This window comes from Rhabdobacter roseus (assembly GCF_014202275.1).
GTDB lineage: Bacteria > Bacteroidota > Bacteroidia > Cytophagales > Spirosomataceae > Rhabdobacter > Rhabdobacter roseus.
In genome coordinates this window covers 1-57,671 of record NZ_JACHGF010000006.1, presented here as the reverse complement: position 1 = coordinate 57,671, position 57,671 = coordinate 1, and the positions used below count along the sequence as shown (strand labels likewise).

At 52.4% G+C, this 57,671-nt stretch carries 42 protein-coding genes, 1 pseudogene and 1 riboswitch (1 of these 44 running past the window's edge); of the genes and pseudogenes, 27 read left to right on the top strand and 16 right to left on the bottom strand.

The genetic code is table 11. The features are described from left to right. The 13 genes from HNQ92_RS18310 to HNQ92_RS18250 form a co-directional block, all read left to right on the top strand. Positions 1-1,164: the 3' portion of a hypothetical protein gene (locus HNQ92_RS18310; RefSeq protein ID WP_246440405.1), read on the top strand. The gene continues 345 nt to the left of window position 1, outside the view; only the last 1,164 of its 1,509 coding nucleotides appear in the window; its start codon lies beyond the left edge, outside the window; the stop codon is at positions 1,162-1,164. Positions 1,165-1,178: 14 nt separating this feature from the next. Continuing rightward, the gene (locus HNQ92_RS18305) at positions 1,179-2,129 is read left to right on the top strand and encodes a type VI secretion system baseplate subunit TssG (RefSeq protein WP_184175901.1); all 951 of its coding nucleotides are present in this window, start codon (positions 1,179-1,181) and stop codon (positions 2,127-2,129) included. An 18-nt stretch (positions 2,130-2,147) separates the two neighbouring features. Next, positions 2,148-3,305, top strand: coding sequence for a hypothetical protein (locus HNQ92_RS18300; RefSeq protein ID WP_184175899.1), 1,158 nt, complete (start codon positions 2,148-2,150; stop codon positions 3,303-3,305). 201 nt (positions 3,306-3,506) lie between these two features. After that, positions 3,507-4,331 (top strand): hypothetical protein, encoded by an 825-nt coding sequence (locus HNQ92_RS18295; RefSeq protein ID WP_246440403.1) that lies wholly within the window; start codon positions 3,507-3,509, stop codon positions 4,329-4,331. Between the two features lie 18 nt (positions 4,332-4,349). Next, a complete protein-coding gene (locus HNQ92_RS18290; protein WP_184175895.1) occupies positions 4,350-6,908 on the top strand; it encodes an ATP-dependent Clp protease ATP-binding subunit in 2,559 nt (852 codons plus the stop codon). Positions 6,909-6,911: 3 nt separating this feature from the next. Continuing rightward, complete coding sequence (locus HNQ92_RS18285; RefSeq protein ID WP_184175893.1) at positions 6,912-7,214, top strand: PAAR domain-containing protein; 303 nt, start codon at positions 6,912-6,914, stop codon at positions 7,212-7,214. 48 nt (positions 7,215-7,262) lie between these two features. Then, the gene (locus HNQ92_RS18280) at positions 7,263-7,709 is read left to right on the top strand and encodes a hypothetical protein (protein WP_184175891.1); all 447 of its coding nucleotides are present in this window, start codon (positions 7,263-7,265) and stop codon (positions 7,707-7,709) included. A gap of 27 nt (positions 7,710-7,736) precedes the next feature. Continuing rightward, positions 7,737-9,098, top strand: a complete 1,362-nt coding sequence (locus HNQ92_RS18275; protein ID WP_184176213.1) for a DUF5458 family protein — start codon at positions 7,737-7,739, stop codon at positions 9,096-9,098. Between the two features lie 50 nt (positions 9,099-9,148). Continuing rightward, positions 9,149-9,529: a type VI secretion system tube protein TssD gene (gene tssD / locus HNQ92_RS18270; RefSeq protein WP_184175887.1), complete on the top strand. Its 381-nt coding sequence runs from the start codon at positions 9,149-9,151 to the stop codon at positions 9,527-9,529. A 30-nt stretch (positions 9,530-9,559) separates the two neighbouring features. Next, the gene (gene tssD / locus HNQ92_RS18265) at positions 9,560-10,099 is read left to right on the top strand and encodes a type VI secretion system tube protein TssD (RefSeq protein ID WP_184175884.1); all 540 of its coding nucleotides are present in this window, start codon (positions 9,560-9,562) and stop codon (positions 10,097-10,099) included. 70 nt (positions 10,100-10,169) lie between these two features. Further along, a complete protein-coding gene (tssD, locus tag HNQ92_RS18260) occupies positions 10,170-10,541 on the top strand; it encodes a type VI secretion system tube protein TssD (protein WP_184175881.1) in 372 nt (123 codons plus the stop codon). A gap of 14 nt (positions 10,542-10,555) precedes the next feature. Beyond that, positions 10,556-11,062 carry a type VI secretion system tube protein TssD gene (tssD, locus tag HNQ92_RS18255; protein WP_184175879.1) on the top strand — a complete coding sequence of 169 codons (507 nt, stop codon included), beginning with the start codon at positions 10,556-10,558 and terminating at the stop codon, positions 11,060-11,062. A 3-nt stretch (positions 11,063-11,065) separates the two neighbouring features. After that, complete coding sequence (locus HNQ92_RS18250; protein ID WP_184175877.1) at positions 11,066-12,862, top strand: type VI secretion system Vgr family protein; 1,797 nt, start codon at positions 11,066-11,068, stop codon at positions 12,860-12,862. Here HNQ92_RS18250 and HNQ92_RS18245 read toward each other — a convergent pair. Together HNQ92_RS18245 and HNQ92_RS18240 are read right to left on the bottom strand one after the other, a co-directional pair. Beyond that, positions 12,859-13,632 (bottom strand): TssN family type VI secretion system protein, encoded by a 774-nt coding sequence (locus tag HNQ92_RS18245; protein WP_184175875.1) that lies wholly within the window; start codon positions 13,630-13,632, stop codon positions 12,859-12,861. The genes HNQ92_RS18250 and HNQ92_RS18245 overlap by 4 nt on opposite strands. Positions 13,633-13,880: 248 nt before the next feature. After that, positions 13,881-14,966, bottom strand: coding sequence for a glycoside hydrolase family 5 protein (locus tag HNQ92_RS18240; RefSeq protein ID WP_184175873.1), 1,086 nt, complete (start codon positions 14,964-14,966; stop codon positions 13,881-13,883). A 285-nt stretch (positions 14,967-15,251) separates the two neighbouring features. Here HNQ92_RS18240 and HNQ92_RS18235 point away from each other — a divergent pair, with 285 nt between their 5' ends. Next, entirely contained in the window at positions 15,252-18,272 is a 3,021-nt protein-coding gene (locus HNQ92_RS18235) for a sensor histidine kinase (protein ID WP_184175871.1), read from the top strand. 95 nt (positions 18,273-18,367) lie between these two features. After that, positions 18,368-19,003, top strand: coding sequence for a response regulator (locus tag HNQ92_RS18230; RefSeq protein WP_184175869.1), 636 nt, complete (start codon positions 18,368-18,370; stop codon positions 19,001-19,003). Positions 19,004-19,153: 150 nt separating this feature from the next. Here HNQ92_RS18230 and HNQ92_RS18225 read toward each other — a convergent pair whose 3' ends face one another. The 3 genes from HNQ92_RS18225 to HNQ92_RS18215 all read right to left on the bottom strand — a co-directional run bounded on the left by HNQ92_RS18225 (position 19,154) and on the right by HNQ92_RS18215 (position 26,749). Then, positions 19,154-21,547: an ABC transporter permease gene (locus tag HNQ92_RS18225; RefSeq protein ID WP_184175867.1), complete on the bottom strand. Its 2,394-nt coding sequence runs from the start codon at positions 21,545-21,547 to the stop codon at positions 19,154-19,156. 215 nt (positions 21,548-21,762) lie between these two features. After that, the gene (locus HNQ92_RS18220; protein WP_184175865.1) at positions 21,763-24,189 is read right to left on the bottom strand and encodes an ABC transporter permease; all 2,427 of its coding nucleotides are present in this window, start codon (positions 24,187-24,189) and stop codon (positions 21,763-21,765) included. Positions 24,190-24,319: 130 nt separating this feature from the next. Continuing rightward, positions 24,320-26,749, bottom strand: coding sequence for an ABC transporter permease (locus HNQ92_RS18215; RefSeq protein ID WP_184175863.1), 2,430 nt, complete (start codon positions 26,747-26,749; stop codon positions 24,320-24,322). 354 nt (positions 26,750-27,103) lie between these two features. Here HNQ92_RS18215 and HNQ92_RS18210 point away from each other — a divergent pair, with 354 nt between their 5' ends. The 5 genes from HNQ92_RS18210 to HNQ92_RS18190 all read left to right on the top strand — a co-directional run bounded on the left by HNQ92_RS18210 (position 27,104) and on the right by HNQ92_RS18190 (position 31,526). Then, the gene (locus HNQ92_RS18210) at positions 27,104-27,859 is read left to right on the top strand and encodes a hypothetical protein (RefSeq protein WP_184175861.1); all 756 of its coding nucleotides are present in this window, start codon (positions 27,104-27,106) and stop codon (positions 27,857-27,859) included. 116 nt (positions 27,860-27,975) lie between these two features. Next, on the top strand, positions 27,976-28,704 hold the full coding sequence (locus tag HNQ92_RS18205) for a hypothetical protein (protein WP_184175859.1): 729 nt from the start codon (positions 27,976-27,978) through the stop codon (positions 28,702-28,704). 21 nt (positions 28,705-28,725) lie between these two features. Then, positions 28,726-29,664, top strand: a complete 939-nt coding sequence (locus HNQ92_RS18200; protein ID WP_184175857.1) for a hypothetical protein — start codon at positions 28,726-28,728, stop codon at positions 29,662-29,664. Between the two features lie 67 nt (positions 29,665-29,731). Further along, positions 29,732-30,316 carry an RNA polymerase sigma factor gene (locus HNQ92_RS18195; protein WP_184175855.1) on the top strand — a complete coding sequence of 195 codons (585 nt, stop codon included), beginning with the start codon at positions 29,732-29,734 and terminating at the stop codon, positions 30,314-30,316. A 454-nt stretch (positions 30,317-30,770) separates the two neighbouring features. Further along, positions 30,771-31,526 (top strand): hypothetical protein, encoded by a 756-nt coding sequence (locus tag HNQ92_RS18190; RefSeq protein ID WP_184175853.1) that lies wholly within the window; start codon positions 30,771-30,773, stop codon positions 31,524-31,526. Positions 31,527-31,672: 146 nt separating this feature from the next. On the opposite strand, the gene HNQ92_RS18185 is transcribed toward HNQ92_RS18190, so the two are convergent. From HNQ92_RS18185 to HNQ92_RS18155, 7 genes are all read right to left on the bottom strand, one after another. Beyond that, positions 31,673-34,105, bottom strand: a complete 2,433-nt coding sequence (locus tag HNQ92_RS18185) for an ABC transporter permease (RefSeq protein WP_184175851.1) — start codon at positions 34,103-34,105, stop codon at positions 31,673-31,675. A gap of 170 nt (positions 34,106-34,275) precedes the next feature. Beyond that, complete coding sequence (locus tag HNQ92_RS18180) at positions 34,276-36,687, bottom strand: ABC transporter permease (RefSeq protein ID WP_184175849.1); 2,412 nt, start codon at positions 36,685-36,687, stop codon at positions 34,276-34,278. Between the two features lie 101 nt (positions 36,688-36,788). Next, positions 36,789-39,239 (bottom strand): ABC transporter permease, encoded by a 2,451-nt coding sequence (locus tag HNQ92_RS18175; RefSeq protein ID WP_184175848.1) that lies wholly within the window; start codon positions 39,237-39,239, stop codon positions 36,789-36,791. Between the two features lie 80 nt (positions 39,240-39,319). After that, positions 39,320-41,710, bottom strand: coding sequence for an ABC transporter permease (locus HNQ92_RS18170; RefSeq protein WP_184175847.1), 2,391 nt, complete (start codon positions 41,708-41,710; stop codon positions 39,320-39,322). Positions 41,711-41,742: 32 nt separating this feature from the next. After that, positions 41,743-44,121: an ABC transporter permease gene (locus HNQ92_RS18165; RefSeq protein ID WP_184175846.1), complete on the bottom strand. Its 2,379-nt coding sequence runs from the start codon at positions 44,119-44,121 to the stop codon at positions 41,743-41,745. A gap of 159 nt (positions 44,122-44,280) precedes the next feature. Next, positions 44,281-44,958 (bottom strand): ABC transporter ATP-binding protein, encoded by a 678-nt coding sequence (locus HNQ92_RS18160; RefSeq protein WP_184175845.1) that lies wholly within the window; start codon positions 44,956-44,958, stop codon positions 44,281-44,283. Positions 44,959-45,142: 184 nt separating this feature from the next. After that, positions 45,143-46,390, bottom strand: a complete 1,248-nt coding sequence (locus HNQ92_RS18155) for an efflux RND transporter periplasmic adaptor subunit (RefSeq protein WP_184176211.1) — start codon at positions 46,388-46,390, stop codon at positions 45,143-45,145. A 413-nt stretch (positions 46,391-46,803) separates the two neighbouring features. Between HNQ92_RS18155 and HNQ92_RS18150 the strand changes: the two genes are divergently transcribed. After that, positions 46,804-48,150 (top strand): sigma-54-dependent transcriptional regulator, encoded by a 1,347-nt coding sequence (locus HNQ92_RS18150; RefSeq protein ID WP_184175844.1) that lies wholly within the window; start codon positions 46,804-46,806, stop codon positions 48,148-48,150. Positions 48,151-48,251: 101 nt separating this feature from the next. On the opposite strand, the gene tenA is transcribed toward HNQ92_RS18150, so the two are convergent. From tenA to thiM, 4 genes are read right to left on the bottom strand one after another with little or no spacing between them, the layout of a single operon-like run. Further along, positions 48,252-48,902, bottom strand: a complete 651-nt coding sequence (gene tenA, locus HNQ92_RS18145; protein WP_184175843.1) for a thiaminase II — start codon at positions 48,900-48,902, stop codon at positions 48,252-48,254. Further along, positions 48,899-49,741, bottom strand: coding sequence for a bifunctional hydroxymethylpyrimidine kinase/phosphomethylpyrimidine kinase (gene thiD / locus HNQ92_RS18140; protein ID WP_184175841.1), 843 nt, complete (start codon positions 49,739-49,741; stop codon positions 48,899-48,901). Before thiD ends, tenA begins: the two co-directional genes overlap by 4 nt. Continuing rightward, on the bottom strand, positions 49,738-50,379 hold the full coding sequence (thiE, locus tag HNQ92_RS18135) for a thiamine phosphate synthase (protein WP_184175839.1): 642 nt from the start codon (positions 50,377-50,379) through the stop codon (positions 49,738-49,740). Before thiE ends, thiD begins: the two co-directional genes overlap by 4 nt. After that, entirely contained in the window at positions 50,379-51,218 is an 840-nt protein-coding gene (gene thiM / locus HNQ92_RS18130; RefSeq protein WP_184175837.1) for a hydroxyethylthiazole kinase, read from the bottom strand. Before thiM ends, thiE begins: the two co-directional genes overlap by 1 nt. Positions 51,219-51,327: 109 nt before the next feature. Next, positions 51,328-51,423, bottom strand: a riboswitch (TPP riboswitch). A 44-nt stretch (positions 51,424-51,467) separates the two neighbouring features. Between thiM and hxpB the strand changes: the two genes are divergently transcribed. The 6 genes and pseudogenes from hxpB to HNQ92_RS28700 form a co-directional block, all read left to right on the top strand. After that, the gene (gene hxpB, locus HNQ92_RS18125) at positions 51,468-52,139 is read left to right on the top strand and encodes a hexitol phosphatase HxpB (protein ID WP_184175835.1); all 672 of its coding nucleotides are present in this window, start codon (positions 51,468-51,470) and stop codon (positions 52,137-52,139) included. Next, positions 52,139-53,470 carry a sensor histidine kinase gene (locus HNQ92_RS18120; protein ID WP_184175833.1) on the top strand — a complete coding sequence of 444 codons (1,332 nt, stop codon included), beginning with the start codon at positions 52,139-52,141 and terminating at the stop codon, positions 53,468-53,470. The genes hxpB and HNQ92_RS18120 overlap by 1 nt, the downstream gene beginning before the upstream one ends. Positions 53,471-53,562: 92 nt before the next feature. Then, on the top strand, positions 53,563-54,717 hold the full coding sequence (locus HNQ92_RS18115) for a sialidase family protein (RefSeq protein ID WP_184175831.1): 1,155 nt from the start codon (positions 53,563-53,565) through the stop codon (positions 54,715-54,717). A gap of 292 nt (positions 54,718-55,009) precedes the next feature. Then, complete coding sequence (locus HNQ92_RS18110; protein ID WP_184175829.1) at positions 55,010-56,164, top strand: zinc-dependent alcohol dehydrogenase; 1,155 nt, start codon at positions 55,010-55,012, stop codon at positions 56,162-56,164. Between the two features lie 12 nt (positions 56,165-56,176). Then, positions 56,177-56,656 carry a hypothetical protein gene (locus HNQ92_RS18105; RefSeq protein WP_184175827.1) on the top strand — a complete coding sequence of 160 codons (480 nt, stop codon included), beginning with the start codon at positions 56,177-56,179 and terminating at the stop codon, positions 56,654-56,656. A 294-nt stretch (positions 56,657-56,950) separates the two neighbouring features. After that, positions 56,951-57,579, top strand: a pseudogene (locus HNQ92_RS28700) (transposase); the annotation flags it as partial. Positions 57,580-57,671: the final 92 nt, after the last annotated feature.

The window sequence follows — 57,671 nt, the reverse complement described above, 5'->3', positions numbered from 1 at the left end:
ACGGGGTCGGGTTCGCCTTTGGAAAAAGAATTTAATTTGATTTACAAGGTCGAAAAACAGATCTTATCGGCATCCGAACGACATTTTGTTACAATACAAGCCGCGCCCGCGTTTCAAACGGTGGGTTTGCAACGCCAGACGTATCCACCCTCCGTTGAACAATGGTTTGGTGAACGAAACCTGCGAACACTCCGTGAGCCCCTTTGGTGGGTCGAGGTACAACTACCGCATACCATTAATCCGCAGGCACTGGCGGGCGTATTTAGCGGGATAAATTGCTTTCCGGTCGTGAATCGGCGGCTCCATCGGCTTACTTACCGTCTTCAGCAAAATCTTAATATAATCCCGCTCGAAACAGATCGGTGCTTTTTAGCCGTGCGGGAGGTCAGAACCAGCCAGAACCGGGAACTAACCTCCCTGCCGCTCGCCAGTCTGCCTGATCTGGATGCCGACACGTATACCATACAATATGGCGTTAGCCGCTTCGACGACCGCGATGCCCGTCAAGCCCTAACCAATCTTTTGGATTTGCTCTACGATGAGAGCGCCTCCTTTGCCGCGCTAGGCGAAGATTTCCTCGCTTCGGTGATTCGGGAACTTAATCAGGCACTGGCCCGGCTCGAAGCAAAGGTGGCTCAGAAAACCCAAAAGCGGGACGCCATTCCTTACCTGGTTATCAAGCCAAAGCAGCCCGGTGAAACCGTGTTTATCGAGTACTGGACCTGCGATGGTGAAGACGCGAATCGATTACCGGTTGGTGGGCGGCTAAGTCCCTATGCCGATACGACGCTTCGGAAAGATTCCGGTTTTTTAATGACTGCTACCAGCGGAGGGCGTGAACGGCCCAAAGTGCCGGAGAAAATTACGCGCTACAAACAGGCCTTATTGAGCCGCAGCCGGATCGTCACCCTTGAAGATGTACGCGCCGCTTGTCAGGCCGAATTAGGAGCGCACCTCCACACCGTGACGGTGGAACGAGCCTTCCGTATAGATCCGACACCAACAAATGGCTTTCAGCGGTGCATACGGGTGACGCTACTCCCATCCGCAACGAGCCCTTATAGCCCGAATGACTGGGAGCAACAGATCCGGCTCTTGCAACTGAATTTGGAGGCTCAGTCGGTGTCGTCTTTGCCTTTTGAGGTTGTTCTCCTGTCTCACTAACGCTGCTTGTCCTCATGGAACCCATAACCTACTACGCTGAACGCCTGAATCACCTGCCGGTTGACCTGAGAGCCGAGGTTGTGCTAGCCGATATGCTCGAAGAGGGAATCTTGCTCGATGACTTGATTCTGAATCCGGTCGGAGCATTTGGACGGGCCTCCGGACGGGACATCCACCGGGCGGAGTGGACAGAGTTGCCGCATAGCGTCAAGAAATGGTTAAAAATTGATTTGAATCGCAACGGTCTCTATGATTTATTGCCCGAGGGATTATTTCATCAGCCTACCAACGGTGGTACAGCGACCTCAAAGGAAGCTATACTGCTCGAAATGAAGATTCAGCACCAGCGAGAGCAAGCAGCCCGGCGTTTTTTCTTACCTATTGAGCAGGAGTTTTTCAGACAACGCATTCGGATCGAACAAGAAGAACGAACCTTGCCCTTCACTAGAGAGTCGGTATCGTCAGACGATTTTCTTGGCCAATTCTGGAACTTACCGGATTTCCTGACGCCTAGTCAGACCAAGCGGCTGTTGTATCTACTGCCGATCATGCATCGAATAGCGGGTAATCTTACCGCTATGGCTGACTGTTTTGAGCAATTGATCGAAGAACGTGTGAGTCTGCAAATGGCCCCTCCAGGACATAATCCAAGGCAGGTCGCCCCCCCCAAACCTCATCTGGCTCTACTCGGTCAATGGCAACTGGGCAATAATTCGGTGTTTGACGGCTGGCTCCGCGACGAAGAGCCTCTGTTGCAAATTACAGTGCATATCGACCGACAGGAACGGGTTGGAACTTACCTGCCGGGCAATAACGGTCAACGGCTGGTCGAGTGGCTGTCTGACTACCTGGTTCCGCTGGATGCGGGCGTCAACATTGAACTGGATACATCATCGCTCGAAAACACGTTCCTGCTCGCTAGCGACGACCATTGTGGCCGTCTTGATTTTACAACTTGTCTATAACTTATTTTCTAGTACGCTATGCTGGTTCCTGAACTTACCTACCCGCCCGTTAATTGGATTGATGGCATGAAGATCGCCCGTCGGCATTTTACCGAATGGGAAAACTTTATGCATGACCAGTTGCGCGACAGCAACGCCTTGGGGCTATCCAGGTTCAGGTATGGTATTTTGCCCGCGGAGGATGCGCTGGACGTGCAGATTCAATGCGACTTTAACCAGCAGATACAGGTACAGCTTAGAAGTTGCCGGGCCATTAGCCCACACGGAGGCCGGATTGACTACCACAATCCTACGGACTCGCTTAGCTGTACTACCTCCTTTGCCAAGCTGGCTGAAACGTACAGTTTACAGATCGATAAACCTCAGAATTTTGACGTATTATTAACCGTAGACCCTTTCACTCGTGTCCCAATCGGCGAGCCACTTCTTACCGAAACCCCTCCACGTCACCCTCATACCCGGCCCAATTACCAGCTGAATGTAGTACCATCGGCACAAGTACGCCCCGCCGAGCACAGTTATCAATTGATTATTGGCCGAGTGCGCTATGGCAATGGAACGGTACAACAGGATACAAATTACCTGCCTGCCTGTACGACTGTTCATAGCCTGCCCCGGCTTCGGCAGTGGTACCAGCAGTTTGGCAAACACCTCGAATCGCTGGAAACCAATGCGTACAAAATTTTGCAAAAGGGCAAGAATCGAGATCCCAAAAATACCCTCCAGAACAGTACCTTTCTGATGGCCGAGCGGCTGGTCTTTCTACTGGCTGATATTAGTACACGCTTTAGCTGGGTAATTCCGTATGAACCCCCTATTCAACTGGCTGAGCTACTTATGCGGCCAGTACAAAGCATACGGGTGATCCTGAACATATTAAGTGGCCCCGAGCGCGAAGAGTTTGTTAGCTACATCAGTGAATGGGCTGACCTGACGCCCGGCGCGCTGGAAGTACAAATCAATGCCACCCTACAGCTACCTTACGAACACACTGAATTAACCGCGCTGTTGACGGAGATAGACACCTTTTACCAAACGCTAACAAATCTGCTTTATAAACTTGCCCAACTCGATTTCATTGGTAAGCGAAAGGGCCAAAACGTCTTTATTATTGAGCATGAAGTGAAAGAAAATCCTCCTGAAAAACCACGTTCGCGTTGGAGCCCACTAGGGTGAGAAATAAAGTGATGAACCAGGCCATAAAAAGATAAAAACTGCCCATAACCCCCTGTACTAGCTGATTTTAAAATTACGCGATCATTTATAATTCGTCCTTTTTTTAGACCCATGGAACCTCTTAATAAATCCCAACGACAGCAGGCTTTGAGCCGATTCCTAGGTATTTATTGCCTTTCACTCAGTGTACCGCTACTGGCTATGTACTTATTGTTCAGCGCGCCCAATTACGTGCTGAGGCAGGAAAATACCCGGCTCAACGAAACCTTGACGGAACAAAGCCAAAAATTGGTAAAGCGCATGAATGGGTTAACGGCTGATCTTAAAACCCTCCAGACGACCGACCAGGCCTACCTGAAAGCTACTGACATTGAAAAGGGAAGCTTAAAAAATCAACTCTCAGGTCTGGAAAACGGTCTTCAGCAACAGGTCAATGGTCTTAAGGCCGACACCTCGCAGCTACAGCCTCTCAACAAACAACTCTCGCATGACATCATTGGGGCTTATGATGCCGTGCTTACCTACCGAAACAGCATCAGCTACCTGCGCGACTTACTAGAAAAGAAAGGAATTGATGCGAATCAGGCAGATAAACTAAATGCGGCCCTTATTCAGGCTCGCCAAGAAAACGAAATGCTGAAAATACTGGCAACCAAAACAGCACCGTCGGCTCCTGCTCCATCAGGCGGTGGTGGAGGGACTACCTATTTGGCACAATATCAGGACTGCTCCGATAAACTGACAGCCGCTCAATCCCGAATTAGTCAGCTTCAGGAGCAACTTAAAGTTGCGGGCAATACGAGTTCACCAGCCCCCGTTCCGGCCTCCGGCCTATCGCGTGCCGATATAGAAATGGAGTTGGTTGACCGATGCGAGAAAAAAGCCGATGCCACTAATCGCCCGCCCCTTTGGCGGCGACCGCTCTATGAATTTGCGCTGGAAACGCTTGAGAAAAATGCTCGTCCTGATGCCAAGCAACGGATGACTACGATTACTAACAAGTTACGCCGATTAGGCTCCGACTGATTCTTAAACCCTGTGATCATGGCTTACACAGAAGGCGTTAAACGAGCTATACAAATTGCTCAGACTCTCTCCAAGGAATACCAGAACGAACTATTTGCTCCGGCCCACTTGCTCACGGGTTTGTTGCACAACGAGGTCGGCCTGGCTTCCTGGCTGGCCGTAATCGGCCAGGACGTTCCGTACCTGCGTGAATGGGCCGAGGTACGCCTGGAAGCCAGCCCAAAATCAAGCCGCCTGTCGACCAACCCACCCGGTGATGAACAGGTCAAAACGGTCATGGAACTGGCTGATCTGGTAGCCATGCAACTAGGAAAACCCCAAACGGATCCTGTCTGTGTGTTATCAGCCTTGCTTAAGCCTGGCGTGGGTTTTACAGCCGAACAACTGCGAAGCCTCCCCCTGACGCAAACCGAACTGATGCAGGCGGCCTTGGCTGATGTGGATGTCGAATCGGCCGTTGCTCCTGTCTCTGCGGAAAAACGGCCTACCAGCTCAACGGGCACCCCCGGACAAGCTCTGCTGCGCTATTGTATTGACAAAACAACGCTGGCTATCGAAGGCCGCCTGGACCCCATTTTAGGGCGCGACCGCGAAGTACGGATGATGACCGAAACCCTGGGCCGACGCACCAAACCCAACGTCATTTTAGTGGGAGAGCCAGGTGTTGGCAAAACGGCGCTGGCCGACGGTTTTGCGCTGAATATTGTAGCCGGTTATGTACCCAGTCATCTGCAAAACGCCCGACTCCTCGAGCTCGACCTAGGCGCACTGGTCGCTGGAGCGTCGTATAAAGGCGAGGTTGAAGACCGCCTGAAAAGTATCCTGAAAGAATTAAAACAGGACACCAAAATCATTTTGTTTATTGACGAAATCCACCAACTTCTGGATAGTAGAGGGCCGTTGGGTACTGGTATTGCCAATCTGCTCAAACCTGAACTAGCCAAAGGAAATCTTACCGTTATTGGGGCCACTACCCTCGACGAATACCGTAAATACATCGAAACGGACGAAGCGTTCAGTCGCCGGTTTGATATATTGCGGGTAGAAGAGCCGGATGTTGACACGGCCATCAGGATGGTGCAACGCTTAGTGCCGTTCTACGAAAAACACCACCAGCTCAGCGTTGGAAGTGATGCCGTTGCGGAAGCCGTAGTGCTTGCCAAACGTTACAGCCGCAATCGGCGGCTGCCCGACTCCGCCATTGACCTACTTGACCGAACCCTATCAGCCGTACGGATGATTAGCGAACGAACCCCCGCCGAGGTGGCTCAACTCACTGAGCAACTCGACCAGCTAATGATCCTGTTTGATGATACCCCTAACGAAGCGGATTCTCTGCGTGATTTGCGCTACCTGCATCAAGAATTAGAAAATAAAATCAGCCCCATTCTGCTGGCAAATCTCGCCGCTGATACAGCACCTGGTGATGCGTCAGCGAACAATCCATTTGAATCGATACTGGCTTTAAACGACCACATTCGTCAGACGCTGAACCGATTGTCGGACCTCACGGCTACCGCCAAAACAAACGTAGACCGTCACGACGTAGCCGCCGTGATTTCCCACAAAACCGGAATTCCTCTCGGTAAAATACAAAGTCAGGAGCGTGACAAACTATTGACTATGGACGAGACGCTAAAACAGCGCGTAATTGGTCAGGATCATGCCGTTAAGGCGATAGTCGATGCTATTTTGGAAGCTCGTTCTGGCCTGACGAAAGCGGGACAACCCATTGGTTCATTCTTCTTACTGGGTCCAACCGGCACCGGCAAAACCGAATTGGCCAAGTCACTGGCTGATTTTCTGTTCAACGACGAGTCGTTTCTGATTCGATTCGATATGTCGGAGTTTAAGGAAGAACATTCGGCGGCGCTGCTATACGGGGCTCCTCCCGGTTATGTGGGCTACGAAGAAGGTGGCTTGCTGGTGAACAAAATCCGGGAAAAACCGTACGCCGTCGTGTTGTTTGATGAGATTGAAAAAGCGCATCCGTCGGTATTCGATATCTTCCTACAGATACTTGATGAGGGCCGCCTGCATGACCGTTTGGGCAAAGAGGGCGATTTTTCGGATGCGGTTGTCCTTTTTACCTCAAACATTGGCAGTCAGTTAGTCATTCAACGGTTCAGTGAGGGACAAATTCCCACCACGGCGGAACTGATGGAGTCGATGAGTCGTCATTTCCGGCCGGAGTTTTTGGCCCGCCTGACCGAGATTGTGCCCTTTGCTCCTATTTCGGAGGAGAACGCCGTTCGGATTTTCGACCTGCATCTGCGTGGACTAACTAGTCAATTGACGAAACAGGGCATTACGCTTGTTCTAGCCCCTGAAACCCGACGACACCTGGCGCTGTCGGGCTTTACCCCCCAGTACGGAGCCCGGCAATTGAAGGGTGTTATCCGAAATCAATTGCGTCGCCCCATTTCACGGATGATTGTGGCTGGCGACCTAACGAAGGGCGCTACCGTTCATGTAGCATGGGAGGCCGGTGAGTTAAGATGGACCCTTACGTCCGAAGATACGATTGTACCACAGTCCGTTGAGCAACCAATCAGCGCTCCAACCCTAACTACCTAAGCCATGTCTCAGCCAGCCGCCCGATTGATGGATATGCACGTTTGCCCAATGGTTACCCCCGCCGTTGTACCCATCCCGCACGTTGGCGGGCCCATTATGGGGCCGGGTATACCAACCGTACTCATTGGTGGGCAACCAGCCGCTACTATGGGCGATATGTGTACGTGCGTTGGTCCGCCCGATGTCATCACTAAAGGATCGGCTACGGTATTGATCGGTGGCAAACCAGCCGCTCGGATGGGCGACCTGACCGCCCACGGGGGCAGTATCGTAGTAGGCTACCCTACTGTTCTGATTGGCGGCTAAACAAGCCTAAAGCACTGATTTATAAATCACTTAACCAATTAAACGACTATGTTTGACTACGGAATTGGTGGACAGGAGCGAAAGCTCAACGTCAGCGAGAGCATCGTTGATATACCCCAGAACAAAACACTGCTGATCGAGAAACTAACGGCTGATCCCCCCATCCGTCCTCAGGTAGTGGAAGGACTCAAAACGGTGGGTGAGGTATTCGCCTATTTCCAGCCCGAGCAAGAGGTCGAGTTCGACACTGAGGAGGGCAGTTCGATTAGCGAAACACTGCGGTTTAGCTCGCTTGCTGACTTCAGTAAGAAGGGCATCATTGCCCAGAGTCAGTATCTCCAGGAGTTGAACATGACGTTTGAAGATTTCCAGCGGTATGTGCGGCAGCTCAAATCAAACAAAATCCTGAAAACGATGCTCGAAAACCCCGACGGGAAAGCAGCCTATGTGGCAGCGATTCAAGCTATGATTCGTGAACTGGAAGAGGCTCAATAACCTACTCCCTAACCCTTGAACAACTTTATGGAAGCACAGGACAAATCATTAAAAGTAAGCGAAAAAACGGCAGAAGCAGCGCCTTCGCTGGATGATAGCTGCACCAGATTGGCTAAATACGGTGGCTTTGGTATTCTGGAAACCACCTTAGAAGGGGTTCAGAACCTAAACCCGGAAAAAAAGGCCCGAAAAAAAATATTTCTGACTGAACAGGCCAAAGCGAATGAGCGTACGGAACTGAGCAAAAGGCTGCATCTGGTGCTCGATTTACTAAACAGTTCGGAGTCCGTAACCGATTTAGTCCAAACGGCACAATCCAAAGCCGAAACCGCTCAGACACTGCTAAGCGAAAACCTGCGCCGGGCGTTCGAAGCAAACCGGGGCTTGGAGCAATCATACCGCTCAGTGGCCAGTTTCTACGCCAACACCGATCAGGATAAGGTCAAGAATGTCAACATCATGAACGCCGAGCCGGAACAGCTTACTGATCTCGATAATACTACGTTTATCGATGCTGTAGCCGAAGAATTCGCCAGCAACTACGACCGACTCGACCTGCGCGACAGTTACTCCCTGCTGGTGCTGCCCGGCTATTTAGGCGCTAAAAAAGTGGTGGATAAATGGGCCCAAATTGCGCATAAGAACAAAGTGATGATGGTGACGGACTTTCAGCACTTAGATGCTCCCGAAGACGTGATCGACCTCTTTGAGTCAGCCGACCTGACGGGTGGTGATCCCTACCTCTCAAATGTGATGATGACCTGCAACTGGCTGACGGGCCGCGGGCGGCATCAGGACGTTGGTGAGGAAGATGACCTCTACGTGCCCGGTTCGAGCGCGCTGGCCGGTAAGGTTTATGGTACGCTGATGTCGCAGGTGACCGCCGGGCGCAAGCACGGTGCCCTCAACGAGGCAGATGGCGTCCGGTTTCCGCTGAAAAAAAGTGAAATCTCGACACTGGAAAAAATGGGACTAATTCCGATGGTCAATGAATACGGCAAGGTGATGCCTTTTTCGGCTAAAACCCTATTCAACGGCGACAACATTGGGTTACAGACCTACTCGGTAGTGCGGGTCTTTGACTACATCACTAAGGTACTTATTGACTTTCTCAACCGCCGGGCGTTCGAGAACTTCAATACCAATACCCGCATGGACATTCAAAAGCAGATTGTCAAATTTCTGGATAGCGTGACCGGACCGGGTAAACTCATCGAAAAATTCAAGCTCATGCGCTTCGAACAGGACCCCAAGAAGAAAGACCGGATTTTACTCGATATCCACATGATCCCGTATTTCCCGGCCAAGACATTTCTGATCAAACTCGACGGGCAGAAAGGCGAGGACCCCGATTCGGCAGAATGGAAAGCAGATTATGACCAGCAATAGCTTTTCTGATAGCTCATTATCTACATTTTAATTCTTAAACCTTTGTAAACATGGCTTCATTTAGAGCAGACCTGGAAGTTGACGGGGTGATACATCCCCTGAGTCGGCTGCATTTTTACAGCAGCAGAAAACGTGATCCCAAAGGCCGCCCCTCTTCGAAAAGCTCCTGGATAGTGGTCGCAGCTATCGATGTGGAAGAAGACAGTACTATAACGGGCTGGATGGTCGATAAAAACGGTGTAAAGGATGCGACAATTACCTATTATAATTCCGATGACGATAGCGTTTTGAAGACATGGACGCTCAAAAAAGCCATGTGTTACTCCATGACGGAAAAATTTATTGCTGATGCCGAATTCATGTCAACAACCTTACTGATTACGGGTGAGGAGATTTCAAACGGCAATGCAACCCTTAAATACGACGCTTAGTTAAAATTCTTTCTAAACCAACTTGATGCCATGGCAAACAAGGCAACCTTATCCATTGCCGGAGAAGAATTCTCCGTGCTTGAATTTTCGCTCAGTCTCAAGCAGAAATATAACGCGCAGGGGAAACCCGCATCTGGCGTCTATCTGGGCGATTTTTACCTAATCCTCAATGCAGGCAGTGATTTTTTCTTTGAGTGGCAAACGGAGCATACCCGCATGGAAAGTGGCAAAATTACGACCTACCGGACAGATCAGGATTCCAAGTTTATCGAGTATGCTTTCGAGCAGGGTTTTATTACCAGTATCTTGGAAAGTTTCTACGCCGATGAAGGATTGGCTAATACCTTTAATCAAATAGGCACTACTGAAGATGTCAGCAGTGTCATGTTTGAGTATGGTATGAATGTTTTGAATGACGCCAAAGACCCGGAGGTGACTGTGCTCAAGGCTCAGAGAAATATGGTACGGGATTTTCAGAAACGAACGGGGATTGCCTACTGCATGTTCATTTCCCTTTCCAGTGAGAAACTTAAAATACGGGATATCGACCATGATAATATGTGGTCATAACCCCCGGTGGGTCTGGGCAACATTTTTCCTGGAATCCGAACGTAGTATAATTACTAATTGTCATTGACTCATGGCTTTTGAAGCGACTCTAAACATAGATGGAACAGACTACAACATCAACTGGATGTTGCTGCGCGTAGTTCGTGATGAAAACCAACGGGGTGAGCCTGCCTCTCGCCCCAATTGGGGCGTTGTGGTGAGTTTGGATGCGTTGGACGACGCCGCCATTAAGAACTGGATGCTTGACCCTAACATGCAGAAAGATGGAAAAATTACCCTAAACCGTATTGACGAGGATGCTACTTTTAAGGAAATTGAATTCAAAAAGGCTCACTGTGTCTTGTATAAAGATGAGTTTTTTGCGGATGTCGATTACCTCACTACGATCATTAATATCATAGGCGCAGAAGTTACGTTCAACAAAGGCACACTCAGTGTTTAATAACTTGTTTCAGTATGTCATTCAAGGCAACCCTAACCATAGAAGGTAAAACGTTCGATGTGCTACAGTGCACGCACACGCTATCGCAAAAATACGAGCGGGGTCGGCCCGTGTCTGGTATACGTGGCGGCGTCATTATTCTGATTTTGGGGAGTACGGATGACGACTTATTAGGCGACTGGGCAACGGGACCCACGGCCAAAAAAAACGGCGAAATTGTCTTTGATCGTATTGATCAGCGCTCTGTCCTACAGAAGCTCGAATTCCAGGATGCCTATGCGACCTTTTACTTCGAGTTTATGTCGTCTTATAACCTCACGAACACAGACGCCGTTTTTGAGGCTCTCGCCGAAACATTAAGTACCGACATTGTAAAGGAAAATCTCTTTTTAGAGAGAGTAATGAACAACACAAAAACCATCATACGCTTTGCGGAGCGCACCCGCGTCAGTAATTGCATTCTCATACGACTATCGGCGGCAAAAATTAAACTCGACGGTATTGACCATCAAAACACCTGATCCATGGCCAAGCAGGTCATAACCCACGTAGAACTGGAAGGCGGCAAGGAACTGAAAAACGTTTTGCTCCTGTCCATTGAACAAGACTTGTTCGGTCATCATCAGTTTGAACTCTCGGTACCGTTCGAGGAGCTGGAAGACACCAACGAACTGTTTTTTCACGAGTCACACCGCCATGTGGTTGGCAAAACCATCCAGTTTTCGTTTGAGCCCCTGCTTGAAAAAGGCTCTTTCGATTTCCATTTCAAGGGTATCGTTACCGAACTAGCCCTGAAAAATACCAGTGACACTTCCAATGTCTTTTTCCTAAAGGGGTATGGCCTTACCATTCTATTGGAAGACAGTCGACTACGTCGGACGTTTCTGCAAAGTAGTCTGGCCGATATAGTCGATCAGGTGCTGAGTCCTTATGCGAGTAATTTACTAAAGAGATCAGTCAAACCAAAGCATACCGGCTCACTGAAGTACGTTGTGCAGTACGACGAAACCAACTTCGAGTTTCTGGCGCGGCTGGCCGCTGAATATGGCGAATGGTGCTTCTACGACGGCCAGCAGTTGGTGTTCGGCAAACCTGACGGCCAATCCGTTGATTTCAAAGTTGACGGTATGCAAACCTTTGTCATGAGTTTGCGGCTAAAACCTGCCAAATTTCTTTACAGTCGGTATAACTACCTAGTCGACCAGACCTACGAAAGTCACTCGAAAAACCAGCCGCTAAGCGGCTTAGGGCAGTGGGGGGATTTTACCTTAGAGGAGTCGGAAAAAATGTTCAGTGAGGAATCTCAGTTACCTCTATCCAAACCCGTGTACAACCAAAGCGAAATGGATGAGATTACCAAAACCCACAAAGCCACCGAAGCTAGTCGACTCGTTGACTTTCAAGGCTTTGGCGAAAACCCCGATATTTCGGTCGGTACCGTTATTTCCGTAAAAGGTACTCGCATTACCGAAGGTGGTACTTCCGAAGAAAACTTCGGAAGCTACCGGGTTACGCACATCACACATTCGTTAGACAGCAGTGGAAATTATTCCAATACCTTCCGTGCCGTACCTAATTCGGTCAGTTACCCACCCCCAAATCCGTCGTTTCGCTTACCCATTGGACAGCCAGAACTGGCCAGAGTCATTGATAACGAAGACCCCGACCAATTAGGTCGCGTAAAAGTAGAATTCATGTGGCCCGGTACCAGTAAAGACTCCGACTGGCTACGAGTAGCCCATCCTTATAGCGCCGAAGGCCAGGGGATGCTGTTTGTGCCGGAGATAAATGCTCAGGTTATGGTTGCCTATGAGTCAAATCTGGCCGAATACCCGTTTGTACTGACGAGTTTATATCCTAAAAAAGACGGTGTAAGCTATACCCAGCGCAACAACCTGCAAAAGTATATTCAAACCAAAGGCGGCAACCAGATTAGTCTGTACGATAAAGACGGTGAGCAAAAAATAGAACTGACCAACACCAACAAAACGGATACCCACGTGCTGCTGTCGTTTGCTGACGACGGTAAAATAACCATCGAAACACAGGGCGATGTTGTCATTTCAGGGAAGGATATTCAGATAACGGCATCAAATGATTTAAAACTTGAGGCCCAAAATAACATAGAACTCAAAGCTTCCAATGCAGTGAAGCTGGAAGGTACTGCCAGCGTCGGGATTAAAGGGGCGAAAATCCAGGCCGCTGCCGACGGTACGGCCACAATTAAGGCCAACGCCCAGCTTTCACTCGAAGGTACTCAAACCTCCATTAAAGGCGACGCGATGGTAGAAGTGAAAGGGGGGCTGATTATGCTGAACTAGGCGTTGAGCTCTTCCACCCGCATGGCGATAATCGTATCGTTATCGTCTACTTGATTTTGGATAAAGTTTAGGGTAGGGTCGAGAAAAATCCGGCGCTGCCACCAGGCCGTTTTTTTCGAAAATACCCACCCAAATGGCTGGCCTCCATCATCGGTATATTGAATGGGACTAGCGGGCGTCCGCTCATTGTAGTCATTAATAAAAACCAGGAAAAGATCACCCAGCGTCATGGCAACGGGCGCTTTGGCCTTAAAGTTAGTAATGTTAGTATCATCGGGCTTCTTTAGAAACTCGAACTGTATCACTAAAATCTTCGACAGATCAAGAAGATCTAAATCCGGCATATCTCCAGCAAGCGGATAGTACCATTTTTGGTAAGTAGCGGAGGGAATAAGTTCGTAGTATCGATAGGCCTGTACGATTAAAAATGGAATTATAAACGGCAGCAAACTGGTTACGAAGGGCCATCGACTGGCCAGGAAACCGGTTTGCTGGTAGAGTATCAAGGTGAATCCCATGGCGAGCAGAAGGATGGCCAGCGTGGTTACCAAACCCCAACCAAACGTTACAAATAGTGCTGGCGCAAACCGACGGCTTAACCACTGGTATACGAACCCTATGCCAAGAGCCAACAGCTGCACCAGAAAATAATACCGTTGAAAATGGATACTGTCAAACGTGCCAGCGAAACCAACCGTGCCCAGCACTAGCCCAACCACAACGACATAGATAAGTCCCCGAGGCCGGTTTTTAGAAAATATTTTGGGCATTAGTAAGAGCGAGTTAGCGGTAGTTGGGGACTAATCTAAGTTTATTAAGGCAATATCTGCGGAAATTTAAGAGAACACGTTAAAAAGTCAACGAGGATTCGACAAAACTTTTCTCCTGCTGTCTTTTTAGTAAAATTAGAGCCGCGTTTATGCACGAAAAACGGTCTCTCCAACCAAGGATAGCAAGGAGCCATGGGAAGAGTGTCCGCTGATTACCATGTGCAAAAAACCGGACATAGGCTGATTACTTATTCAGGGCACGGGCCAGTCAGCGAGGGAGCCTTTACCGACGTTTTTTGAATGCTGTTTGCGTGCGTTATGGCCACCTCTTTTCCCCAACCTCCTAGGTTTTTAAACTGGCCATCGGTCGTCATATCCATGATCGTGCAAAGCGGATCGCCTCCCCCGGCGTTGCCCGGTCCCCATTCCCAAGCCAGCCAACCGATATCCAACCGTTGCGCTTCAGTAAGTATAGCCTCATAATCGACCTGTCCTTTAGGCCCGCAGATACTTTCACCACCCGCATAAGCGCCGTAAGCCGCAAATTCTCCCACGATAAATGGTAAACCGGCATTGACAGCGGCCTCGAATTGTACTTTGATAAATTGTGGCGTGGCCCCGAAAGCGACCGGCCAGTAGGTATGCACCGAAAATAGCAAATTATGATCCGGATCGGCCTGAATCAGCCCCGGACCAACCCGAACGAGCTGTTCGAGGTTTTTACCCCAATCGGCACCATCGATGACCAATGGTGTGCGAATGCCCGCCTGACGAAGCTGCTGAACGGCCTTAAGGTACCCTTGCGTAAACTGGGAATCGGTCACCTGGTCATCGCCACATTCATTGGCAATATTAACCAACAGGTATTTTTGGTGTTTCTGGATCACCTCCACGATATCGGGCCGTTTCCAGAACGCCACCATCGCATCCAGCCTACTCCAGTTGCCCGTTGCATCGTGAACTTCCACCATCGGAATCATTTGCTGCGCTACGCAGGCCGTAATTAGGTTGTCAAGCTCGGCCGCTTTGGTTGGCTGGCCGCTATCTTCCTGAGCTTTCCAGACAATACGCACACAGTTTGCTCCGGTTTGGGCTATTTCAACAAATGAAGTACCCAGCCGGTCCGTCCAGATATTCATTTTATTTACACCTCGTAATGTTACTTTATTGTGGCAGGGATCGTACAGAAATCGGTCTTTTACATAAAAGCCCGGCTTGTCGGATGTTATTGGATCTGTCATCGCTGTATCCGGCTGTTGTTTCTGACAGGAAAATACCGACCACGCTATTATCAGCGGCAAGCCTATCGAAAGTAGTTTGGGGAAAGGATTCATAGTAACAATAAAGGATAACACTGCGTAAAAGGATAACACTGCGTAATTTAGTTTGTTTTACTGACAGCCTACAACGAGTAATGTCTTTTCATGCACTGCCTAAGCCCGAACTACGCTACCTCGGGTCAAAAGCGAAAAAGTTTATGGTTGTAAAAGTCATCCAACTCCATTTGATGAACAATAACCCTTTTCACCCACTGAGGAAACAAAAAAAGGCCTATTCCATTCATAAAGTTATTAACTTGCTAGCTGACAAGGCACTGTTGATCCAACTATTCATTGGTTATGAAAAACTGGCTACCTGTCCTGCTAGTAGGTCTGGCGACGCTGTTCAGCGGACCGCGGTTGCCGCTTTATGCACAGCCACCCAACGTTACCTTTGAGCACGTGCCGTTAAAAGATGGTCTGCTGGGGAGTGCCGTATATAGTATTACCAAAGATCAAAAGGGATTTATGTGGTTTGGTACCCGCCGGTGTCCGGTCCGGTTCGACGGGACCTCCTTTCGTCCCTTTCTTTTTCCGGAAACGTATCTGATTACGGGTATGGCAGCTGACTCGATGAACCAGCTATGGGTAGCGAGTGACCGGCAGGGGATATGTCGTATTGACCCCCACGCACTTCAACTAACACCCATCCCCAATACCCCGCAAATAACCGGTTACTTTTACATTGACTCACAGGGAGAAGGCTGGTTCAGCGACACAAGCGGTATTGGACGAATCGACCTTCGGACGGGGGTAGTTCGGCAGTATCCGTTACGTAAAACTACTTTTTTGGGCTTAAAGGCATACGGCTTTCTGGAAGACAAGCAGCATACCCTTTGGGCCATTGGCAGTGATACCGGTTTGTTACGCTTTGACCGACAGGCCAACCGCTTCGTCTCGGTACTAGGCTCGGATTGTCCCGACCCCAAACGACGATTACAATTATATTTTACCCGGGGCTGTATCGACTCCGATGGCATTCTTTGGATTGGCACTTATGGACGTGGGCTGCTCAGAGTAGACCCCAAAACCGAGCATTACACTTTTTTTAATACTCCCGAGCCCCAAAACTGGGTTACCTGTGTGGAGGAAGGTAAGGACGAAAACGGTCGTAGGCTGCTTTGGATCGGCGACAATCAGGGCTTGCTGGCATTTCGTCCGGAACAGCAACAATTTTCCCGGCTGGAAGGAATTCGCCCGGGGCCATTCTATGCTAATACCCTTTACCAAGATACCAGCAATGGGATTTTGTGGGTAGGTACGTCGGATGGCGTATTGAAATACAATGCACACGACAACCTCATCCGGACATTGGCTTTACCTCCGGACCTGGTGCAACAGCCGGTCTTGATAAAAGCCATCACAGCCGATCGGCAGGATACCACCGGTCAGACGTTCTGGTTGGGGCTATCGCATACGGGCCTGCTACGCTGGCATCGGCCCAGCAATCAGTTTACACTTGTTCGATACCCCAATAGGGCTCCGGAAACGATGTGGATACAGCAGGCTGACAATGGGTGGCTCTGGATCGGACTTCGGCGGTGGGATTACCGAGGTGATGGAGTGCTGGTATACGATCCAAAAGCCAAACGCTTCGTGTCAACGAAGGCGGGGCAACGCGCCGGGCAGCTATTTTCGGTTCCATTTGTAGATCATGGCTTTATAGATCGCCACCAACGGCTTTGGGTGGGTAACAATGACGAAGGCGTTCGGGTGCTGGACAGCCGCACCGGCCAGCACTTGCGCTACTGGCCCGACTCGGTCATTGAGGCGTTACACCGGAATAATAATTTTCTGACCGGCCTCACCACCGACCACAACGGTCGCATTTGGCTGGCGACCTACCAGGGACCTTACTACGTGGAAAAAGCCACCCGACGATTCATTCGCGCCGATGATCAAAATCCAGAAGCCCAACGACCCGAAGAACCGGCTACCAATAGTCTTTTAATGGCCCGCAATGGCCACCTTTGGGCCGCTCGCTGGGGAAGTGTTACCGAAAGCCGACCCGATGGTAAACTACTCACCATTCTAACCGCCCAAGACGGTCTTTACGACCGTGAAAATCGAGGTTTGGCTGAAGATCAGGACGGTACCATCTGGATTGGTAATTTTGAAGGGCTTCACGCGTATACTCCCAAAACACGGCGGCTCTTGCGACTAACCACCGGCGACGGGCTAAGTCGAAACAACACAACCGCCGCCCTCTATATTCATCGGGGTACTGATCTGTTCATTGGTCAGGAGAACGGCCTGGATTATCTGGATGTACGGCAAATAAATCACCGTTTCCCCATGCCGTCGGTAGTGGTCAGTTCGTTTCGGGTACATGAGCAGGAACGGCCCTTCGGCCCAGGCCAAACCATTCAGTTAACCCACGCCGACAATGCCTTCAGCGTTGATTTTGTGGCCTTAACCTACAGCAGGTTACCCAATACGCAGTATGCGTATTTTCTCGAAGGATTCGATACTCAATGGAACTTCAGCGGTTCGGCGCACCAAGCCTATTATACCAACCTGAATCCCGGGAAGTACACGCTTCACCTGAAAGCAGCCGACTCCTTTGGTACCTGGAGTTCCAAGCCCGAGCAGCTATCCATCCTCATACTGCCTGCATATTACGAAACCTGGTGGTTTAGGTCGCTGGTTTTTTTGATGGTCGTTGGTGCCTTGTATGGCCTTTATCGTTACCGGGTCAATCAACTGTTGCGTGTTCAACGCATCCGCAACCGAATTTCGGCGGACTTACACGATGAGATTGGCTCGTCATTAAGCGGGATCGGCATTTTGGGTACCATCGCCAAGCAGAGCCTTCCTCCCGGACATCCATCCGGCTCGATGGTTGAACGTATCGTTGCTGACGCCCGGCAAATCAGCAGCTCGCTGGATGATATTGTGTGGAGTATTAATCCCCATAATGACGAGCTGGGTAGTTTGATTGCCCGCATGAATCGACACGCGGCTGAACTCTTTGAGGCCTCCGATATTTTGTACGAGATTATCGTTCCGGAGGCTATCCAACAGCTGAGGCTACCCATGGAAAAACGGCAGGATTTTTATCTGATTTTCAAAGAAGCCGTCAGCAACCTGGTTAAACACGCCAAAGCAACACGCGCACACCTGAAAATCAGTTTGGAACAAAACCGCCTGCACCTGGAAATAGCCGATAATGGCATCGGATTTGAAGCCACCGCCGAAACGACCCGCAATGGACTGCGTAACATGCACACCCGGACCCGAAATTTGCACGGCAAGCTCACCATCCGCACAGCTCCCGCTCAGGGTACGATCCTGCAACTTGACTTCCCGATTTCGGGATGACGCAAAAGGGTTATTGACAAACTTGCGCTAACGTAAGTTCTTTGTTATCGCATGAAGCCTTTACGCAGTTTTCAGCTTCTCTATTTACCCTGCCTATGACTACGGTTTCAATTTATGAAGACAATAACCAGCTCCGTTCCCTGCTCGAATTGCTGATCAGTAACACCGAGGATTTTTCGGTAGTGGGGGCCTATAGCAACGGGCAGGACATTACCAGGCAGATTCTCCTCGACCGGCCCGATGTGGTACTAATGGACATTGAGATGCCGGGCCGTAATGGGATTGAATGCGTACGTCAAATTAAAGAAATAAATGCTAACATCCGGGTACTCATGCACACGGTGTTTGAGGATGATGAACGATTATTTGCCTGTCTGAGCAGCGGTGCGGACGGCTACCTGCTAAAAAAAGACACCGCTACCCACTTATTGAATGCCCTGGGAGAAGTTACCCGAGACGGAGGGCCCATGTCGCCCAGTATTGCCCGGCGGGTATTAAAAACGTTTTTGCATGCACCCCAACCCAAGCCAGAAGACCACGGAATAACCGAGCGCGAAAAGCAGATTTTACAGTTACTAACCTTCGGGTACACCTACCGTATGATCGGGATTCAATGCAACATCTCGGTAGAAACGGTCCGTCGGCATTTGAAAAACATTTACCAAAAACTGCACGTTCAGTGCGGTACCGAGGCCGTCGCCAAGGCCATCCGTGAACAGATCATTGAGTAGCTATTATTGGTTTGCGGAAGCTTAGAAGCATGAGGTGATCCGCCGCGCGGCATGGCAAAAAAAAAAAAAGAGGGCTTGGCATAAGGTACCTTTAGCAAAGCACCTTACACCCTTTACCCTTTGCTTAAAGTACCCTACGCCCCAGGTTATCTATTCACTCCGCAGGCTCTTCACCGGGTTCATCAACGCGGCTTTGATAGCCTGGAAACTCACCGTGAGCAGGGCTACGCCTAGGGCCAAAGTACCTGCCAGCGCAAAGACCCACCACGCAATCTCAATTTTGTAGGCAAAATCGGCCAGCCACGCATTCATCAAGTACCAGGCCAACGGCGCGGCAATCAGGATCGCCACCAGCACCAGCTTGAGGAAATCTTTGGAAAGCAGCCCAACCAGGCTTGGCAAACTTGCTCCAAGTACCTTGCGTACGCCGATTTCTTTGGTGCGTTGCTCGGTAGTAAAGGCCGCCAGACCGAATAACCCCAGGCAGGCAATGAAGATCGCCAGTCCCGAAAATACCAGCACTACCTCCGCCGTGCGTTGTTCGCTCCGGTAGAGGGTATTCAGGTACTCGTCCAGGAAGGTATACTCGAAGGCCGACTCCGATAGGTCCTTTTGGAAAACCGCCTCCAGTTGGCGCATGGTCTGCGGGAGGTCATCAGTGCGGGTGCGCACCAGCAGGAAGGGTTGTCCTTCGGTAAAAGCATTATGAAACGCGTAGGCCCCAATGGGCGTGTGCAGCGACTCAAAATGGAAGTCGTCTACGACGCCCACAATTTCGGCATTAGCCTCGCCAAAGAGATGATAGGCCTTGCGGCCAATGGCTTGCTCGGGCGTAAAGCCCAGGTAGTTGACGGCCGTTTTGTTCAGGATCACCTGGACGGTGGTATCCTGGGGATCTTTGGTAGCCGGGAGCGAAGTACCTGCCAGCAATTTTAATCCCAGGGTACTGATCACCTCCCGTCCGGCCCGGTTGGTCGTAACGGCTACGCCCTGGCTGGGGTCGTCGAGGGACTTAGTCATGTTGCGCCCGCTTCCACTACGGCCGGGGAAGGTTTGAGCGCGGCATACCTCTACCACCGAGCTTAGATTTCGGTAGTCGTTGATGAGCCCGTCGATCTGAGCGCGATCACGAGCCCCGGCGGTCATCACGGCCACGACCTGAGTAGGTTCATAGCCTAGTTTTTGCCGCTGAATAAAGCGTAGCTGCTGATAAAAGACGATCGTCCCGACTACCAGCACCACAGTGGCCGCAAACTGCGCTACCACCAGCGCCCGCCGGAACATCCCCGCTCCCGAATTTTTCACCAGCGTTGTTTTCAGTAAGCTTTTGGGAGAAAACGACGACAAATATAGCGCCGGGTACGAGCCCGCTACCAGTACCAGTACTACCCCCAACCCCAGGAAACCGGCAAGTACCTCCGGTACCCATAAAGAACGAAACGGCAGCTGTTTTTCGGTCAGGTGGTTGAACAAGGGCAAACCCACCACGACCAGCCCAAAGGCCAGCCCCAGGGCCAATACGACCATCAGAGCCGCTTCGAAGTAGAAGCGCCCCACCAGATGCTGCCGGGAAGCGCCCACGGTCTTGCTGACGCCCACTTCCAAAAAACGCACCTGCGCCCGCGCCGTGGCCAGGCTCATGTAGTTGATGCAGGCAATCAGCAGTACCACCACGGCCAGCACGAGCAGAATCTTCACCTGGCGGCTATCCCCCACCCGGCTGGTACTGGCGCTGGAGATTTCGGCCGAGCCCAGGTGTACCTCCGGCAGGGCTTGCAGCCAAAGCGTGTACCATTGCTCGGCCTTGGCCACGTTTTTATCCAGGACGTCGGCCATCTGCTTCGTCAGCAGGTCAACGCTGCTCTCTGGGCGCAGGAGCAAGTAGGTCTCAAAGCTCGCGTTGCTCCAGGACATATTGGCCGCCCAGCGCACACTACTAAACGAGCCGATCAGATCGGCGTCCAGCGTGGAAGTACCCGGAAAGTTGGCATAGACGCCCGTTACGGTAAGCGTATCGCGGTTGTCCACGCGCAGGAGCTGCCCCATGGGGTTTTGGCTGCCAAAGTACCTTTGAGCCGTGGCCTCACTCAGAACCACGCTCCGCGGCGCGGCGAGGGCCGTTTTGGGATCTCCGGCCAGCAGCGGTATATCAAAAATAGCAAACAGGCTTTCGTCGGCCCAGTAGAGGTTTTTCTCCGTAAATTTTTTCTCCCCGGCGTTTACAAAGGCCGTCTGTCCGAAGTTGTGCCGCAGCAACCGCACCTGCTCCTCTACGCTAGGTACCTCGGTCTTGAGCGTCGGCCCGACGGCATTGGGAGCGGTGGCCCACTTCCGGCTGGTACCGTCAAAGGTAGCCGTGAGCCCTACGCGGTAGATGCGGTCGGCTTGGGTATGGTAGCGGTCAAAGCGTAGCTCGTCTTTTACGTACAGCATCAGCAGCAACGCCACGGCCAGTCCCACGGCTAACCCCAGAAGATTGAGTACGGTAAACAGGCGGTTTTTGAGCAGGCCCCGCCAGGCCATTTTAAGATAGTTTTTGATCATGGTTGTGTATGTTTTTAAAAATCAAGGTACTTCGTAGCTAGGGGCAGAGGGTTTGGGGCATGGGGCATTTTTTGGCCTCAATGGAATTGCCGCCATGGAATTGCCGCCATGGAATTGCCTCTATCCCCCCGCCCTTTCTCCGGCGGAGAAAGGGAGCTTAGTACAGGGTACTTTTTTGAAAAGCACCCCTTTGCCCAGCGCCCCGAACCCCACTGCTATTCGCTCCGCAAACTCTTCACCGGGTTCATCAGCGCGGCTTTGATGCTTTGCAAACTTACGGTCAACAGGGCCACACCTACCGCCAAGGTACCTGCCAGCGCAAAGACCCACCACTGCACGCTAATGCGGTAGGCGAAATCCTGAAGCCAGCGATCTAGAGCAAACCAGGCGAGCGGCGAGGCAATGAGGATCCCGATCAGTACCAGTTTTAGAAAATCCTTCGAGAGCAATCCCATAATACCGTAGACCGAGGCCCCAAGTACCTTCCGAATCCCGATCTCCTTGGTTCGGCGGGCTACGGCCAGCGTGGCCAGCCCAAACAGCCCCAGGCAGGCAATCAGGATGGATAGCAAAGAGGCTACCGTCACAATACGGCTGAGGCGCTGCTCGGCTTCGTACTGCCGCTGTAGGCTATCATCGAGGAAGGTAAAGCGAAAAGGCTCACCAGGGACTACGGCTTTCCAGGTTTGTTCCAGCATCGCTACTTGCTCGGATACTTGTCCCGGAGCCAATCGAATCGACAGATCCAGGGCGGACGAGGAAGTAAACATCATATTCTCGGAGTACTTCACGAGCGAGTCCAGGCGTAGCACCATCACCAGGGGCTGCACTTTGGAATGCAGCGAAGCGTAATGAAAATCGTCCGTGACGCCTATGATCCGGTGATCGTGGAAACGCCCCGGTAGTCTTTCGTTCAGGGGATCTTTTAGGTCGAAGGCCTTCACCAAAGCTTGGTTCACGATGAGCCCTCCGTAGGTATCGGCGGTGTTGGCCGGATCAAAATTGCGTCCCTGTACTACTTTGATCCCATAGGTGGGGATGAAGTGGGGGTCTACGATATTGAATTGAAACTCCCGGTATACTTTCTTGGTATCCGTAAAACCCAAGGTACCCCAACTCCCCCCGGAGCCTTCGGCAAAGGGGAAGGCCGAAGCGGCTACACTTTGTACTTCTTTTTGACTTGCCAGCGCCTGGCGGTACCGCTCCACCCGCTGCCGCCCGGCTTCACCTCCTGCCCCTACCGGAATAATCACGGTCTTGTCGGACTGGTACCCCAGGGAGGTACTTTGCAGAAAGTTAAGCTGCTGATTGAGAACTATAGTACCGGCAATCAAGAAAACCGAAAGGCTAAACTGCACCACCACCAGCGACCGCCGAAACAGGCTGGCGTCGCTTTTCAGACTGATTTTTCCCTTAAGTACCTCCACCGGCCGGAAGCCCGAAAGGACCAGCGACGGATAACTTCCCGCCACCAACCCTACCATCACGATCAGCCCCAGTAAAAACAACGCCGCCGTAGCATCAAAGCGGAAAGTAAGCGTTTGGTTGGCTAGTTGGCTAAAGGTGGGCGTTAACACAAAAGCCAAAAGTACCCCCAGCGACACGGCCAGTACCGTCATGAGCAGGGCTTCGCTCCAGAACTGCCCCATGAGCTGACCTCGTAGCGCGCCCACGGCCTTTCGTACCCCTACCTCCTGCGCCCGACTTACCGAACGCCCCAGCGAGAGGGTCATAAAATTGATACAGGCAATCAGGAGTATAAACAGCGCAATTCCCCCCAGGATGTAGGAGTAGGCCGGATTACTAGTAGGCTCAATACCACCCGTGAGTTCGGTGTTGAGGTGAATATCCGGCATAGGCTGCAGATTAATGATGTAGTTCTGGTCCTGGTACTTATCCCCCAGGACAGTCGTGAGCAGCGCCGGAAATTTGGCCCTAAGTTTTTCGCTCTCCGTTCGCTCGCGCAGCAGCACGTAGGTCTCGGGATCGATCATAAACCAGCTTTTCAGCACCTTATCCGAGCGGTAGCGCAGGATGTTTTCCAGCGGAATCACCATCCCAAACCGGATGCTGGAATGGGTAGGTACATTCTTGGCTACCGCCGTGACCGTATAGGCCTGCATGGTGCTATCGAGCTGTAGGTAGAGCTGTTTACCTACCGGATTTTCCGTTCCAAAGTACTTCTGGGCTACCTCCTCGGTAAGTACCACCGAATAAAGATCCTGAATGGGGTTTCCGCCCGTAGAACGTACCAACGGAAAATCAAACATCCGGAAGAAATCCTTGTCCACCGCATGGACACGCTCGCTAAGTACCTCCTCCCCTTTTTTTACGTTGAGGGTACTGGTCTGGACCCGGCTCATGGCTTCCACTTCCGGGTAGGTCTCTTTCAGTGTAGGCCCTAGTACGTAGGGAGTGACGGTATTCGTAAATACGTCACCCTTGTAGACTTCCCGCGTCCAGGCGCGGTACAGGCGATCCGTTTGGGTATGAAACCGATCAAAACTCCACTCGTGCCGCACGTACAGTCCCAGCAGCAGACAGCACGTAACGGCCAGCGTGAGCCCACCCAGGTTGATGAAGGAGTATACTTTGTACTTCGTAAAATTCCGAAGCGCCATTTTGAGGTAGTTACGTAGCATGGCTATTTCTGTTTTTATAAGGTACTTTTTAGGCATGGAGCGGAGGGGTAAGGGCAGAGGGTACTTTGTTATTGCAGGGGTACTTTACACTTTCAACTACCCGCTGCCCCGCGCCCACTGCCCTATACCATCATTCGCTCCTCAGGCTTTTCACCGGATTCATCAGCGCCGTGGACATGGTTTTTCCACCGATCGAAATTACCACCAAGAGCAGCACCAAGGCGGCGGGTGCGGCAAAAAGCCACCAGCTCAATTCGATGCGCGACGCGTAGTTGGCCAGCCAGTTTTCGATCAAAAAATAGGTAATGGGCAGTCCGATCACCACTGACACCAAAACGGTTTTCATAAAATCCTTCGACAGCAAAATCATCAGATTGACAGTACTGGCACCGATTACTTTGCGGATACCGATTTCCTTCGTTCGCTTCGAAACGGTAAAGGTGGCCAGGCCAAACAGCCCCAGGCAAGAAATCAGAATGGCAAAGCCGGTGAGGATGCTAAAGACGGTCTGAAAACGGTCGTCGGCTTTGTACTGCTTGTCGTACTCGCTATCCAGGAAAAAGTAGCTGAACGGCGAGTAGGGAAAATGGCTTTTATATACTTTTTCCAAAGTCGCGAGTTGCTCGCTAGAATTCCCTCCCGAGAACTTCACGCTGGCAAAGGAATCGAAAATAGGATAGTAGAAATGAATCATGGGAATGTAGGCCGCCTTAGGCGACTCGTAATGGTAGTTTTTAAGTACCCCCCGAATGGTCCATTGCCTTCCCCAGAAACTCAGCTCACGGCCTACTGCTTCCTGCGGCGTAGGAATTCCCCAAAGCCGGAGGGCCTCTTCATTCACAAGTATTTCATCCCGCTTGGTAGTGTCCGAAAAAACGGGCCAGGAGGTGGCATCGTAGTTCTTGCCCGCCAGTAGCTTGATTCCCATCAGGTCCACGAAGGAGCTGTCGATGCGCGTCAGGTAAAAATTATAGGAGTTTTTCTCCATGGCATCGGACAGGTTGATACCCGTCGTGGTACCCATGGGGGTAATACCCATGCCCGGCACCGTACCAGAAACCGACACCGCCTCGACCCGCGACTGCGCCAGCAACGCCTGCCGGAAGGTACCGTATTCTTTTTGCGCATTAGGGCCTACGGGCGCTTTCACCACGAGGGTACGGCCCACCTCCACGCCCAGGTTTTGCTCCCGCAGAAAACGAACCTGCCTATAAACGGTGAACGTTTGTACCAGCAAAACAATGGTGATGGTAAACTGAAAAACCACCAGCGCTTTCCGAAGTACCACCCCCTGATTGGAGCGGGAGAAAGTACCCTTAAGTACCTTGACCGGCTCGAAGGAAGACAGCACGAAAGCCGGGTACAATCCGGAAAGTAAAATACTCAGCAGCAGAAAACCAACCAGGCTTTGCCAGAAAAACAGATCGCCAAAAATCGGAAATCCTTCGGGTAGTCCGGCTATTTGGATAAACAGCGGGCAAACCGCTCCGATCAAGGCCACGGCCAGTAGCCCCGCCGCGAGATTAATGAGTATCGTTTCCGTAAAAATCTGGGTTCGGATCTGGTTTTGGGTCGAGCCGACCACCTTACGCATTCCGATTTCGCGGGCGCGGTCGAGGGCTTTGGACGTAGTGAGATTGACGTAGTTGACAAACGCGCTGATCAACACCAGAAAGGCCACGCCCAGCAAAAAGAACACCGACTTCGCCTCGCCGTTCGGTTCGGTTTCAAAGGTTTTATGAGAATAGAGGTGGATGTCGCTTATTTTTTGTCCAATCACCCGTTCGTTTTTTATGATCTTTTCCTTTTCCAACCGGTCGCTAAACGCCGCCAGCGACTTCGTGAATTGATCATAATTTACATTCTGGGCCAATTGCAGGTAGGTAAGCGTATTGTTGCCATTCCAATTATCTTCTTTTTCGCCAAAATCCGACAGCATGGTCGGGTACGAAAAAAGCATATCGAATTTCAGGTGCGTATTGGCCGGGCTATCGGGTACTACCCCCACTACCTCCAAAACCACCGCCCCTTCTGCCTTCGGTAGTTTTAAGGTTTTACCCATCACATCCAGCGTATTGAAGTACTTCAAGGCCGTAGTTTCCGTCAGAACGGCCTGCCGGGTTTTGGTCATAATGCCTTTTTTGTTGCCCCGAAGCAGGGGGTAGTTGAACAGGGAAAAGAAGGAAGAATCTACCGCAAAAACTTTCTCCACCAAATAGTAGTTTTCCCCAATCTGCACCGTCACGCTTGGTTCTCCGTAGGGATAAGCACGAGTGTAGTTAACCACTTCGGGCATTTCGCGCAGGGCTCTGGGCCCCAGCGGTGGGTAGCTTTCGGTATCCTGCGCATTCACCGACCCTCCGCTCATGTAATCCATCGTGAGCCGGACGATGCGGTCGGCCAGTGGGTGGGTGTTTTCGTAGCTTAGCTCGAAACGCACATACTGGATAATCAGCAGCGCCACGGCCAGGCCCGTCGCCAGGCCCACCAGATTGATAGCCGTGAAGGTCCTATCTTTTTTAAAGATTCGGAGGGCAATTTTGACGTAGTTTCTGAACATGGCTACTTGATTCGAAAGGTTGGTTAACGATTGCCGAGGGATTTTCCTTTGGCATGTTTCCTGCTTTGAATAATTCCGCAAGATCAGTGGTGAATAATTGTACCAATCATTTTGCCAAGTATTCAGCTTGCTGTATATCAACACTTTAATGCAATAGCAAAACTACAAAAGTGTCCGGAATCGGACACTTTTGTTCGGTAATGGACTCATTCTATACCGACCGGATTGACTCGTCTCCCGCCACAGACTAGGCAGACAATCTTTTGTATTTATTTTAGGTTGCTGCAACGTTTCAGCCTACGCGCTGTGTCTTACTCAATAACGACCTGCATTGCGTACCTTATCAACTGCACCATGAAGAATGTTCGTCACCTTATTGCCTGTTGTCTGGTAGGTACCGTCCTGGGAATAGTGGCCTGTAAAAAGAAGGAAGTCACGGTGCAAGAACCTGTGGATCAGGTTGAGGATCCCGGTTCGGTGGGTACCCTGGTTGATTCCACGCAGGTCATCGCCTTACTGACGGCAAAAGGTCGCTACTGGTGTCTTGAAAAAATCACGAGAACAGTGGGAGATAAGACGGAGGATGTATCGGAAGATACCACACTGTTTACGCGTATTCAAGTTTGGTACGCGCATGCCAATGCTTACCAGTTCCTTGATGGGTCAGGCGGCAGAACCTTGTTTGAGTCCCCGCAGGAAAGCGTCATCATTAAATCCAGCACGTATAACTACTCCGACGGCGTTTCCGGCAATCGACCTTACGGAACCGCAGAACTACTGATACGGGAAGGCTTCATTTACTTCGGACCTTTTCACGGAAAGTGGAATTGGGATGCGGAAAAGCAGACCGTTTCAGTTCAACTTCCTACTGAACCCGATCTGTTATGGAAAGCGGCCAAAGGGTACCTGGACCGCGATATGCTTCCCAAGTACAAGAGCTTGGCAGAAGCCCAAGACGCTGCCAAGCCCGAAAGAATACGGATCGTCATGGAAGAAAAAGAGGAAGCACAGGGAAAAGTGACCTACGCCTACACGTTGCGGGCAGCCTGGATCATTCGAAGAGAAGCAAGCCCTCGCCGGGAGTTGTCGAAATATATCGTATTTTATTAAGTCCTAGAACGGCTAATAAGTGTCTAATTTTCAGCAATCTAACGCTTCAGGCTGAGCGCGGTGTCTTGCTTTGTAACAACCTATATACACAATCTATAACCTTTTATTTCTCTGCCATGAAAAACGTCCGTCAAATCCTAGTTTTTTGTTTCGTAGGTACGGCCCTAGGGATGCTCTCCTGCCAGGATCATAATATCGAGGATCCTGATCCCGAGGCACCCGCCGTCGACTCCGCACAGGTCATAGCCTCACTGACGGCACCAGGCCGCTACTGGTGCCTCGAACAAATCACCAGAACGGTGGGCGACGTAACAGAAGACATATCGGAAGACAGCGTGTTATTCACCCGGCTTCAGGTTTGGTACGCACATGCCAACGCGTACCAGTTCCTGGATTGGGCAGGGAACAGAACCTTGTTCGAGTCTCCCCAGGAAAGCGTCATCATTAAATCCAGCACGTATGACTACTCCGACGGCGTTTCCGGCAACCGTCCGTACGGCACAGCCGAGCTTATCATACGAGAAGCCTTTATTTACGTCGGCCCCTTTCACGGAAAATGGGACTGGGACAAGACCAAACAGACCGTTTCGGTCCAGCTGCCGACCGGCCCCATCTTGTTTTGGAAAGCTGATAAAGGGTACCTGGACCGCGATATGCTTCCCAAGTACAAGAGCCTGGAAGAAGCACAGGACGCCTCCAAGCCCGAAAGAATACGCATCATTCTGGAAGAGCAAAACGAAGGGTCGAATAAAGTGACTTATGCCTATACGTTGCGGGCAGCCTGGATCATCCAAAGAGAAGAAGGTACACCCAGAGAATTATCAAAATATATCGTACTTTATTGAATCTTTTCAATAAACCTCTTCATGAAATTAGCTTCTATTTATTGTTTCTGTGTATTAATCCTTGCTGTAATAGCTTGTAATAGCCTTAACGATCTTCAACCCATGCCGGAAGATAAGATCCCCGTTGCGGTTGTTGAAGATTTGAAAAGTAAGTTTCCCAATGCTCAGGACATCATTTATAAGACCGTTGAAAGGGATAAACTCTGGGAAGCGACGTTCATGGAAAATGGAAAAAATTATTATTCGGCTCTGGGTACCCAGGGAGTGATGGTTTCCTACCTCCTGCTCACGGCCGCCCCTTCGGGTACCTTCGCGAGTATCCTGGAAAAAGTCTCCCTGCCGAAGGGGAAATTCTCGGATTTTAAAGAAAACACTTCGACTTCCAGTTCTAACAATGCACAGGAGTTGACGGCGAAATATACGCTCGATTCCACGGCCTATATTTTCTCCTGGTTTCCATTGGACGCTACCAGAAAGAAGTACGTGGTTCAGATGCGGTACTTTTCTAAGTTTGATTACACCACTCACCTCGTCGGAGATCTGCCGACGAGAGCCCAAAACATCATTAAAGACAATGCCTTGATCCACAAAAGTGCCCGGATTTTCGTCAATGAGGCCAACGAAAAAACGTATCATAGCCTGGAGCATGATGCTGCCAACAATCAACTGGATTACCTATTCGATCATCGGGGCAATAGCATTTATTCATCAAGAAATTTTCAGGGTACCTACACCAAAACGGCTGAATTTCCGCAATTCGCTCAGGATTATATGGCTACCCATGCGCAGCAGTTCGCTAATTTTCCGATTCAGTCGGGCGTCAGATTCGAGGAATCCGGTCAGACGGGATACCGTTTCATTCTGTACCGCGCCTACCCTTTTCTGGAAACTTACTATCTCTATTTCAACGATTCGGGTACCATAACCTATTTGACCTACGAGGCGCTTGTCACGCTGTAGCTGTATGGTAAATAGGCCATTTTAAATAAGGTTGACAAACATTTTTGAATAAACACACAATCCCTGAATGTCCTTACTCCGCCCTAAAAAATACGAAACACTGGAAGAACTGGTGCGGGCTTGCCAACGGCAGGAGGTTAGGGCGCAGACGGTACTTTATGAACGGTACAAAACCCGGCTGCTGGGGAGTTGCCTTCGCTACGCCAAAACCAAGGCCGAAGCAGAGGATATTTTTCAGGAAGCGTTTGTCAAAGTCTTTAGGAACCTGGCCGAATTAAAAGAAGAAAGGGCAATCGACGGATGGGTGAAGTCCATCGTGATTCGCACGGCTATCAACTACTACCACCGCACCACCAAGGTACAGGAAACGCACATTTCACTGGACGAATTTAACGCCGATCTGGAATCAGAGGAATACGCAAGAATCATCGACCAAATCAACATCAACGTATTGCTGGAGATTATTCAGCAGCTGCCCGATGGCTACCGCATGGTGGTGAACCTGCACATGATCGATGGGTACCCCCATACAGAGATCGCCAAAATGCTCGATATTTCGGAGGGTACCTCCCGGTCGCAATTCTTGCGGGGCAGAAATTTACTTTTGAAAAAACTACAGGAACACGGAATTACGCAATATGAAAACTCATGATGATGAATTGAATAGCATTGTGGGCGACGCCTTGCGGCGAAAGTTCGAACACTTTGAATCTCAGCCCGATCCAAGGCTGGAAATGAGCCTATTCGAGAAATTACGCGAATTGGCTCAATCCAACCCAATCCGCCACCTCATGGCCGTGAGCCTGCTCATAATGTTTATACTGTCGGCAACCATTACGGGCCAGTCTGTTTCCAAACCAGGTTTGGAAACATTTGCCGTGCACGTGCTGCCTAATCCCTCACCTACCCAACCGACAAATGCGCAGAAAAAAAGCCCCCCCGCTGCCTTATCCTCAGAAATAAATTCCGTCTCCATGTTCCGGCAGTCAGTGCAAACGTTTAGTCCTGAAACGCATAGCGACAGAAACAGGGGGGCAGAAACTTTGGAACCAGAAGAAATGGAACCGGAAACACCCGGTTTGCCACAGGGATTAGAGAACACCCCTATGTCCCACAAATCCGCAAATGAAATACAAGATCCTGCTTATATCCACACCATTCAACCCATTTCCTCCCGTCCTTCTCCCCAGTCGATCTTACTAAGCGGGCTCGAAACATTGCCTGATCCGGGAGAGTACGAGGCCCCACCCCGGCCAGAAATCGGAAAGGAAAATGCCTGGCGGCTGCTTGTCTCACTGACCCCCACGAACACGTTTCAAACCCTGACCATCAATCCCCATTCCGATGTGGTCTATCAGAATTTTCAATTTCCGGCTCCGGTTTCCTCGCAGAGTCTGGGCTACAAAGTGAGCGCTGGCCTGGAAAAGAAAGGTTTTCAGCTCCTACTCACCTACGGGCAATTCCGGCAATCGATCCGATACGAGATCGCGACCGACGAATTCCGGGTGGAGCAGGCCAACGGCTACCGCGTGGTGTACCGGGGGACTCCCGTAGAAGATCACAATACTTTTAGACTGGCAGGCCTGGCGATCAAAAAACACGCGGTACTACGCGCCGGTCCCTTTCGCCATTATTACGGTGATTTGGGTGTTGAAGTCAACCACGAACTGACGCACGGCCGGAGTGCCGCGTGGGTGAATCTGGGCCTCGGAAAGCAACTTGCCCTGGACCACCGTACCCTCCTGACCGTGGGTCCGTATCTGGAGTACGGCTTCTCAAAATTCACGATGCCCGTAACTAATTTCCAAATTCAGCCTTATCAGATCGGCCTTTCGATCGGGGTCAGTTATTCCCGACGCTAGTTTTATTTTTGAACGAGTTCAGAAATCGCCATTTCGTGCAGGTACCCTACAGGCCCCTGCTCTATTTCAGCATAGAGTACCTGTGTCATCAGCAACAGTAGCGAATTTTATCGATGCCTCAAGGCTAACTGCTGGGTTCCGAACACTCACTCGCTACGTAAACTCTTCACCGGGTTCATGAGCGCCGCCTTGATACTCTGATAGCCCACCGTGAGCCAGGCGATCAATAGCGCCGCTACGCCGACGCTTACAAATACCCATGCGTTTATTTCGACGCGGGAGGTATAATTGTTGAGCCACTGCTGCATCCCGAACCAGGCCAGCGGCACCGCGATGAGCAGCGCAACCAGTACGAGTTTGAGAAAATCGCGGGAGAGTAACATCACGACCGAAGCCACGGTCGCTCCCATCACTTTACGAATGCCGATTTCCTTGGTACGCTGCTCAATGACCAGCAGAGCCACGGCAAAAAGACCCAGGCACGATAGCAGAATTGTGATGCTGGAAGCCATGATAAAAATTTGGGTCAGGCGCTCTTCATTCTGAAACCATTCGTCGATGTTCTCATCCAGAAACGAAGCCATGAATTCCGCTTCGGGCGCTACTTCTCGCCATATTTTTTCCAGTTTGCCCATAGCACTCGATAGACTTTGATCCGAAACCCTGACGAATACATAGTTGATCGCTTCCGTATGAGAGAGGTGCATGGTGATAGGCATCCGCTCCTGGGTGACCGAGTACAGGTAAAAGTCAGGTACCAGACCAATGATCTGATAGCGCGAGCCGGAAGTATCGGTCTCGAAGTACTTACCCACGGGTTCCGTTTCGCCGATTTTTTTAGCCATGCTTTCGGTAATAATCACCCGGTTGGTAGAGTCTGTCCGAAAAGCCGGGTCGAACTCCCGGCCCGAAAGTAATTTGATACCCAGGGTTTTGAGATAATCGTAATCCACGAGCAGCCACTCGGTCGACACTTCTTTCTCCTTGTACGTAAAGCCCAGCGACACCCGCGAACTTACGTTGTCCTTGCCCTTACCCAGATTGATCCCACTGCCCGTCACCGACACTACTGACGGGTCATCAGCCAGGCGGTTGCGCATCCGCTGCAGGACCTGCCGGCCATCGGCCCGGTTGCCGATGGGTATACTGATGACCTGTTCTTTGTCAAATCCCAGCGGGAGTTGGCGTAAAAAGCGTAACTGCTGCACCGCAATAACTGTACAGCAAATCAGTAGGCACGAAATAGCAAACTGACTAACAATAAGAGAATTGCGCAAACCGCCGGGACGCTTTAAAGAAAGTTTACCTTTCAGAACCACGACAGGATTGTAGCCCGCCATGGTTATGGCCGGATAACCACCCGCGATGAACGTCACTAACAGGAATATGCCCAGCATGAGCAGGATGAATCCTTTCTGCATCAAAATGATATCGGCTAGGTTGACGTTGGCCCCAAAGGTTGCATTGAACAGCGATACCAGCTGGAAGGCCAGCACCACGCCTCCTACAAAGCCCAAGAAGCACAGCAGGATCGATTCTCCCCAGATTTGAACGAAGAGTTGCTTTTTGGTCGCGCCGACCGATTTGCGCACCCCAACTTCCCGCATCCGGGTAAAGGAGCGGGCCATATTCAGGTTAATGAAGTTGATGCAGGCAATCAGCAGAATGAACAGCCCGATTCCGATGATGGCGTACACCACCGCGAAGGGAGTACCTTTTCCACCTGACAATTCCTTCCCGAAATGAACATCAGACATGCTCTGAAGGCGTATCGCAAAAACATCCCCCTGGTCGTCGGGTTTACCACCCTGCGTTTGCAGTTTACTGATGTTATCCGGGTAATACTTTTTTGCAAATTGACGCAGTTGACCTTCAAAGGTCTGCTCGCTAACCGAAGGTGCCAGCTTAAGGTAGGATTTACCAGAATAAGCATCCCACTTGTCTTTGAAAGCGTGGTAGTTGTTCGTGCTTTCGATCCGGATTAATGCATCAAAATGGATTGAAGAATTATCCGGTATATCCCGGCAAATTCCCGTGACCAGATAGGTTTGCTGATCCTTGCCGCTGCCCAACTGCAATGGTTTGCCGATGGGTTCCGCATCACCAAATACCGACCGGGCCATGCTTTCGGTAATGACCATTCCATTCAAACCCCGCAGGGCCGTTTGCCGACTGCCCTTACTAAGAGGAAATGTGAACACGTTCAGAAAGCCTGAGTCCACGCCCACCACCATTCTGTCGAGACTCTTCTCCTGGTAGGTTACTAGGCTTTTGGTTCCTCTCCAAATACGGGTTTCCGCGGCTAGTTCGTTGGAGAATTCGGATCGAAGTGCCGGAACCAGGGGGAGGGGCGTTGCCGTTGAACGATCCGTTTTTTCAGCATGATTCGTGACAAAATAGAGTTGAAAAATCCGCTCAGAGTCTTCGTGAAAGTCATCGAAGGTCAGCTGCCTATAAGCCGTAAGAAACAAAAAGACACAGACGCAAAAAGCCACCGAAAGGCCAAATACATTGATGGCCGCGTACCCTTTGCTTTTCCAAAGGGTACGCAGGGCTATTTTGAAATAGTTTCTGATCATGGCTGTATCTGTTTTTTTTAAAAGCCTCAATAGAATTGCTTCTGTACATAATCCTTTCTCCTGCCGGAGAAAGGAAACTTAACAGTTCGTAGGGTACTTATTCCAAAAAGTACCCTATCGAACCAGTATCACTACCCTTTGCCGCGTGGTGGTCCGCCCTCTGCCCCTGGCTACTCGCTCCGTAGGCTTTTCACCGGATTCATCAGCGCGGCCTTCACGCTCTGGAAACTTACCGTCAGCAGGGCAATGCCCACGGCCAACCCGCCCGCCAGTGCGAAGACCCACCAATTGATGTCTACTTTATAAGCAAAATCCGCCAGCCACTCCTTCATGGCGTACCAAGCAATGGGCGAAGCGATGAGGATGGCGATCAGTACTAGTTTCAGAAAATCTTTGGAAAGTAACGCCACGATGCTGGCCACGCTGGCTCCGAGTACCTTGCGGACGCCGATTTCCTTTTGACGCTGAATAGTGCTGAATACGGACAATCCCAAAAGCCCCAGGCAAGAGATGAGGATGGCCATCCCGGCGGCCAACGAGAAAATATCGATTAACTTCTGTTCGGCCAGGTATTGCTGCTTGAAGGCCGCATCCAGAAAATTAAAATCCAGCACATAACCCGGAAAAAGTTTTTCCCAACTAGCTTTTAAGTGGTTGATGGCCGCCGTTGGATTATTGCCTTCGTAGCGGAAAGCAACCACCCTGGCTCTGGGCATGGCGTTCAGGACGAGGGGGCGAATATTGTCATGCAGGCTATGCTGATGGTAATTTCTCACCACACCCACTACTTTTCCATTGATGCCCGAGACCGAAAGCTTCTTGCCAATCGCTGCCGGTGGGTTCTCCCAGCCAAACGCATTGACGGCCGCTTCGTTGATCAAAAATGTTTCTGCTTCGTCAGCCTTACTGTCTGCCACAAAATCGCGCCCCGCCAGCAGGCGCAGGTTCAGGGTTCGGGTATAATGCTGATCGACCGGTATGTGCTCAACCAAAATGCCTTTGCCCGGAGCGTTGCCTTCGCCGTAGGCAAACTGCCCGTCCCAACCCATTTGCCCTGGTACCGCATTGGCAGCCGTGGCGGCCGTGATCTGGCTGTGGGTGAGGAGTTCACTGCGAAGCGTGGCGGCCAGCGCGCTACGGTTGCGGGACGACACGCCGCTCAAATCGACCGTAAGAATGTTTTGCTGATCGAAACCCAGCGGCTGCTGTTGCATGAACCGAACCTGCTGCCAGGCTGCAACCGTACAAATGATGAGACAAACCGAAGCCGCAAACTGCGCAACGACTAAGCCTTTACGCAGTAAAACACCTCGGGCAGAGCGCGCAAAACGTCCTTTCAGCACCGAAATGGGCTGATAGGCCGTAAGTACCCAGGCAGGATAAACCCCAGTGAGTGGAATGATGGTGGCTAAAAACGCAACGATGAGCAGCAGCCCTTCTATTCCCAGAAGATCGCCATAGCCAAACGATTTACCCGTAAATGCGCTGAATTGGGGCAAAAGTACTAGGGTCACGCCCAGCCCCAGTGCCGTAGCGGTAATGCAAACGATAGCTGCTTCGGTCAAAAACTGTTGGATGAGTTGTTTCTTTTGCACGCCCAGCACTTTCTTTATTCCTACTTCTTTGGCTCGCTCGGTGGCACGGGCGGTCGTGAGATTGATGACATTCAGGCAAGCGATCAGCAGCACAAACAGCCCGATAGCGATAAAAAGATAAATCGAGTCGATGTTTCCCAGGGGGCCGTCCTCGGTGGGCATCCCCGAACGCAGGTAGATATCGGTCAAGGGACGGAGCTGTAAAGTGCTGCTCATGCCCGTCTGCTCCACCATGGCTTTGCCGCGTTGGCCCACTAAATCTTTAATTTTAGCAGAAAAAGCATTCACGTCGGTCCCGGGTTTCAGGAGCAGGTAGTTGGCTACGTTGAGATCAAACCAGCCCGACGCATACTCATAGACCATATCTTCGGGGTAAAGAGCATGAAGCGAAGCCAGCGACTGCACCAGGTCGAACCGGAGGTGGCCGTTCGTGGGTACTTCCTTGAACACGCCCGTCACGCGGTGGGGTAGCGTGTCGTTTACCATAAGTACCTTGCCCAGTCCATTGCCCTTGCCAAAATACTTCGCCTCGGCGGCCGGGCTGAGGATTACGCTGAAAGGTTCGGCCAGCGCCGTGGCGGGGTCGCCCTGGGCCAGTTCGTAGCCCAATACGGTCAGGAAGTTCTGGTCGGCGGCCAGTCCTGCTTCTCTGATGTACGTTTCCTGATGTTTGAGCTGTGGTGACCAGCCTCGGAGGTAAGTCACCTGCTCCACTTCGGGGTAGTCGGCTTGCAGAACTTTGCCGACGGGCCAGCCGACCGCCGGAAGTTTCATTTGGGTACCATCTGGTGTAATCGTGGTACTTTCAAGACGATAAATGCGGTCGGCGTTGGGTAGAAAGCGGTCAAAACTCAGTTCATCCAGTACCCACAAGCCAATGAACAAGCTACAGGCCACACCCAGCGCCAGACCAAATACGTTGATAAAGGAGAAAAGTTTGTGCTTTAGCAAACTCCGTTTGGCGATTTTAAAGTCGTTGATCAGCATAGGTTTTTATCTGATGTAGTTGGTTTGTTGCGAGCAAAGTGTCAGAAGCCGTGGAAGTTGTATTGCTTCTTGGCCGCAAGGCTGTCATCGTTGGTTGAGAATCACTCGCTCCGCAGGCTCTTCACCGGGTTCATCAGCGCGGCCTTTACGCTCTGGAAGCTCACCGTCAGCAGCGCAATGCTCACGGCCAATCCACCCGCCAGCGCGAACATCCACCATTCGATATCGATCTTGTATTCGAATTTCTGCAGCCACTGATTCATAATGTACCAGGCCAGGGGCGAGCTTAGTACCAGAGCGATCACGACGAGACGGATGAAATCGGTAGAGAACAAGCCGAAGATGTGGGCTGCCGAAGCGCCCAGCGCTTTCCGTACCCCGACTTCTTTGGTGCGCGATTCGGCCATAAAAGCCACTACCCCATAAAGACCCAGACAGCCAATAAAGATGGCGATACCCGCCAGTAGTTGCAGCAGGGCATACATCCGCTCCTCGCTTTTGTAAAAACTCGCCAACGTCTCGTCCAGAAATTCGTAGGAAAAAACAAATTCGGGGTAGGTGGCCGTCCAGGCGGTTTCGACCTTTTGAAGTACCTGGCGGATGGTTTCGGCACCTCCCTTTTCAGTCGAAAGTTTAATGGCCATGGTCCGGTAATGGCCGCGCCGGGTAGTCAGGACGCTCGGTACGACCTCATCGCGCAACGAGAACATGTTAAAGTCCTTCACTACGCCCACAATAGGCTTTTTCACATTTTCTCCAGCCACCGTCATCATTTTTCCAATCACCTGCTCGGGCTTCTGAAAGCCCAGTCGTTTCATGAATGTCTCGTTGATCACGAGCTCACGAATGGTGTCAGCGGGTAGGTACATGCGTCCGGCTAGTAGCTTCAGGCCATAGGTACGAACGTAGGCGGTGTCGGCCGGGCGCATCAGAACGCCATAATCGGGATCTTTGTCTTCATTCTCGAACCGAAAACCCGTCGTCCAATTGCTCGTGGAGGCAGGAGTAGTCATGCCGAAACTAATGGCCGCGATACCCGGTACGTTGGTGAGCTGAGCGCGCAGATTCGCCAGTTGGCCCGGTTCATTCTGCGGTACCGTAACGGTTATGATGGCATCGCGGTTAAAGCCCAGGTCCACCAACCGGAAGTACTTCATCTGGCTGTAGGCCACGATGGTACCGATGATCAGTAGTTGGGAAATGGCAAATTGGCCCACGATCAGTCCCCGCCGGAGTGTGAAGTACCGGTTGGTACCCGATGACAGGATTTTACCTTTTAGCGCCAGAATGGGCTGGTACCCCGACAGAACCAGGGCGGGATAAAAACCAGCCAGCAGGGTAGTCAGCAGCCCCAACGCCAACAGAAAACCGAGTGCCATCGGGCTGAATAAGGTCACAGTGCCCGGTTTGATATTCAACAATTCGCCTACGTAAGGGAGTGAAAGCTGCGCGACCACTAACGCCAGAACCACCGCAATCATAGTTAGCACGCTCGTTTCGCCCAGAAACTGCCGTACCAATTGCGCCCGGGTACTTCCCAGTACCTTCCTGACACCTACCTCCCGCGACCGGCGGATGGCCTGAGCCGTAGCCAGATTGATGAAGTTGATACAGGCCGTCACCAGAATAAACAGGCCGATCAGTACCATGGACCAGATCATTTCGATGCTGATGCTCCGTTGGGCAAAATTCGAGGTATTGGTGGCGAAGTGAATATCAGTAAGCGGCTGCAGGACGTACCGTAGTTTTTGGGCATCCTCCGGCCTATGGTATTTATTGACAAAGCCAACCAGCTGCTTTTCCATCCGGGTCGCTGACGCCTCCGCCCCATGCTCCGAGCTGGGTAGCATCAGGTAAATTTGGGCTCCGCCATAGGTGGACCGCCAATCGTCTGGGGAAGAGCTGTTGCCATACGCCAGAATAGAGGCATGAGATAGGAAAACGTCAAAAGGCAGGCTAGTGGTAGGTGTGGAGGACTGAACAATTCCCGTTACCACAAAATCCATCCGATTCTCCAGCCGAATGGTTTTGCCCATCGGGTCGGTATCGCCAAAGTATTTGTGGGCGATTCGATCGGAAAGTACCACCGTGTTCGGATTGGCCAAGGCCGTTTGCGGGCTGCCTTTTTCCCAGGTGTAATCAAAAAGATTGAAATATTCCGGCTCGGCAAAAGTGATGACGCCATCGTTCTCCTGAAACCGCTTGGTGTCGGTACCGGTCTGATTGCTCACTGATACCACCGCCGACTTGACCCGGCTAGCCATCGTGAGTTGGTCTTTCAGTTCCGGGAAATCATTTCGGAGGGCAGCCAGGGCCGGAAATGTTATCCCGGTATTCGGTTTGCTCTCAGGATCTGATTTGTCGACCCCCAACATGCGGTAGATGCGGTCGGCGTTGGCATTGTGCCGGTCGAAACTCAGTTCGTAGCGGATCGCCATGAACAGCAGTAGACAACACGCCAGGCCTAGCGTCAGGCCGGATACATTGATAATGGAATAGCTCCAGTTGCGCTTCAGAGCGCGGAGGGAGGTAATAAAATAGCTTTTAAGCATAAGCTCCGGTTGTTTAGGGCCAATAGCCGATATAATAGATCTTTGAGAATGATATTGGTTCCAGCCGACCTAGGATCAATTCACTCGCTCCGCAGGCTCTTCACCGGATTCATCAGCGCGGCCTTTACGCTCTGGAAGCTCACCGTCAGCAGGGCAATGCCCACGGCCAACCCGCCCGCCAACGCAAAGTACCACCAACTGATTTCAATTTTGTAGGCAAAATCCGCCAGCCACTCCTTCATGGCGTACCAAGCAATGGGCGAAGCGATGAGGATGGCGATCAGTACCAGTTTCAGAAAATCTTTGGAAAGCAGCGCCACGATGCTGACTACGCTCGCGCCAAGTACCTTCCGCACGCCGATCTCTTTGGTGCGTTGCTCGGCGGTGAAGGTGGCGAGGCCGAAGAGGCCCAGACAGGCGATGAATATAGCAATTCCTGAAAAAATCAGGAAAAGGTTACCCCTGCGCTCGTCAGCTTTATACTGTTGGGCGAAGGTTTGATCGAGAAAATAGTAATCGAACGGTTGGCCGGGATTTAATTCTTTAAAAGTGCTTTCAATATAAGCTAAGCCGGAAGAAATGTTATGGGGCGCTAGCCGAAGCAGCATGTTGTCACTCTGCCCTTGGTCGAGACGTAGCACCAGTGGTTCGATTTTCTCTCGTAGCGAACGAATGTGGAAGTCTTTTATGACACCCGCAATAGGCACTTTTTTGGTATCCACCTCAACCAATCCGGTTGTGAGGTTCTTCCAGCCCAGCCTTTTTAGCATGGCTTCGTTGACTAGAACCGCTTCAGTCGAGTCAGCGGCTGAGTTCGCCGAAAAATGACGACCCTCTTTCATCCCGATTTGCAAGGTTCGTAAAAAGTCAGCATCTACGGAGAAGTATTCGGTACTTACGGGCTGTTCCTTGCCGTCCTTGTAAAAACTGAAAGTCATCTTATTATTCATCCCTTTCCCAATTGTGCCACTGCTCAGACTAGCTTCGGAAATGAGCGCACTTTGCTTTAGTTTATTTTTTAGCAAGGTGGCCATTTGCTGCACCGAGGGTGATTTGAGCGGAATGGTAAGTACCTGATCTTGGTTGAAGCCCAGTTTATTATTCTGCATAAACTGCAATTGCTGATATACGACGACTGTCCCGACAATCATGATGATTGAAATCGTGAACTGCACTACTACCAACGACTGCCGCATCAGCGCCCCCTTGCCGCCCGTCGTAGATGCACCTTTCAAAACGTCCGTCGGCCTGAAGCCTGATAGCACGAAGGCGGGATAGAGTCCACTGATTAAGCCGACCGCCAGTGTCAGCCCCAGCAATTGAAGGGCTGTTGGCCCGTTCCAAAGATTTAGGGATAGTGCTTTTTCAGTCAATGTGTTGAAAGCTGGTAGTAAAGCTTGCAGCAATAGCAGACTAATTCCCAGCGCCAAAAAAGCTAGTAGCGTCGATTCGGCCAGAAACTGAGCAACTAGTTGGAACCGCTGTGACCCAACGGCCTTGCGAATGCTGATTTCTTTAGCCCGGCCCGCCAAACGAGCGGTGGTCAGGTTAATGTAGTTAAAAAGGGCGACCAACAAAATAAATAATCCCACCGCCGAAAAAGTATAGACGTAGGCCATGCTACCGCCATTTTCTTCCCCCATGAGGTGGGAGGAATAGAGATGTAGGTCGATTAAAGGCTGAAAGGTGATGGCAAAATGTATATCCGAATTGCCTTCATCACCGATGGCCTCAGCGATGTATTTTTTGTAGAAGGCCGCCATTTTCCTCTCCAGTTTTGCGCCTCCGTCCTCTTGGTCTAACATCAGGAAAGTTTCCGAACTAAAGCTACCCCAATTACTGAAATTGGCTCCGCTCACCGCTTCGTTGGTGTACGGCAGAATGGCTCCAAAATGAAAATGGTGGTTGGCCGGAGGGTCCTTGATGACTGCCTTTACGGTAAAGGGCATATTTTCTTTTACCTTTACTGTTTTGCCTTCCACTCCTTCGATTTTGCCAAATAAAGCTAATGCCAGTTTTTGTGTAAGTACCACGCCGTTCGGATCACGGAGGGCACCGCTGGGGAAACCCTCAATAAATTCGTAGTCGAAGAAAGAGAATAGCGTTGAGTCCGCATAGATGACGCTTGGCGTGTAAAGAGACTTTTCCTCCGCCAGGAACAGCGTCTCGCCACCCGTTTTTACTCGGAGGGTACTCTTAATTTCCGGGTATTCGCGTTGCAGGCTCGGCCCCATTGGTGGAGCAACTACTCCCAACCGATACTCATTCCCTGACCACTTGATATGGGTGTTGATTCGAAAAATCTTATTGGCATTGGAATGATACTGGTCAAAACTGACCTCGTCAAGCACCCACAGACCAATCAACAAGCTACATGCCAAACCAAGCGCCAATCCTAGAACATTTATTCCGGAAAATACTTTATTGCGCAGCAAATTTCGCCAAGCTATTTTGAAATAATTCTGAATCATTTTCAAGCGATTAAATTATTGAAATAAGTATATCACTCGCTCCGCAGGCTCTTCACCGGATTCATCAGCGCGGCCTTTACGCTCTGGAAGCTCACCGTCAGCAGGGCAATGCCCACGGCCAACCCGCCCGCCAGAGCAAAGTACCACCAACTGATTTCAATTTTGTAGGCAAAATCCGCCAGCCACTCCTTCATGGCGTACCAGGCAATGGGCGAAGCGATGAGGATGGCGATCAGTACCAGTTTCAGAAAATCTTTGGAAAGCAGCGCCACGATGCTGACTACGCTCGCGCCAAGTACCTTCCGCACGCCGATTTCTTTGGTGCGTTGCTCAGCGGTGAAGGTGGCGAGGCCGAAGAGGCCAAGGCAGGAAATAAAGAAAGCTAACCCTGCAAACCATTTGGCCAGCGTGCCAACCTGCCGCTCGCTTCGGTACATCCAATCGAAAGCCTGATCCAGAAAAATGAAGTTAAGCGGAAACCCTGGATTTACCTTTTGGTAGGTTTGTTCCATCGCACTTAGTGTACCCGCGATGTTGCGTCCATCAATGCGGGCAAAAAGGAGTTGCGTTTCCGACGGCTGGAACCGAATGATGAGGGGCTCAATACGCGAGTGGATAGTGGTTAAGTGAAAATCTTTCACGACCCCAATCACCGTACCGGAAATACCATCTACCGTAATCGGATGACCAACCGGATTTTCAAAACCAAAACGCTTTGCGGCTTCTTCGTTGAGTAACACATTGGCCGAATCGGTTCCAAAGGAGGACGAAAAGTCCCGTCCCGCCTTAAGGTGAATGTCCATCGTAGCGAGCAGGTGCTCATCACCGTTCAAGATCCCAGTCAAGGCCCGTGAACTGGACGTTTGTCCAGGCCAGTCGGGATATATGGCCCTACCTACTCCCAGAAAGTCGGTGTTGGCTCGAGTCACACCTTGTACTCCCGGGAGTTGAGCAAAGGACTCCATCAAGGGTTCAATACTGGAAATATCGACATTGCCGGTATTAAAGTAGATCAAATTGTCTTTTTGAAAGCCCAGGTTGATATTCTGAATAAACTGAATTTGTCTATACACGACCATCGTCCCGATGAGGAGTAGGATGGCGGCCGTAAACTGGGTTACCACCAAAGACTTACGCAACCAAGCCGTCTTCTGGCCGCTCCTGTCGCGCAACCCTTTAAGTACCCATGCGGGCCGGAAAGAGGACAGTACAAAGGCCGGATATAAGCCTGCTGATAATCCCAGGAAAACTAAAATACCCCCATAGGCAACGTAGTAGCGTGGGTTCTGCCAATCAATGGAGATCAGCATCTGAGCGGGTGCACCGAAGTAGGGTTTTTCCAGCAGCTCGTTGTAGAAGGGGAGCGCCGTTGACACCAATCCCAGGGCCAACAGGCCCGCTATGAACGTCAGCAGCATGGATTCGCCCAGAAACTGGCACATCAATGTTTCCTGGCTTGCTCCGGCGGCCTTTCTCACTCCGACTTCCTTGGCCCGCTGCGTGGCCCGGGCGGTAGAGAGATTCACAAAGTTAATACCGGCGATGAGCAGAATCAGTACAGCAACCAGGCCAAATAGCCAAACGTAGACAATCCGGCCTCTGCCGCTGTATTTTCCGTCTTTAAAGTTCGAGCGCAGGTACCAGTCGTTGAGGGAGTGCAGAAAGTACGCCCGGTCTTTTAAGGTAGGTAAGTGCCGCTGAATTATTCGTTGAAGCTGCGTCTGAACCGTGGCCGGGTTAGCTTCCGGGGTTAGTAGGGCAAATAGCTGGATGTTATTTTCTCCCCAATCTGTCGATTGCAATTCCTCGGCGCGGAAGGGGCGCAGGTACCCAAAATTCAGCGATGATGTGGGAGGAATATCCGCGATCACGCCCACTACCCGGTAAGTCTCCGCTCGCTCCAATTGAATCTGTTTGCCAATCGGATTTTCATTCCCAAAATACTTGCGAGCCAGTCGTTGGGTCAACAGCAGCGTGTTGGGTTCGGTCAGGGCGGTCGCCGGGTTGCCTTGTAAAAGTTCAAAACTAAAAATCTTCAGGAAGTCGGGTTCGGCGGCTCGTCCCTCCTCCATGATCGATTGGTCGCCGAAGGAAAACAGGGACCGCTCTCCCCACGAATAACGCGTGGCGCGTTCAATGCCAGGTACCTTGGCTTTGATTTCCTCGGCCATAGGCATCGGCACGGCATCATAGGTCTGCGTTTCATTCGCTGGTGAGGATAGGTTCAGCATGATCCGGTAGATCCGATCATGCTGAACATGGAATCGGTCGTGACTGACTTCGTACTTTACCCAAAGCAAAATCAACACCGTGCTAGCCAGCCCCACGGCCAGGCCAAAGACGGTGATGCTGCTGTAGAGCTTGTTGCGCCAGAGATTTCGCCAGGCTATGGTAAGGTAGTTCCGGATCATACGCTTTGCTCAGTTTATGAAGTACGTTTGGGACTAATCCGTTAAAGTACCCTGGGCACAGGGAGGCGTTTCTCCGGTACTTTTCATGCTTAACCCTGAACGTTCACTTCCTCCTGCTCTTTTCCTTCTCCATAGCCCTTTCTGGCCAGGTACCTAGATCTAGATATGGATTTTCTCTGTGACCACTTTCCCGTCGAACAGGTTCACGATCCGGTGGGCAAATCCCGCGTCGTAGGGGGAGTGCGTCACCATGATGATGGTGGTGCCGGCCTCGTTGAGCTGGCGGAGCAGGTTCATGACCTCCTCGCCGTTTTTGGAGTCCAGGTTTCCCGTCGGCTCATCGGCCAGGATGGTTTTGGGCGTGGCTACTACCGCGCGGGCAATGGCCGTCCGCTGCTGCTGCCCCCCGGAGAGCTGCTGCGGGAAGTGGTTGCGGCGGTGCATCATGCTCATGCGCTCGAGGGCCGTTTCTACGCGTTCCTTGCGCTCGGCGGCGGGGGTTTTGAGGTAGAGCAGGGGTAGTTCTACGTTCTCGTACACCGTCAGTTCGTCAATGAGGTTGAAGCTCTGAAACACGAAACCGATGTTGCCTTTACGAATCTGGGCGCGCTGCCGTTCCGACATCCGGGCTACTTCCGTACCGTAAAATTCGTAGGAACCTTCACTGGGATTGTCCAGCAGCCCCAGGATATTCAGGAGAGTAGATTTCCCGCAGCCCGATGGCCCCATGATGGCCACAAACTCCCCATCCTTGATGTCCAGGTCGATGCCGTTCAGGGCGGTAGTTTCCACTTCTTCAGTAGAAAATATCTTTTGCAGGTTGTTGATTTTTAGCATGGCAGGTTGTTTTACAGAGGATGAATTATGTGTTTAGACTGGGTTTCTGATCCTAAAGGGGTACTTATACGGAGGAGGTACTTTGGGAGCCCGGGGGATGTTCTCCCAAAGTACCTTTCCTATTTTTTCATGGCTGTTAGGTGGCGGCTCAAAGTACCTTTCCGTTGAGCTACGCTAGTGGCTGCTAAAATTCAAGTACCTCGTTATCCCCGAAGTTTTCGTAGGAGCTCGTGATGACCTTGTCGCCGGGCTGTAGTCCTTCCAGTACTTCAAAGTACTCCGGATTTTTCCGGCCCAGGGTAATCGAGCGCTTCACGGCCCGCTTCTCATCGCCGCTTACGACGTACACCCAGTTGCCGCCCGTGTCGGAGAAGAAGCCTCCCACCGGTAGCAGCGTCGCTTTGGACGGCTGCCCCAGCTGCACCCGAATCGGTGCCGACTGCCCGCGCTTGATGCGCTCGGGAGCGGCCGTTTCAAAACTCATGTCTACCTCGAAGCGTCCGCTGCGTACCTCGGGATAAATCTTGACGATTTCCAGGGCGTACGGTTTGCCGGCAAATTCCATGGAACCTTTCAGGCCCGCGAAGATCCGGGAATTGTAGTGTTCATCAATCCCTACGCGCATTTTAAAGCCGTCCAGGTCGTCGATCTGTCCGATGTTTTGGCCCTGGCTGATGTTGGAGCCCACCTCCACATTGATGGACGAGAGCAGTCCCGATACGGGGGCTTTCACTACCAGGTTATCGAGCGTTTGCCGCCACAGGCTCACGTTTTTCTGGGTGTTGGCCAGGGTACCTTCCAGTTGAGAAATTTGCATACGGGCGTTTTCCTCCTGGTACTTCTGCGACTCGATCTCGATCTCGCGCTGTTTGGTCAAGCGGTCGTATTCGCGTTTGGTTTTGAGGTAGTCGGCCTCGGGTATCACCTTATCGCGGAAGAGCTGCACGTTGCGGTCGTGGGCGTCCTTGGCCTGGTCGATCTGGAAATCCAGCTCACTCAGGGTTTTTTGTAAGTTAAAACGCTCTACCCGCAAGCGCTGGCGGGTATTTTGCAGGTCGTTGACCAGGCGGCTGGCCTCGGTTTCGGATTGCAGGAAGTTCAGCTTCAGGCTTTGGTTTTCCAGGCGCAGCAGTACGTCGCCCTGCTTCACCATGTTTCCGCCCTCAATGAGTTTCTCAGTGACGTACCCACCCACAATGGCGTCCAGCTGGATGGTCTTGAGGGGTTGTACTACGCCCGTCACGACGATAAACTCGTCAAATTCGCCCTGCTTTACCGTCGATACCGTCAGCTTGTCTTTTTCGACGTTTAGCTTGCTGCGCTTGTCAGCCAGGAAGAACTGATAGATTAGGAAAGTACCCAGCAGCACGGACCCTACGGTGATGCCTATACGGCGACTGTTCCAGAATTTCTTGGGCTTTTGACGATCCATGGACGATTGTTCCATCGAGTTGGGTCTGTATGGGCTAGTGGGCGGTGTCTTGATTTCCATCGTTGATTGAAATGAATCTACAAAAAATGAGATTAGTTTGGCACATCGTATTTGGTTTATAGAATACTCAATCCCTATGCCAAACGTCGCCTAAAAAAACAACCTACTGAAAATCAAACGTATATCATAATTTCTATTCTTATTAACTGTTCATTTTCGGACATTCCTGTTCGGCAATGAACAAGCCAAATTTTCAGTATTTCTGGCAAAATACTTACTTTTAAATGCATGTACCAAAGTACCCCTGACAGAGCACGTTTGGTGCTACGCTTCATCGTACGTAGCTTTGGTGCGCTTTACCCAAGTTTTTTAAGCTAAATTAGCCATTCTTAACTAATTACCCACCTCACCGTATGTCTCTTTCTCAGGCCAAAGTACTTATCATGGACGACGACGTCGACGTCCTGAGCGCTGCCAAGCTGCTGCTAAAACGGCACGTCAAGCAGGTTGATATTGAAAAAAATCCGGAGAAGCTCCCCTTCCTGATCACCAACGGCCAGTACGACCTCGTGCTGCTGGACATGAACTTTACCCGCGACGTCAGTAGCGGGCGCGAGGGCTTTCAGTGGCTCGACCGCATCCTGGACATCGACCCCAAGCTCACGGTGATCATGATTACGGCCTACGGCGACGTAGAAATGGCCGTTCGGGCCATCAAAGCCGGGGCTACCGACTTTGTGCTGAAACCCTGGGAAAACGACAAACTGCTGGATACCCTGCAGGCGGGCCTCGCCAGTAAAAAGGAGGCTACCGGAGCCGAAAAGACCGAGACCAAGAAAACCACGGATACCTCTATTGTGGGCAGCAGTGGGGCCATGCAGCAGGTGATGGCTACCGTAGAGCGGGTGGCCCCTACCGACGCCAACGTGCTCATTTTGGGCGAAAACGGTACCGGAAAAACCCAACTCGCCCGGCACCTGCACCAGCTCTCGGACCGCTCCACCAAGCCCTTCGTGGTGGTGGATTTGGGAGCCCTTAGCGAGAATTTATTCGAAAGTGAATTGTTCGGGCACGTCAAAGGGGCCTTTACCGACGCCCGCGACGACCGCGCCGGACGCTTTGAAGAAGCCCAGGGGGGTACTATTTTCCTGGACGAAATCGGGAACCTGCCCTTGCCGCTGCAGTCCAAGCTCCTGACGGTACTTCAGGAGCGGCGCGTGACGCGCGTCGGCTCCAACAAGCCCATCCCCATCGACGTGCGTCTGGTGTGCGCCACCAACCACGAGATCGACAAAATGGTGGCTGACCGCGTCTTTCGGCAGGATTTGTTGTACCGGATCAACACCATCGAGCTCAACCTGCCCCCCCTGCGTGACCGCCCGGAAGACATCGAGCCGCTGGCCGAGCATTACCTGAAGCAATTCCGGAAAAAGTACAACCGCCCGGTGGCTTCCCTAAGCGCGGCGCTCATCAAGAAAATGGAGCAGTACAACTGGCCCGGCAACATCCGGGAGCTGCAGCACGCCATCGAGCGGGCCGTGATTCTCTCCCAGAGCAAAGCCCTGCAACCCGAGGATCTTTTCCTAAAAAGCAACGGCCCCGAGCCCGCTGCTGCCACGGGCTTCGACCTGGAAGAAATGGAGAAAGACCTGATCGTGAAGGCCATGAAACGCTTCGGCGGCAACATCACCGACGCCGCCCGGGAGCTGGGCCTCAGCCGCGCCGCCCTCTACCGCCGCATGGAAAAGTACGGGCTATAGGGTACGTTGAAAGTACCTTCCCCAAGTACCTTATACCCACCCCAAAGTACCCCCGGCAGGTACCTGGGCCGCACGCCAAAGGTACCTTGAAAGTACCTTCCTTACACCGGCCAGGCCTCCCGGCGGTAGGCGCTGTCCCAGAAGAGGTACTCCAGCCGCGAGGAGGTAAGGTACGCCTCACGCATCCGCTGCCGGGTACTTTCGGAGGCTTGCTCGGCCAGGCGGTCACAGATGCCAAGTACTTTCCGCACCGCTTCGCCAAACTCCTCCCCGGCGTAGGTACTGATCCAGTTTTGGTAAGGGTTGGGGGTAGTTTGGTGCGCATAGATGTAGTCACCTATTTCTTTGTAAATCCAGAAGCAGGGCAATAGCGCCGCCACCGCCACCTCGTACGACTCCAGGGTACTTACCGCCAGCAGGTAGTTGGTGTAGGCAAAGCAGCCCGGCGCTTTGCCGCTGGTATAGCTGATGCGGTATTCGTCAAAGTAGCTTTCGTGCAGCGCCCGCTCCACCAGGATGGCGTTCTGGGCAAACTGCAAAAAATCCAATAACTCCTGGCTCGTCGCAGCGCGGGTACCTGCCACGGCCAGCGCCCGGGCGAAGTCAGCCAGGTAGAGCGAATCCTGGTAAATATAAAAAGTAAAGGCATCGGTGGGCAAGGTACCCTGCCGCAGCTCCTGGTTGAACGGATGCGCCCGTATTTTTTCAAAAATGGGGGTGGCTTCCTGCCACAGGTACTGGGTAAATGTCATGAGAATAGTTGCATTTTTTGGGGAGAAAACGAATGGTTGAGCGGGCCGTGTCCGTGGCCGGTCGTGACCTCGCGGCCCGCCTCAATGGCCCCCGCTACGTACTCCTTGGCCCGCGCGATCGCCTCGGCCAGCGGGTACCCCAGCGCCAGGTAGGTAGCTACGGCCGACGACAACGTACAGCCCGTACCGTGTACGTTGGCACTTTCGATATGCACCGACTCAAATACCTGAGGTACCTCCTCTCCTTCCAGCGCCAGGACGTCGTACAGCCGGGGGCCCAGCAGGTGGCCGCCCTTCAAAAGTACCCCCCGGCAGCCGCGCTGCACCAGCTCCAGCGCGGCGGTTTTCATTTTTTCCAGGGAATCAATGGGCCAGCCTACCAGTACCTGCGCCTCGTCGAGGTTGGGCGTAATGAGCGTAGCGCGGGGAAAGAGCGTTTGCCAAAGTACCTCCACCGTTTCGTCGCGGATGAGGCGCGCCCCGCTGGTGGCTACCATCACGGGGTCAAAAACCACCTGCGTGGGCTGATAGCGGTCCAGCACCATGGCAATCACCTCCGCTACGGCTCCCGCGTCTACCATCCCGATCTTGACGGCATCGACGGTAATGTCTTCAAAAACGGCGTTCAGCTGGGTTTCGACAAAATCCGGCGGTACGGGATGAATGCCGCGCACGCCCTGCGTATTCTGGGCCGTGAGCGCCGTAAGGACCGACGCCCCGTACGCGCCCAGCGCCGCGATGGTTTTCAGATCGGCCTGGATACCGGCGCCGCCGCCGCTGTCGGAGCCCGCAATGGTGAGTACGGTGGGGTATCTTTTTACGGTGGGGTATCTTTTCATGTTCTTTGGGCTAAGGAGTGGGTAATTTGTTGGTAAAGTACCTGCGCCGCTTCTCCGGGCGAAGGTGCGCTGCAAATGGCCGAAATCACCGCCACACCGTCGGCCCCGTGGGCAATGGCCTCGGGAATGGTGGCGGCGTTCAGTCCGCCGATTACCACCAGCCGGTGGCGGCTGTGCTGACGTACCCAGCGCAACCCTTCCAGGCCCCAGGGCGTAGCGTGGTCGGTTTTGGAGGGCGTGGCGTAGAGCGGGCTCACGGCCAGGTAGGTGAGGTCCCAGGGCTCGGCCTCTAGGACCTGCTCGGGCGTCTCGACCGAGAGGCCGATGAGCTTACCGGGCGGGAGCAACTGCCGCACCCGGGCGTAGGGCATGTCCGACTGCCCGATGTGTACACCGTCGGCGTCGACGGCCAGGGCTACGTCGAGGCGGTCGTTGATCAGCAGCGGAACGCCGTAGGGGCGCAGGAGCTCCTTCAGGCGCGTAGCCCTTTCCACAAAGGCGCGGGTATCCAGCGTTTTTTCGCGCAGCTGCACCAGCGTAGCCCCGCCCCGCACGGCTTCTTCTACGACCTCCAGCAGGTCCCGGCCCAGGCAGGCGGGCTCGTCGGTGACCAGGTACAAGTCCAGGTTGGGCTCCATCAGGCAGATTTTGAGTCCAGACGAACGTTGGCTTTTTCGGCCAGTTGCTCGGGCGTGAGGCTGGCGAGGGCATCCAGGAAGGCCATCTGAAAACTACCCGGTAGTACCCGGCCTTGTCCATCCAGGGCGCTGGCCGCCAGCGTACTGGCCGCCAGCTCTCCGCAAACGCCCATCGTGGCCGCCGCGGCGATCGCCGCTTCGAATACATTTTTTTCCACGGCGCAAAAAGCCCCCGCCAGGGCCGAAGCCGCACAGCCCATGCCGGTTACGCGCGTCATGATGGGGTGGCCGTTGGCGACGTAGGCCATTTTATCAACATCCACAATCACATCCACCGCGCCGCTCACACTTACTACGCAGCCGTAGCGGTCGCTCAGGGCCCGAGCCGCTTCTACACTACTCAATGACGACATGGTACTATCAACCCCTTTGGTTTGTACGCTCAGCCCGGCCAGGGCCATGATTTCGGACGCGTTGCCCCGGATCAAATCCGGCGCGGCCGCCTCCATGAGCTCGGCAAGTACCTGGTTTCGATAAGACGTAGCCCCGGCGCCTACGGGGTCCAGCACGGTGGGCTTCACCAGGGTAGCCGCTTGCCTCATGGCCAGCTTCATGCCCGCCACCCAAGGGGCCGACAAGGTACCTATGTTCACCACCAGCGCCCCGGCAATGCTGGTCATTTCTTCCACTTCTTCTACGGCGTGGGCCATCACGGGCGAGGCCCCCACGGCCAGCAGGGCGTTGGCGGTGTAGTTCATGACCACGTAGTTGGTAATATTGTGCACCAGCGGGGACGTTTCGCGCAAGGTCTGGAGCAGTTGTTTAAGGTTGTCTTTCACGGGGTATCAGAGTTAGGATAAGAAAAGGAAAGAGGCTGGCCGGACGATACTCGAAACGGAAGGAGGAAACAGGTACCAGGTACCCCAGGAGCGATGGCAGGAAAGTACCCCTGATCCATCTGCTTTTCCCTACGACAGTCTCAACTGTATCAGGTTCAAAGGGTATTATCTCAGTCCTTGCAAGAGGACACCCCCAAAGCCATTCTTAGATCAAAAGTAGTACTTTTGGCCTAAATCAAAAAAAGTAACATGATCCGGGCAGTTATTTTCGATATGGACGGTCTCCTCATCGACTCCGAGGACCTATGGCGGCAGGCCGCCGAGCAGGTAATGCAACGCGTGGGCGTGACGCTCACCGACGACCTGTGCCGCCAAACCGTGGGGCTTTCTACGAAGCTTTTTCTGGACTTTTGCTACGCGCAGCAGCCCTGGGAAGGAGATCACCACCACGCGCTAGAAAACGACATTCTGGCGCTGGGACGGCAGCTCATTGTCGACACCGTGGTACCTATGCCCGGCGCGTTGGAGCTGGTCAGGTACCTGCACGGGGCGGGCTACCGGCTGGCCGTCGCTTCCGCCTCCGACCGCCCCCTGATCGAAGCCGTGCTGCGGAAGCTGGGGCTGGTGGGGTACTTTGAAACCTGGCACTCCGCCGAGCTGGAAGCCCACGGCAAGCCGCACCCCGCCGTGTACCTGAGCACGGCCCGGCTGCTCGGGCTAGCTCCGCACCAGTGCCTGGCGCTGGAAGACTCCCACACGGGCCTGCGCGCCGCTCAGGCCGCCGGAATGCTAACCGTAGCCGTACCCGCGCCCTACGAGTACGACGATCCTAAATTTGATTTGGCCCATTTTAAAATGAAGTCCCTCGCTGATTTTGATCCGCAATTTCTTACTTTGAGCCCCAAATTAAAACCTGACTGATGCGGCACTTTTCCATTGGCATATTTTGGCGAATCATCCTGATCATGGCCGTGGGGGTGGTCGTGGGGTACTTGTCGGTGCAGCCCCATCGTTCCTGGCTACCGATCTCGCTCGCACTGATCGCCATGCTGTTGCTGGGTCAGAGCCTGTACCTCTACGTAACGGGCTTCAACCGGAAATTTATTCGCTTTCTGGAGTCGGTGCGGTACTCCGACTTCGCCATTAAATTTAGGGCCGACAACAAAATGGGCTCGACGTTTCAGGAGCTAAATCAGCAATTCAACGAAGTACTTACGGCCTTTCGGCAGGCGCGGGCCGAAAAAGAAACCAACCTCCAGTACCTCAACGCCATCGTGCAGCACATCAGCACCGGCCTCATTACTTTCGACGCCAAAGGCCAGGTAAACCTCATCAACAACGCCGCCCTCCGTATGCTGGGTATCTACCGCCTGCGGCAGCTCAGCGAGCTGCGTGAGGCACACCCCAAGCTGTTTGAGCTCCTTTCGCAGCTCGAAACGGGCGTGCGTGAGCTCTACAATACCCCCAACGACCAGCCCCTGGCCGTACAGGGTACTTCCATGCAGCTGCGGGGTACCTGGGTAAGGATCGTGGCGCTGCAAAATATCGGTACCGAGCTCCAGCAAAAAGAAGTGGAATCGTGGCAAAACCTGACGCGCGTGCTGCGCCACGAAATCATGAACTCCATGACGCCCATCGTGTCGCTGGTAGGTACCATGCGCCTGATCGTCAACGAGGACATCGAGCCAAGTACCTCCAACCAGGAGTCGGTGGATGACCTCAAAGAAGCCCTACAAACGCTGGAAAAACGCAGCCAGGGGATGATGCAATTCGTGAATGCGTACCGTGATTTCACCACGCTCCCCAAGCCCAACCTGCGCCAGGTAGAAGTGCGCGAGCTGCTGCACGACGTGATACAATTCATGCAGGCCGACCTGACGTCGGCGGGGGTACTTTGGACCGTGGACGTTGGCAACGAGGCTTTGTCCATCAAGGCCGACGCCGATCAGCTTCAGCAGGTACTTATCAACCTCGTCAAGAACGCTCTGGAAGTATTTACGGGGCAGCCTTCGCCGCTCATTAAGCTGCGGGCTTTCACCACCTCCGACCAGGTCATCATCGAGGTAGAAGACAACGGCAGCGGCATTGAGCCCGAAGCGCTGGAGAAGATTTTTATTCCTTTTTACACCACTAAAAAAACCGGCTCGGGCATTGGCCTCAGCCTGTCGCGGCAGATCCTGCAGCAGCACGGCGGCCAGCTGAGCGCCATTTCTGTCGTGGGCCAGGGTACGGTGTTCCGGCTTGCTTTTTGACTTTCCTTTTGAGTACAAAGTACCTTTCACTGGGTAAATTGGGGCGTGGGGGTACTTTATAAACCCGTGGCATCTTGTCTGCTACTTGGTTTATGAAAACGCGCCTCCGTGCTTTTGTTATTGGCTTCATTACGCTCTACTGCCTTCCCGCAGTCGGCCAGGTACCTTTGTTTCAAGCGGGCGAAGGCGCGTACAAGAGCTACCGCATTCCCGCCCTGCTCAGTACCCCGCAAGGTACTTTGCTGGCTTTTTGTGAAGGCCGCCAGGACGGCGCCGGTGACGCCGGGAATATCGACATCCTGCTGAAACGCTCCACCGACGGCGGAAGTACCTGGAGCGAACAAAGGGTACTTTGGGACGACGGCCCAAATACCTGCGGCAATCCCTGCCCCGTACTCGACGAAGCCACCGGGACGATCTGGCTGCTGCTGACGCACAACCTGGGCCACGACCACGAGGCGGACATCATCAAGAAAACCAGCCAGGGTACCCGCACCGTATGGGCCATGAAAAGCGACGACGACGGCCTGAGCTGGTCCGCACCGCTGGACATTACTCAAACTACCAAAAAACCCGAATGGGGCTGGTACGCCACGGGGCCGGGCGTGGGCATCCAGCTCCGGCACGGCCCGCACCAGGGCCGCCTGGTGATCCCCTGCGACTTCAGCTACGACGACCCGAAAGGTACCTTGCGCAACGGCCCCTACGAGTACGGCGCACACGTAATCTACAGCGACGACCACGGCCAGAGCTGGCAGCTGGGCGGCAGCATCACGCCCAAAATGAACGAATGCCAGGTAGTGGAGCTGGCCGACGGCAACGGTACTTTGCTCATGAACATGCGCTCGTACCTGGGCCGGGCCCGGCGCGCCCAAGCCCTCAGCTACGACGGCGGCCTCAGCTGGACCGCCCCCGAAGATGCCCCGGAGCTGGTGGAGCCCGTGTGCCAGGCGGCCCTGCTGCGCTACGCCTGGCCGCGGGGCCGCAAAAAGAAAAGTACCCTGCTGTTCCTGAACCCGGCCAGTACCACCAAGCGCCGCCACCTCACGCTACGCGCCAGCTTCGACGAAGGCAAAACCTGGCCCCGGCTCCAGACGCTGCACAGCGGGCCGTCGGCCTACTCCAGCCTGGCCGTGCTGCCCAGGGGCTACATCGCGTGCCTGTACGAAGCCGGGACAAAAAGTCCTTACGAAACGATTGTTTTTCAGGCAATTTCGCCCAAGGACTTTTTCAAACCCAACAAGTAACGGGTACCTGTAAGCCGACGCTAGATCGGCAAAAGCAGCCCAAAAGTACCCCACTCTCCTTTTTACTGTGGCTCTTTTGGGCCGGGAATAATGTACACAAAAACCATTCTTTCCGCTCTATCCTATTCCTTTTCAGTGGCATACTATTTTATAACTACGCACAACACTACTTCCCTACCCCGCTTTCACCCGTAGGCTCCGGGCTTAATGCAGGGATGTACCCAACGGCGCGGCAAGATGGAGGTAGCTGTGTTTTAAAATAATCCACTAAATGTAAAGAAAGGAGAGGAGTATGCTAGCAATGAATTATCGGGGCCCGTTGCGGGTCCGCATCGATCACAAACCCATGCCCGAGATCCAGCATCCGGAAGATGCCATCGTGCGGGTAACGCGCTCCTGCATTTGCGGGTCCGACCTGCACCTGTACAACGGCCTGGTGCCCGACACGCGCGTGGGATCTACCTTTGGTCATGAGTTTGTAGGCGTCGTGGAAGAAGTAGGCTCGGAGGTACAGAAGCTTAAAGTGGGCGACAACGTACTGGTACCTTTCAACATTGCCTGCGGCAAGTGCGCTTTTTGTAAACAGGAACTCTACGGCAACTGCCACGAATCCAATCCCGAGGCTACAGCCGTGGGGGGTATTTTTGGGTATTCGCACACGGCCGGTGGCTACCACGGCGGCCAGGCCGAGTACGTACGGGTACCTTACGCCGACGTGGGCCCCACGGTGATTCCACCCGGCATGGACCCCGACGACGCCGTACTGCTCACCGACGTGGTACCTACGGGCTACCAGGCCGCTGAGATGGGCGGCATTCAGCCCGGCGATACGGTGGTTATTTTTGGGGCAGGGCCCATCGGGATCATGGCGGCCAAGTGTTCCTGGCTCTTCGGAGCGGGGCGCGTCATCGTGATCGATCACGTGGAGTACCGGCTCGAATTTGTCAAAAACTACGCCCAGTGCGAAGCCTATAACTTCCGCTCGATGGATGATCCCGTCGTTTTTATCAAAAAAACCACCGACTGGATGGGGGCCGACGTGTGTATCGATGCCGTAGGGGCCGACGCCGCCGGGAATGCCCTGCAAACCATCACCGGCCGGAAGCTCATGCTCCAGGCGGGCTCGGCTACGGCGCTGCACTGGGCCATCAACTCCGTCAAAAAGGGGGGTATCGTGTCGATTGTGGGCGTCTACGGTCCTACCGACAACCTGGTGCCCATCGGGAACGTCGTGAACAAAGGCATTACGATCCGGGCCAACCAGGCTTCGGTGAAGCGCCTGCTGCCCAAACTGATCGACCACGTCCAGAACGGCCGGATCGATCCGAAGGGGATGATCACGCACCGGGTACCTCTGGAAGAAGTGGCCGACGCCTACCGCATTTTCTCCGACAAGCTCGACAATTGCATCAAGACGGTCCTTATTCCCCCATCAGCCAGAACGTAACGACGATTTCTTATGGAACATTTAGCAAAAGATTACTCGCATATCAAAGGCTGGGGCGTAGACGCCGATCCGAAAAACGATCCGACCTACCCCATCAAGCGCCGCACCAACGAGGAGCAAAAAGGCTACAACTGGGAGCGCCCCACGCAGCAGTCCGTCACGACGGAGGTACTTCATTCCAACGAACGGCCCAACCTCACGGCCGTTTTCGGAACTACCCTGCCGCCTAACGGGCTCAGTGGCAAGATCCGGCGGTACGCTTTTCAGTTTAGCGAAAACAGCTACGGCCACTGGCTTCCTCTGCTCCTGGCCGACCGCGTCGACGAAATAGAAGGCGTCATTGCGGATTTTAAGGAAGGCCGCGTGCCCAATATCTTCGCGGAAAGGGGTTGGAAAGCCCAGATCAAGCACAATCCTAAAGCCGTAGCGACCAAGGTAGTGGCCGGTCTGCTCCTGGCCACGGCCGTGGCAGCCTACCTGCGGCGCAAATAGTACCGAAGGTACTTTTTAAAGGGGTACTTTGAAAAAGAGCCGGGCCTGCGCGTATGCTGCGTAGGGCCCGGCTCTTTTGGGTTTATGAAAAATACGATGGATCAGAAAAACGGCGGGCCGAAAAAAGTACTTGGGCTGAACTTGAATCCATCCCGTCAAATGATCGTCTTGTAATTAACCCGTGGCAAGGGAGGGAATCAGTACTATTCCAACTAACGCGATTATAGTAGTGTAAGCATCCCCAAAAATAGTACAATTTAAAAGTATAAAATCTTTAACTTTAAAATTGTAATTATGAAGACAAGTAAATTTTCACCCACCCAGATTGCCGCGATACTCAAGGAGTTCGACAACGGCAAGAAAGTCGAAGAAATCGCCCGAACCTATGGTGTAAGTCGCGCCGCTTTTTATAAGTGGCGAGAGCGTTATGGCGGTATGACGGCATCAGAGCTAAAGCGGATCAAAGAGCTTGAAGAGGAAAATGCGAAGCTAAAACGGATGTACTCCAACCTAGCTTTGGATCTAGAAGCAGCTAAGTATATTATTGAAAAAAAGCTTTAAAGCCCTGCCAGAAGAAGCAAATCATAGAAGAATTGCTTCTGGAACAATGTACGAACAAAAGCAGGGCATGTCGTGCATTAAGCTTAAGCCGTTCCTCATTTGGTTATAAATCCATCAAAGATGATACGACTTTAATGCAGCTCTTGTCTCAAAAGGCAGAACAATTTCCAAGGGAAGGCTTCTGGCTTGCCTTTAACCGGCTTCGTAATGAAGGATTAAAAGCAAACCATAAACGTGTCCATAGGATTTATACTCACATGGGGCTAAACTTAAGAAGGAAAGTCAAACGCAGGCTCCCAGCCCGTGTACAGCAATCCTTGGAAGTTCCACAACACCTGAATCATACATGGAGTATTGATTTTGGTCTAACCCCCTATTTCTTGGAGTCGGATTCTACAAATTGGTACAAGTTAATATTCTTTGAATAATCTACTATCACAGTGCTTTCTTGGTA

What these genes read in the sequence shown, in the direction of transcription:
- HNQ92_RS18305 (WP_184175901.1), top strand. Translation starts at nt 1,179, where the DNA reads ATGGAACCCATAACCTACTACGCTGAACGCCTGAATCACCTGCCGGTT.
- HNQ92_RS18300 (WP_184175899.1), top strand. Translation starts at nt 2,148, where the DNA reads ATGCTGGTTCCTGAACTTACCTACCCGCCCGTTAATTGGATTGATGGC.
- HNQ92_RS18295 (WP_246440403.1), top strand. Translation starts at nt 3,507, where the DNA reads ATGTACTTATTGTTCAGCGCGCCCAATTACGTGCTGAGGCAGGAAAAT.
- HNQ92_RS18290 (WP_184175895.1), top strand. Translation starts at nt 4,350, where the DNA reads ATGGCTTACACAGAAGGCGTTAAACGAGCTATACAAATTGCTCAGACT.
- HNQ92_RS18285 (WP_184175893.1), top strand. Translation starts at nt 6,912, where the DNA reads ATGTCTCAGCCAGCCGCCCGATTGATGGATATGCACGTTTGCCCAATG.
- HNQ92_RS18280 (WP_184175891.1), top strand. Translation starts at nt 7,263, where the DNA reads ATGTTTGACTACGGAATTGGTGGACAGGAGCGAAAGCTCAACGTCAGC.
- HNQ92_RS18275 (WP_184176213.1), top strand. Translation starts at nt 7,737, where the DNA reads ATGGAAGCACAGGACAAATCATTAAAAGTAAGCGAAAAAACGGCAGAA.
- tssD (WP_184175887.1), top strand. Translation starts at nt 9,149, where the DNA reads ATGGCTTCATTTAGAGCAGACCTGGAAGTTGACGGGGTGATACATCCC.
- tssD (WP_184175884.1), top strand. Translation starts at nt 9,560, where the DNA reads ATGGCAAACAAGGCAACCTTATCCATTGCCGGAGAAGAATTCTCCGTG.
- tssD (WP_184175881.1), top strand. Translation starts at nt 10,170, where the DNA reads ATGGCTTTTGAAGCGACTCTAAACATAGATGGAACAGACTACAACATC.
- tssD (WP_184175879.1), top strand. Translation starts at nt 10,556, where the DNA reads ATGTCATTCAAGGCAACCCTAACCATAGAAGGTAAAACGTTCGATGTG.
- HNQ92_RS18250 (WP_184175877.1), top strand. Translation starts at nt 11,066, where the DNA reads ATGGCCAAGCAGGTCATAACCCACGTAGAACTGGAAGGCGGCAAGGAA.
- HNQ92_RS18245 (WP_184175875.1), bottom strand. Translation starts at nt 13,632, where the DNA reads ATGCCCAAAATATTTTCTAAAAACCGGCCTCGGGGACTTATCTATGTC.
- HNQ92_RS18240 (WP_184175873.1), bottom strand. Translation starts at nt 14,966, where the DNA reads ATGAATCCTTTCCCCAAACTACTTTCGATAGGCTTGCCGCTGATAATA.
- HNQ92_RS18235 (WP_184175871.1), top strand. Translation starts at nt 15,252, where the DNA reads ATGAAAAACTGGCTACCTGTCCTGCTAGTAGGTCTGGCGACGCTGTTC.
- HNQ92_RS18230 (WP_184175869.1), top strand. Translation starts at nt 18,368, where the DNA reads ATGACTACGGTTTCAATTTATGAAGACAATAACCAGCTCCGTTCCCTG.
- HNQ92_RS18225 (WP_184175867.1), bottom strand. Translation starts at nt 21,547, where the DNA reads ATGATCAAAAACTATCTTAAAATGGCCTGGCGGGGCCTGCTCAAAAAC.
- HNQ92_RS18220 (WP_184175865.1), bottom strand. Translation starts at nt 24,189, where the DNA reads ATGCTACGTAACTACCTCAAAATGGCGCTTCGGAATTTTACGAAGTAC.
- HNQ92_RS18215 (WP_184175863.1), bottom strand. Translation starts at nt 26,749, where the DNA reads ATGTTCAGAAACTACGTCAAAATTGCCCTCCGAATCTTTAAAAAAGAT.
- HNQ92_RS18210 (WP_184175861.1), top strand. Translation starts at nt 27,104, where the DNA reads ATGAAGAATGTTCGTCACCTTATTGCCTGTTGTCTGGTAGGTACCGTC.
- HNQ92_RS18205 (WP_184175859.1), top strand. Translation starts at nt 27,976, where the DNA reads ATGAAAAACGTCCGTCAAATCCTAGTTTTTTGTTTCGTAGGTACGGCC.
- HNQ92_RS18200 (WP_184175857.1), top strand. Translation starts at nt 28,726, where the DNA reads ATGAAATTAGCTTCTATTTATTGTTTCTGTGTATTAATCCTTGCTGTA.
- HNQ92_RS18195 (WP_184175855.1), top strand. Translation starts at nt 29,732, where the DNA reads ATGTCCTTACTCCGCCCTAAAAAATACGAAACACTGGAAGAACTGGTG.
- HNQ92_RS18190 (WP_184175853.1), top strand. Translation starts at nt 30,771, where the DNA reads ATGTCCCACAAATCCGCAAATGAAATACAAGATCCTGCTTATATCCAC.
- HNQ92_RS18185 (WP_184175851.1), bottom strand. Translation starts at nt 34,105, where the DNA reads ATGATCAGAAACTATTTCAAAATAGCCCTGCGTACCCTTTGGAAAAGC.
- HNQ92_RS18180 (WP_184175849.1), bottom strand. Translation starts at nt 36,687, where the DNA reads ATGCTGATCAACGACTTTAAAATCGCCAAACGGAGTTTGCTAAAGCAC.
- HNQ92_RS18175 (WP_184175848.1), bottom strand. Translation starts at nt 39,239, where the DNA reads ATGCTTAAAAGCTATTTTATTACCTCCCTCCGCGCTCTGAAGCGCAAC.
- HNQ92_RS18170 (WP_184175847.1), bottom strand. Translation starts at nt 41,710, where the DNA reads ATGATTCAGAATTATTTCAAAATAGCTTGGCGAAATTTGCTGCGCAAT.
- HNQ92_RS18165 (WP_184175846.1), bottom strand. Translation starts at nt 44,121, where the DNA reads ATGATCCGGAACTACCTTACCATAGCCTGGCGAAATCTCTGGCGCAAC.
- HNQ92_RS18160 (WP_184175845.1), bottom strand. Translation starts at nt 44,958, where the DNA reads ATGCTAAAAATCAACAACCTGCAAAAGATATTTTCTACTGAAGAAGTG.
- HNQ92_RS18155 (WP_184176211.1), bottom strand. Translation starts at nt 46,390, where the DNA reads ATGGATCGTCAAAAGCCCAAGAAATTCTGGAACAGTCGCCGTATAGGC.
- HNQ92_RS18150 (WP_184175844.1), top strand. Translation starts at nt 46,804, where the DNA reads ATGTCTCTTTCTCAGGCCAAAGTACTTATCATGGACGACGACGTCGAC.
- tenA (WP_184175843.1), bottom strand. Translation starts at nt 48,902, where the DNA reads ATGACATTTACCCAGTACCTGTGGCAGGAAGCCACCCCCATTTTTGAA.
- thiD (WP_184175841.1), bottom strand. Translation starts at nt 49,741, where the DNA reads ATGAAAAGATACCCCACCGTAAAAAGATACCCCACCGTACTCACCATT.
- thiE (WP_184175839.1), bottom strand. Translation starts at nt 50,379, where the DNA reads ATGGAGCCCAACCTGGACTTGTACCTGGTCACCGACGAGCCCGCCTGC.
- hxpB (WP_184175835.1), top strand. Translation starts at nt 51,468, where the DNA reads ATGATCCGGGCAGTTATTTTCGATATGGACGGTCTCCTCATCGACTCC.
- HNQ92_RS18120 (WP_184175833.1), top strand. Translation starts at nt 52,139, where the DNA reads ATGCGGCACTTTTCCATTGGCATATTTTGGCGAATCATCCTGATCATG.
- HNQ92_RS18115 (WP_184175831.1), top strand. Translation starts at nt 53,563, where the DNA reads ATGAAAACGCGCCTCCGTGCTTTTGTTATTGGCTTCATTACGCTCTAC.
- HNQ92_RS18110 (WP_184175829.1), top strand. Translation starts at nt 55,010, where the DNA reads ATGCTAGCAATGAATTATCGGGGCCCGTTGCGGGTCCGCATCGATCAC.
- HNQ92_RS18105 (WP_184175827.1), top strand. Translation starts at nt 56,177, where the DNA reads ATGGAACATTTAGCAAAAGATTACTCGCATATCAAAGGCTGGGGCGTA.